This is a genomic window from Microtetraspora malaysiensis, assembly GCF_001528665.1.
Lineage (GTDB): Bacteria > Actinomycetota > Actinomycetes > Streptosporangiales > Streptosporangiaceae > Microtetraspora_A > Microtetraspora_A malaysiensis.
The window spans coordinates 56,108-113,778 of the sequence record NZ_BBYJ01000007.1; the positions used below are offsets into that span (position 1 = coordinate 56,108).

Below are 57,671 nucleotides of genomic sequence, written 5' to 3' on the forward strand. Positions count from 1 at the left end.
CGACCCCGACTTCTTCTACGGCCTGCTCGCCACCGACACGGTCACCCAGCTCCGCGGCTACACCCGCCTGGACGGGGCGCTGGTCGTGGACGTGGGCGGCGGCCCCGGCTACTTCGCCGACGCCCTCCGGGAGGCCGGCGCGCGCCCGGTGTGCGTCGACTGCGACGCGGGCGAGATGCTGGCCAGGGACGGCGCCATGCCGGAGGGCGCGGTGCTCGGCAGCGCCCTGTGCCTGCCGCTGCGCACCGGCTCCGTGGACGTCTGCTTCTCCTCCAACGTGCTGGAACACGTTCCGGACCCGGGCGCGATGGCCGCCGAGATGGTCCGGGTCACCCGGCCGGGAGGGCTCATCTACCTCTCGTACACGAGCTGGTTCTCGCCCTGGGGCGGCCACGAGACGTCGCCGTGGCACTACCTGGGCGGCCACCGCGCGGCCCGCCGCTACGAGCGCCGATACGGCCGCCGCCCCAAGAACGTCTACGGCGAGAGCATGTACGCGGTGACCGTGGCGGAGATGCTCGCCTGGGCCCGCCGTGAGCACCTCCGGGGGGACGCCGAGCTGGTCGAGGCGCTTCCGCGTTATCACCCCCGGTGGGCCAGGCATGTCGTCCTCCTACCGGGCGTCCGGGAGGTCGTGACCTGGAACCTGCTCCTCGTGCTCCGCAAGCGCTGACCTGCGGAGCAGCAGCCCCGCGCCGACCAGGACGGCGCCGAGGGCGACCCCGGCGATCGGGAGGACCACGCGGATCCACCGCGTCCACGACGCGAACGCCTCGGCCTCGGCCAGGTTCGCGGCCAGATCCTCCGCCGGCGTGCGCAGATCCGCCTGGAGGGCGACCAGCCGGTCCACGCCGTCGGCGGTGCGGAAGGTGTGCCGGACCCGCTCCTCGGTCTTGACCGGGACGCCGCTGACCGGCTCCACCCAGATCGTCCGCTCGGTCCGGGCCCAGCGGGTGACCGGCGCCGAGCGCGTCCCGGGCAGGCCGAGCAGCCGCCCGGGGAGCGGCGTCGCCACGTCCTCGATCTTCACCGGCAGGGTGCGCTGCGTGTACCGGTAGGTGAGCGTGCCGTTCAGCGTCTCGGCGCCGGAGAACGCGATGGGCAGCGCCCGCCGCGACTCGACGTCGTAGTACTCGTAGTCGCGCTCCTGCGCGCCGAGGGGCCACCGGAAGGCCAGGCCGGACTGGCGGGCCGAGGTGTCGCCGTCCACGTACGCGCCGCAGCAGTCGGCGATCGCGCCGGTCCGCCGGTCGAAGCCGACCCGCCGCTCGTGGTAGCCGATCCGGTCGCCTTCGAGCGTGGTGAGCGAGGCGAACTCGATCCACACCGCGTGGTCGTCGTCCCCGGCCTTCGCGTCGCCGGTGACCGTACGGGTCAGCACGATCGGCCCGGCGCGCCTGCTCTGGGTCGCCGGGTCGAAGAACGTCGCCGACTTGGCGTACAGGCGGGCGACCGACGACCGCTCCAGCGGGGCGCGCACCACCTGGTCGTACACGTAGCCGCGCAGCAGCGGCACCAGCGTCAGCAGGAAGCCGCCCGCGCCGACCAGCACCAGCGCCAGGGCGCGCCGCGTGGCGGCCGTGCGCAGCAGGGCGGCGGCCGCGCGGGCCGCGCTCGCGAGGGCCGGGGTGGACGTCAGGGTCGTCGGCGGGGTCATGGCGTGGGCACGGCCTCCCCGACGGTGACGTCGCCGGTGCAGAAACCGCTGCCCGCCGGGACGTCGGTGACCAGCACCCGGTCGACACCGGGCGGGACGAGGAAGAAGACCTTGCCGAAGCCCTCCCTGAGGAGGAGCTGGGTGTTCCTGTCCCCGATCCACAGCGTCACCCTGACCGCCACGCGCGAGGCGTACCCGAGCCGGACCAGCGTGCCCGCCGGCCCCGCGGCCGTGGCCGGCCTCCTGATCGGCACCTCGACGGCGGCTCCGGACGCCGGCCAGCACCCGTCGAGGGCGGTCGGCACGGTCCGCTCCCCCTTCACCTCGGCCGGGACCAGCCGTCCGGCGTCGTCGAAGACGAACCCCACGGGCGACGCCGGGGGCCGGTACATCCGCTTGCGCAGCTCCGGCGTCGCGAGCGGCCCGAGCACCCGCGAGGTCAGCGCGTACGAGCCGTAGGACGGGGCCAGGACGTCGGCGGGCGCCGTCCGGTCGTAGACGACGGCGTCCGCGGGGGCGGCGGCGAGGGCCCGCTCGGCGGTCACGAGGTAGGAATGGCGCCGCGCGCTCCCGAGGTGGCCGCCGAAGACGGCCGTGGACGCCAGCGAGGCGACCGTGAACCCGCCCACCAGCAGGCCGCCCAGGCCGTAGACGGCCTCCCGGGACGGCAGTGCCCTGCGGTACGGCGCCGCCTCGCCCGCGATCGGCAGCACGGCGAGGGCCGCGACCAGCGCGAGCAGCGGCACCGCGTCCGCCACGTAGCGCGAGTCGCTGCCCGCGAAGGAGCCCACCAGGGAGACGCGGCCGTAGAGCGGCGGCACGATGTCCGCGACCACGACGTACGCCAGGAGGATCCCCCACGCGGCGGCGGCGTGGCGGCGGTAGCGCACGGTGCCGGCGAACAGGGCGGCGACCGCCACGAAGGAGAGCGCGACGAGCAGGCCGGGCGGCGACGTCACCGCCCAGTCGCCGCCGGAGAACCACTTCCACGGCCCGCCGAGCACGGTCGGCAGGAACGTGCGCGCGACCAGCTCCCACACGAACCCGACCGCGTCGTCCGCCTCGGGCACGCCGCCGCCCTCGGCGTCGCCCGCCGCCGCGCGGACCAGATACAGCGCCAGGTAGGCGAGGAGCGCCCCGCCGTACAGGAGCCAGACCCGGGCGTGCCGTCGCAGCGCGGCGCGCGGGCCGCCGAAGTAGACGGCGGTCAGCGCGAGCAGGACCAGCGGGATCGCGAACGCCTTGAGGAAGAAGGCCAGCCCGAACAGCGTCCACCCGGCGGCGGCCGCGACGTGGACAGCCCGCCCGGAGCGCAGGTACAGCACGTGCGAGGCGACCGCCATGGGCAGCGCGATCTGCAGCGGCGCGGTGTTGAGGCCGGCCGCCCACCAGGCGAGCGCGGGCACGGTCACCGGGGCGACGAGGAAGACGAGCAGCGGCACGATGACGGCCCGCCGCGGCCCGAACACCACCCGGAGCATCCGGAAGACGGCCAGGCCGGCGCACGCGTGCAGCGCGAGCACGGTGCCGCTCGCCAGGCCCCAGCCGTACGGCGCGAGCCGGGCGGTCACCCAGGCGAGCAGGAAGCCGCCGGGCATGAACTGGCCGTGATGGACCCGGGTGAGGTAGTCCCAGGTGAGGCCGCTCTCGGCGGCGCGCGCCATGAACTCGAAGTCGTCCTCCTTGAAGAACGCCTCGGCGACGACGGACGCCTTCCACGCGGTCTGCAGCAGGACGAGTCCGAGCGCGGTGAGGAGGAGGCCGTGCCGGCGGAGGAGGTCACGCGTGCCGCCGAGGAAGGACACGAGTTCGGGCGAGAGCGTGATCCGGATCTTCGCCGTTCCCTCGACGGGCGTGATCACGTTTGTCACGGTACTCCCGAAAGGCTGGGATCACGAGTGGCGATCTCGACCCGCGGCGGCGGCGAGGGCGAGGGCGCCCGGACGACGGCCGGCCGGCCGGGGATGTTCCCGAACAGGCAGCCGAGCAGCGCCAGGCAGAGGAGCTGGGGCACCAGATCGGTCAGCGGGCGGCCCCACGCGGCGTTCTCCATGCCGAGCAGGTATGTCCCCACGGCCAGGCTCAGCCCGGCGAGCGCGAACGCCACGATCCCGAGGCGCGGCGAGGCGAGCGCCCGCAGCAGGCGGAACAGGACGCCGCGTCTGGCGTGCGCGGCGGCCGAGACCCGGCGGAACCACACCGTCGCGGCGAAGAGCGCGGCCAGCACGACGAGGCCCGCGACGCCGCCGGTCCAGAAGCCGTACGCGGCGGCGACCGGCCAGAGCCACCGCGCCGCGACACCCCTCGGCGCGCAGGCGGGCAGGACGCGGCCGTCCCGGCGGCGGGCGGGCACCAGCGCGAGCGCGACCACGAGGAGGGAGAGGACGCCTCCCGCCACCAGCCCGGCGCGGTACACCGCGTCCGGCTCATACCGCATGGTCACGGTCCCCGCGGTGCCCTCGGGCAGGATCCACGCCTGCCGCCAGCCGTCGAGCCGCACCGCGGTCAGCGCCCGGTCGCCCGCGTAGGCGTGCCAGCCCTGGTTGAAGTTCTCGTTGACGACCAGGTAGCTCTCCCGGCCGGCCGCGACGCGGACCCGGCGCTCCCAGCCGGTCCACTCCTCCTCGTCGACCGCGCGCATCACGGTGGCCGACCCAGTGGCCGACCCAGTGGCCGGCCCAGTGGTTGGCGCCGTCGCCGCGCCCGGGGCCCGCACGACCGCGGTCTGGATGCGGTACGGATCGTTCGCCGCCGCGGTCAGCCGGGTCTCTCCGGGGAGGACGTTCACCCGCTCGCACGACCGGTACGTCAGCTCCCGGCCGGCCAGGACGTCCGCCAGCGTGCCCTCGACGATCTCGGTGTTCACCGGCACGTCGTTGACCCGCAGCGTCGGCCCGTAGCCGCAGGGCAGCCGCAGCGGGAAGCCGCCCAGCCCGCCGAGGGGGCGCACGCCGGGGATCGTGATGTCGGTGACCTCCAGCGAGCGCGAGCTGGGCGCGCTGAACTCGATGGTCAGCTCGCGCGCCTTGAGCGGAGGGAAGGCGATCCAGCCGTCGCGGCCCACCCAGCCCTCGCGGACGCCGCCCTCCGCCCGCAGCGTCACCCGTACGGGAGGGGCCCCGAGGTGGGAGTCGGGAAAGACGACCTTGATCCGGGACAGCGTGGTCACCTGGGCCAGCCGCACGTCGAGCGACGGCTTGCGGTCGAACGGGTAGGCGTACCAGACCGTCTTGGGGTCGCCGTCGAAGGCGGACCTGGCGAGCGCCGCCGGGTGGCCGGTGAAGGTCGAGGAGCTCGTGACGGTCAGCGGGTCGTTCGGGAGCGTGGTGAGCTTCTCGACCGCCGTGCGGTCGGTGAGCACGGCCCGGCCGGTGACGACCCGGTCCCCCGACCCCTGCGAGACGTAGGAGCGGTCGAAGCCGTACCCGTCCTCGCCCAGCACCTCCAGCCGCCCCGAGCACGTCCACACGTAGGAGCCGCGCATGCAGGCCGGCACGTTCCCGTTGCGGCTGAACGACACGGTCGCCTCGCCGGACCGGTCGCCGGGCACCTCGGGGACGACGATGGTACGGCCCGGCCGTACGCCGGGGATGGTCAGCTCGGTGACGCCGACCCGGCTGCCGAGCGTCGTCTTCGGCGGGTAGGCCAGCCGGGTGACCCGGACGCGGACCCGGCTCGTCTCGCCGGGTGGAACGGCGAGCCGCTGCTCATCCTCGGTGGCGCGTACCGGCTGGCGCAGCGTGCCCGCGTCGGTCTCCACCTCGATCTCCGACGGCGGCGGCCCGATCGCGGCCTGCTCCAGCGCGATCGTCACGTACGGCAGGCGGACCGGCCGGGTGAGGCGCACCTCCAGCCACTCGCCGACCGCTCCCTTCCAGCCGCTGGAGCGCCAGCCCGTCCGCCGGTCCCCGTCCAGCGCCGCGTACGGCTGGCGCCCGGGGTCGCGCGAGCCCGGCATGGCGGTCACGTCTGCCTCGGACGATGAGGCGCGCACGTCCACGATCTCGAACAGCCGGGCGGTCGACTGGAACGTCGTCCACGCCGGGTCGGTCAGGTCGGTGCCCGGGTCGGGGTCGTCCCTGGTCAGGGTGGCGGTGGACGACTGCCTGAGGTCGCTGAGCGCGACCCCCCTCTTCCGCAGGGTGTCGGTGACGATCGTGTCGTACGGCGGGATGTCCAGGGCGCCCGGGTCGTCCCCGAGAATCACCGGGCGGTCGCCGGAGAGGAGGTCCTGCTCGGCGAGGGTGAGCAGGGCCTCCGGCGCCCCGCCCACCCGCAGCGCGCCCGCGACCGGCACGGTCCCGGCGCGCGGCGCGGGGTCCCCGACCTGGTAGATCTCCACCGCGTGGTACGGCTGGTCCAGCCAGCCGGAGGCGGTGTCGTTCTGGGCGATCCCGACGCCGGGGCCGAACTTCGCCACCAGCGTGAGGCCGGGCGAGTCCTCGATCGCCTGGTGGATGCGGGCCGGCCAGGCGCCGCCGATCGTGCGCCGGTCGAGGTCGTTGCGCACGACGAGGTGGGAGACCCCGATCCGGCGCAGGGTGGCGGTGAGCCCGGCCGACCCCCGGCCGCTGGAGAAGCGGTCGTCGATGGCCGCGAGCAGCCGGGTGACGCCCGCCGATCCCCACGGCACGATGGTGTACGTCGCCCAGCGCGTGGTGAGCAGCGGCTGCATGGGCTCGTCGAGGGGGCGGCCCCACAGGTATTCGCCGCGTTTGGACCCGGGCAGGGCGAGCACCGTGCCGTCGCCCGCGTTGTCGTCCAGCCAGGTCGTCGCCTGCTTCCAGTAGTCCGGGATCTCCGCGAACGCCCCGGAGGGGGCGAGCCCCTGGGCGACCACGGGCACGCAGGTGAGCGCGACCAGCGCGGCGCTCGCCGCGGCGAGCGGCGGCCGCCACCGCGCCCGGGCCAGGGTGAGCAGCCCGGCCAGGCCGAGCGCCATGGGCAGCCGGATCAGGGCGTCGAACTTGTGCAGGTTGCGGAACGGCGCGAGCACGCCGTCGAGCAGGCCGAGCACGGGAGGGTTGAGCGGGCCGGCGACCGCGCTGGCGTGCCCGGCGACCACGATCGCCACGCCGGTCAGGAGCGAGATCAGCAGGAAGGCGCGCTCGGGCAGGTCACGGCGCAGCAGGCCGACCAGTCCGAGGCAGGCGGTCAGCACCGTGACGACGATCAGCCAGGGGCGCAGCGCCTGCTCGTAGGCCACGGCCATCCACGGCTCGCCGTCCACGGACAGGAACGCGAGCCAGCTCGACGTGCCGCGCAGGGTGTTGGTGAGCGACGTGACCTGGGTGGTGGCGGCGGCGTTCTCGATGTACGGCAGGAACGAGAAGACGTACCGGCCCATCACCAGCAGCGGGACCAGCCACCAGCAGGCGACGGCGGCGACCGCGCCGAGCCACCAGGCGAGCAGCCGCCGGCGGCGCGGCCCCGGCGTCCGGGTGAGCAGGTAGACGAAGGGGACGATCAGGACGGCCAGTTCGGCGGCCGCGTTGACGCCGCCGCAGAACAGGAACGCGACCCCCGACAGCGCCGCCGCCCGGCGCGGCCCCAGCTCACCCCTGGCCCCCTTGACCAGCGGCAGCATGACCCACGGCAGCAACGCGCTGGGCAGGAACTCCGAGGAGTTGATGCCGATCAGCGCCTGCGCGTGCGGGGCCAGCGCGTACGCGAACCCGGCGAGGATCCGGGCGCCCGGCGTGCCGATCCGCAGCGCGCGGGCGAGCTGGACCGTCCCGAGGAAGGCGGCGCACAGCACGAACGTCATCCACAGGCGCTGCACGTTCCACGCGGGCATGTCCAGCGCGAGGAACAGCGCGTAGAAGGGGCCCATCGGGAACAGGTAGCCGTATGCCTGGTTCTGCAGGTGGCCGAAGTAGGCGTCGTCCCACAGGTGCAGCGCGCGGCCGAGGAACGCCAGCGGGTTGACCGCCATGTCGAGCTTGGTCTCGGCGATGATCTTCTCGGTGGCGGTGTTGAAGGCCACCGCGGCGAGGAGCAGGCATCCCGCGAGCAGACGCAGCCGATGCCGGAAGCGCGCGCTGTAGCCGCCGTCGCCGCCGTCGCCGCCGTCCCCGCCACCGCCGTCCCGCCCGCCGTCACCGCCGTCGTGGTGCGACCGCGTCCCGGAGTCGGCCGCGGCGCGGCTCTCCCTGCCGTTCTCACGGCCGTTCCGGGGGCCGTTCCCGGGCCCGTTCTCGTGGACTGAGGGGGGTGGTGCCACCTGGCGGATCCAGCCGGCAAGGGTCACTGAGCTGCTCCGGGAAGGGGGGTGCTCTTGGCGAGCTCGGCGGCGATGAGATCCGCCATGCTAGCTCCGGTTTTGCCCCATGTGAACTCCCTTGCCCAGTTTCGGCATGCAGCCTGGATCCGGGCGCGCCGCGCCGGGTCGGCCAGCTCCTTGAGCGCGCGTTCGACGACGGCGGCCAGACAGTCGCCCTCGCGTACCAGCCAGCCCGTCACCCCGTCGTTGACCGAGTCGCGCAGCCCGGCCACGTCGTACGCCACGGTGGGCACGCCGAGCGCCGCCGCCTCGATCACCGTGAGGCCCCAGCCCTCGAACTCCGAGGCGGTCACGTTGAGCACCGCCGCTTTGATGACCGCGTTCTTCTCCGGCTCCGCGAGGTAACCGTGCAGGCGCACCCGCTCGGTCACGCCGCGCTCCCGCGCCCGCCGCGCGAGCGGGTCCAGCTCGGGACCGCGCCCGACCACGTGGACGGCCAGGCCCGGCCACGCCGCACGCAGGTCGGCGGCGAGGTCCACGACCCGGTCGATCCGCTTGTGCCCGACGAGGCGGCCCACGTACACGAGGGCCGGCTCGCCCCGCACCGGCATGTCGGCGATGGGCCGGACGACCGGGCTCCCGTTGGGGATGACCACGATCGGCGCCCGCCAGCGCAGCCGGGCGCGCAGCTCGTCGCGCGACGACTCCGAGACGGTGACCGTGGTCCGGTTCCGGTACACGACGCGGGCGACCGGCCCTTCGACGAAGCAGCCGATCCACGCCAGCCAGCGGGGGAAGAACGCGTAGAACTGCCGGTCGTGGACGTGGTGGACCAGCGACACGACGGCGGTGCGTCGCGCGACGACCAGGGGCGCGAAGAACGGAATGCCGTTCATCGAGTCGATGACCAGGTCGAACCTCCGCCGCCTGAGCAGCAGCCACAGCGACACGAGCAGGTAGACGAGGTAGCGGTTCCCCATCCGCCGCAGCTCGATGTCGTCCCGCCGCTCGGCCGCGCGTTGCCCGGGCTCCCGGCTGGTGACGAAGTGGACCAGCGCGCCCTCGCCCACGAGGAAGCGGCTGACCTGCCAGGCGTACTCCTCGGCGCCCCCGGCGGCCGACTGGAGCGGTTCGCGGAAGTTGAGCACGGCGACCCGCACGCCGCGCAAGGAGGGCTGGGGGGCGGCGGCGGCCCCGAGGAGCTGGGGACGGTGCCGGCCGCGCCGCTCGGGCGCGAACGGGCTGCCGTTCGCGCCCACTTCCGGTACGGCCACGATCACTCCTCCCGTTCCTCGTACGGCTCCGCCGCACTGTGCTCCCTGGTGCGGGCTCCGCCGCACCCTGAGTCCGGTACGGCTCCGCCGCGCCCGGCTTTCTGATGCGGCTCCGCCGCGTTCTGCGAAGAAAATCGAAAAGGCGGGAAATTTCGTGAACACTTGCGGCGGCCCGGAGACCCGGAAAAAGGCATGGCGAAACAGAACCCATCGCCCGCCGGGCCCGCGGACCGGAATTACCGGTGATCTAGATCAGTGCGATCGGAGAAATCAGCGAGTGCCGTAGTTGTAGAGCGGCTTGTTCGGAGGCTCCGGCGTCGGCGATGCGACATTGACAACCGCCACTGAGGCGACGCCGGCGAGCACCGCTCCGACCGCCAACGCGGCCAGCACCTTCAACATCGTGCCTCTCCCTCCCGGGTCCGTACGCAGTGTGCCGAGAGTAGAACGTGATACAGGTCATAAGCCAGAGCGTTAGTCAAACCGTGACAATGCAAGTTACCCTCTGGTACTGGGCTAATTGCCGAATAATCGCAGCTCACAGCCGCAACAAGAGCAGCTCTCCGGCGCGGAGAATCGGCCGCACACCGGGAAACCGAGACGAGAACTCGTTCTCATTTTTTTGCGCGATGAGAACGAATCTCACTTCTTCGCGGACGAACGCCGCGGTGAGCGGGCCGCGCCCATCCCGGATCAACGCGCCGATCCGCCGGGCCCGCGGCGCCTCCGCCGCGACCCGGATCACGCCCCCGGCCCGCCGCTCGACCACCAGCGTGTCGTCCCACAGAACCGGCCGGGCGAACATCTTGGTGGCCGGGTCGAGGATCACCCGCCCGCCGTTCCACGCGAACGCGCGGTGCGCGCCCCACGGCAGCGACACCAGCGCGCCCGGGGCCGGGTCGGCGTTGACCACCGCCTGGACCCGCCGCCACGCGTCCGGATAGTCCACCGCCGCCAGCCGGCCGAACGCGCCCAGGGCGAACGTCGGCAGCACCAGCACCGGCACGGCCGCCGCGGCGAACCCGACCCGCCCGAGCCGGTCGGCGGCGTACGCGAAGCCCAGCGCCTGGCAGAGCACGAGAGGCGCGATGAAGAGCTGGCCGTCGCGGAACGGGCCGAACCCCGGCCACCACCCGATCAGCCCCTTGAGCACGCCGGGGGCGAACGCGCCGAGGCCGGCCACGCCCAGACCCACGACAGCCGCCACTCCCAGTCCCACGACCGCCGCCACCGCCGGCCCGCGGGCGAACCGCCGCTCTCCCGCGACGGCGGCCCGGGCGAATCCCGCGAACCCGGCCAGCGCCACCAGGCTGAGGACGAGACGTACGGCGGCGACGCTCCACGAGCCCTGCCCCGGCACCTCCGCCTCGGCGTTCCAGACGCCCCCGAGGCTGAGCAGGCTGCCGAGCGTCCCGAAGGGCCCGTCGGCCCGCGCCGCGAACGCCTCCACCCCCGCCGGGTCCGTCACCGCGCGCGAGGCCAGCGCCGGGACCAGCCACGGCAGGCTGAGCACCGCGACGAGCAGCGCGGTCACCGGCACGCCCACCCGCAGGGCGCGGGGCCGTCCGGACAGCGCCGCCACCGGCAGCACGGTGATCGCGGTGACCAGCGTCGCCTGGAAGCCGCCGACCGCCGCCGGGACGAGCGCCGCCGCCAGCCGTACGGCGTCCCGCCGGGTGGTGGGGCCGCGCGCCGCCGCGCGCACCGCCCAGGGCAGCCCGGCGAACCCCAGGAGCAGCGCCCACTGGCCGAGCAGCAGCCGCTGCGCGAGATAGGCGTTCCACGCGTAGAAGGCGGCGGCCGCGAGCCGCGCCGCCGGCCGGTCCCCCGGCAGCAGCGCCGCCGCCCCCGACGCGGCGAGCACGAAGACGACGAGCAGGAGCGCCTTCTGCACCACGTCCGCCGGGAGCGCGAGCGACAGCAGCGCCACGACCTGGTCGCTCGGCACCGCCCGGGGGAAGCCGCCGGACCCGCCCGATCCGAGGACCAGCGGCGGGTCCGGCACGAACACCATGTCGTACCGCAGCACGTACCCCGGCCCCAGCGCGGGCCCGAGCGCCAGCGCCCCGAGCAGCAGCCCGAGCGCCGCAGGGCCGAGGCGGGCGAGCGCGCGGGCGTGCCGGGGGGCCAACCGGGGGCTACTTACCCGGTTCCGGATCGCGGGGCAGGCCCAGCATCCGCTCCGCGATGATGTTGAGCTGCACCTCGGTCGTGCCTCCGTAGATCGTCATCGCGCGGGTGGCGAGGATGGCCCGGTTCCAGTGGCCCGCGTCGCCGAGCTTCCAGTCGGCGGCGGTCACCGCCGCCGCCCCGAGGAGGCCGACCGCCACCTGCGCCACGTTCTGCGCGTGCGAGGTGGACAGCAGCTTGCGCACGGACGCGTCCGCGCCCGGCTCGTTCCCGGCGAGCTGCTTGAGCGTGACCCGCAGCGACAGCGCGTTGATCGAGTGGCTCTCGCAGACGACGTGGGCGAGCTCCTGCCGCTCCACCGCGGTGAGCTCCCGGCCGAGCCTGCCGCACAGGCCGAGCAGGTCGGAGACCGAGGCGCCGGTCCCGCCCGAGCCGGACGACAACGACACCCGCTCGTTCGACAGGGTGTTGCGGGCGACCTTCCAGCCCTCGTTGACGGCGCCCACGACGAGGTCGTCCGGCACGAAGACGTCGTCGAGGAAAACCTCGTTGAACAGGTTCTCCCCCGTCATCTCGGTCAGCGGCCGCACGGTCACGCCCGGCGCCTTCATGTCCACGATGAAGTACGTGATGCCCTTGTGCTTGGGCTGACTGCTGTCCGAGCGGGCGATGCAGATGGCCCACTCCGCGACGTGCGCCACCGACGTCCAGATCTTCTGGCCGTTGAGCCGCCAGCCGCCCTCGACCTTCTCCGCCTTCATCTGCAGTGAGGCGAGGTCGGAGCCCGCGCCCGGCTCGGAGAAGAGCTGGCACCAGATCATCTCGCCGCTCAACGTCGGCGGCAGGAAGCGCTCCTGCTGCTCCGGCGTGCCGTACGTGACGATGGACGGCACGACCCAGGCGCCGATGATCATCTGGGGCAGCGCGACCTTCGCCGCGCGCAGCTCCTGGTGGATCAGGACCTGCTCCAGCGGGTTGGCTCCCCGGCCCCACGGCTTGGGCAGGTGCGGCATGACGAAGCCGGAGGAGGCCAGCGCGCGCTTCTGCTCACTGCCCCGCTTGCCGGGGCCGTCCGGCGCGGTGGGCAGCTCGGCGATCCGGGCGATCTCCTCCCGGATCGCGGCGCGCAGCCGCTCGGCCTCCTCGGGCAGGTCGATCTCCAGCTCGCGGGAGACGCCGCCGAGCGCCAGCGAGGCGACGGTCTCGGCCCAGTCCGCCGACGGCCCGAGCAGCGCCCGCACGCTCAGCGCGCGCCGGTAGTACAGGTGCGCGTCGTGCTCGAAGGTGTAGCCGATGCCGCCGAACGTCTGGATGGCGTCCTTGGCGCACTGCACGGCGGCGTCGGGGGCCGTCACGCCCGCGATCGCGGCGGCGTAGGCCAGCTCCTCGCCGGTGGCGCGGGTCGCGTCCCACACCGTCGCCCTGGCCTGCTCCAGCGCGACCAGCATCCGCGAGATCTTGTGCTTGATGCCCTGGAACTGCCCGATCGGGCGGCCGAACTGCACGCGTACCTTGGCGTAGTCGGCGGCGGCCGAGACGCACCAGGAGGCGACGCCCGCCGCGTCCGCGCCGAGGACGATCGCGGCCAGGTTGAGGACGTCCGGGCCCTCCAGCCCGTCGAGGACGCGCTCGGCGGGCACGGCCACCGACGCCACCTCGACCTTGGCCACGCCGCGGGTGAGGTCCAGCGACGGGATCGGGGTGACGGTCGCCTGGGCCGCGTCCAGCGCGACCCACTCCTCGCCGCGGTCGGTCGAGACCGGCAGCACCAGCACGTCGGCGAGCGTCGCGCCGAGTACCGGCTCGGCCACGCCGTTGATCGTCAGCACGCCGTCCTCGCGGACGCCGGAGATCGCTCCGGTGAGCGCGACCGCCCCGACCAGGGCGCCGTCGGCCAACCCGGGCAGCAGCTCCGCGTGGGCCTTGCCGTCGGTCGCCAGGATCGCCGCGCCGGCGAGCACGGTCGGCACGATCGGGCCCGGGGCCACCCGCTCCGAGAGCGCCTCGATCGCCACCGCCGCCTCCAGCAGGCCGTACCCGGCGCCGCCGTGCTCCTCGGGGATGTGCAGGCCGAGCAACCCCTGTTCGGCCAGGCCGGCCCAGAAGGGAGGCCGTTCCTCGGCCCCGCCGCCGGCGGCCGCCACCGCGCTCCGCACCACGTCGGCGGGGATGGTGCGCTCAGCCCACCGGGTGACCGACTCGCGCAGCGCCTCGTGTTCCTCGCTCAGACCGATCGCCATCCGACCCTCCAGGCTCGAACCGTCGCAGGGAAATTCCCCAGAATCATATTCTGGAGCTTTGTTCTCCGGCTACACCTCTCTACATCGGGCGAAGGGTCCAAAAGAGCATATTGAGGTCGCGATAGAGATCCTGGCCCGTGTCGGGGACCGTGGCGAACAGCAGCGCGGGCTTCGTCCTGCCGGTACCGACCACGGCCACGATCGCCTCGGACACGTGCCGGCGCCCGTCGATCCGGTACGTCACGCGGTAGCCGAGCAACCACCCCGACCCCCGGCGCAGCGGCTGCGACGCCGTCCAGTCGAGGGAACCGCCCTCCGGCTGGAAGCGCAGCGTCCACTTCGCCGCCCGCGCCGCGACCGTCCGGTACGCCTCCGGCGCGGTGAGGGCCTCCGGGACCGCGCCCGGCATCGGGCAGGAGACGATCAGCGCCCGGCCCGCGCGCTGCGCGTGCGCGAACGGGGCCGGGGCGGTGGCGGTCCGCCACGGGGCGGCGAACCCGGCGTACCCGATGCCCGACTTCGCGTCCACCACGAAGTCCCCGGCCGGGGTGCCCGCGCCCGGGTGAACCACCATGGTCAGCGCCATGGGGACCGGGGGCAGCCGGACCGGCCGCGGTACGGCCGAGCCGGACGCGGAAGGGGCCGCCGAGGCGGCGGGACCGGTCGCCGGCCGCCCCTGGTGGAGCGACGCGGGCGCGGCCCCCGGCCGGTCGCCGGAGAACGCCGTGAACACCAGCACGATGGCGGCGGCCGTCCCCGCGCACGCGAGCGCGGTGTAGATCAGGCGGGCCCGCCGCGGGCCGGGAGGCGGCTCCGGCCGCACCTGGGGCATCGGGGTCGTGTACGGCTCACCAGCCTCGGCCATGCCCGCAGATTACGCGACAAACGCCGGTTCGCGACGGCATTGTCACAGTCCGTCAGGAATACCTCCCTCCATGGGGGTAGTCGCTCGCGCATGGGATGTTCACGCACCCTCGGCCGCACCGCGGCGTCGATGGCGCTGCTCGTCGGCACGGCCTGCGGAAGCCCGACGGCCGGCCTCACGGCGGGGCTGTCCGCTCCGACCGGGACGCCGCCCCCGTCACCGACCGCCCCGGCCAGCGCGCCACCCGCGCAACCGGGCGGCACGTCCGGGCAGCAGAGCACGTACGAGCAGGTCATCAAGCGGGTCCTGCCATCGATCGTGCAGATCACCACCAACCAGGGCCTGGGCTCCGGCATCGTCTACGACAAGGACGGCCACATCCTGACGAACGCCCACGTGGTGAATGGGGCCAAGCGGTTCTCCGTGACGCTCGCGACGGGCGGGAAGCCGCGGACCGCCCGGGTGATGAACGTCTTCCCGGCCGGCGACCTCGCCGTGATCAAGGTGGACAACACACAGGGCCTGCAGCCCGCGTCCTTCGGCCGCTCCGCCGACCTGCGGGTGGGTCAGATCGTGTTGGCCATGGGAAACCCGCTCGGCTACTCCGGCAGCGTCACCGAGGGCATCGTCTCCGGGCTGGGCCGCACCGTCAGCGGATCGAGCGGCGAGGGCACGCCCACCTCGACCATCCCGGACGCCATCCAGACCTCCGCCGCGATCAACCCGGGAAACAGCGGCGGCGCGCTGGTGGACATGAACGGCAACGTCATCGGCATCCCGAGCCTGGCCGCGGTCGACCCCGAACTGGGCGCGGCGCCCGGCATCGGCTTCGCCATCCCGAGCGACACGGCGACGGACATCGCCAACCAGATCATCAAGAACGGCCGGGTCGTCAACAGCCGCCGGGCGGCGCTCGGCATCCAGGTGGGCACCGCGGTCGACGCGCTGGGCTCACCGATCGGCGTGCTGGTCGGCCGGGTCACCAACGGAGGCGCCGCCGAACAGGCCGGGATCAGGCCGGGCGACGTGATCGTCAAGGTCAACGACACCCCGACCCCGAACACGACGGCGCTGTCCGAGGCGCTCGCCCGGCTCCGTCCCGGCGAGAGCGCCAAGGTCACGCTGCTGTACCCGAGCGGGACCACGAGCACCGTCACCGTCACCCTCGGCCAGCTCCCCGGCTGATCCTGACATTCTTGTGTGAGAAAGGGCGTTCGGGCTTGGTATGGGGTCGGCCGCCGTTGTTACCGTCATCCGGTGATCGCTCCCGACCTCACCGAATTCATCGCCGGACTGCCCAAGGCCGAGCTGCACGTGCACCACGTGGGCTCCGCGTCGCCCCAGATCGTGGCCGAGCTGGCCGCGCGCCACGAGGGCTCCACGCCGGTCCCGGCCGACCCCGACCTCCTCGCGGACTACTTCGTCTTCCGCGACTTCGCCCACTTCATCGAGGTGTACCTGGCCGTCGTCGACCTGATCAGGGACCCCGAGGACGTCTGGGCGCTCTTCCACGGCGTCGGCCGTGATCTGGCCGCGCAGCGGGTCAGGTACGCCGAGCTCACCGTCACACCGCACCTGCACCTCTCCCGGGGGTTCGCCGCCGCCGAGTTCTGCGAGGTGATCGAGGACGCCCGGCGCGCGGTCGAGCGTGACTACGGCACGATCCTGCGCTGGTGCTTCGACATCCCCGGCGAGGACGGCATCCCCGGCGCCGACCAGACCCTCAAGGTGGCCCTGGAGCAGCGTCCGGACGGCCTGGTCAGCTTCGGCCTCGGCGGGCCGGAGATCGGCGTGCCGCGCACGCAGTTCGCGCCGCACTTCGCCGCGGCCCGCGCCGCCGGGCTCCGCTCCGTCCCGCACGCGGGCGAGACGACCGGGGCGGCGACGGTCTGGGAGGCGGTCCGCGAGCTGAAGGCCGAGCGGATCGGGCACGGCGTGCGCAGCGTCGAGGACCCCGCGCTGCTCGACCACCTCGCCTCCGAGGGGATCGTCCTGGAGGTCTGCCCCACCTCGAACGTGCGGACCCGGGCCGTCGGAAGCCTGGCCGAGCACCCGCTCGCCGCCCTGGTCAAGGCGGGCGTGCCCGTGACGATCAACTCCGACGACCCGCCCATGTTCGGCACCACCCTGAACGACGAGTACGCGGTGGCCGCGGAGCTGCTCGGGCTCGACCGGGACGGCGTGGCCGACCTGGCCCGCAACGCCGTACGCGCGTCGTTCCTCACGGTGGAGGGCAAGAACGCCCTGATCGCCGAGATCGACACGTACGCGGCGGACGTCGGCGCCTGAAAGACGGGAATACACCGCGGGGCGGCCGCGAGTGGGGTGTCCACGAACCTTGGCCGGGGCGGCCGGCCGGGGCGGTCACTTCGCCAGAAGGAACCTCCGGCCCTCGCGAAGCCCGCTTCGCTCCCTCGACCCCGCTGAACGTCTGCAAACAGCCCACTCGGCCATCGACCCGACAGCTCAATCGGCTATTGGTCGCGGACCGGAATCGGCTCAGCTAGCGCAGCGCGCCCGGGAGGCGCGGGGAAGGGGTCGGCGAAGTACTGGGTCTCGTGCGTTACGAGACCATCGGTGATCTCCATAACGCTGAGCGAGTATGTGGGCACGCCGTCATAGGTGATCACGCACTCGCTCACCCAAAGGTCGCCGCTGCCCAGGATCCGGCGGATGGTGAAGTGGCGTTCGGCCGGGTGCCCGCCGCGTTGCGCTTGGATCCTTGACCGGCCTCTGAAGCGCTCGCCCGACTGCGGGTAGTCCAGGATCGCGTCTGCAGCGTAGATCGCGTGCTCAGCATCGACGTCCCCGCGTTCGGATGCCTCCCAGTGCTGCTGGAGCCGAGCCCGAATGTCGGCTTCAGGATCACTTGCGCTGCTCACCCGTTAGCCCCTCATGACCAGAAGGAATGTCACCGGCTCGCATAACAAATGTTACCCGAGGGTTCTCGCGCAGCTTGGGACCGCGGTAGCCGACCCCCGGCCACGGTGCAAGGCGGCGCTGAGGGGCGGCGACCACCCGTTCGGCCGCGCGGTAGTGAGCGAGGTTGGCGCCCGTGCCGACGCCGATCTCTAAAACCTGCCCGCTCAGGTCCCCGACCAGATGGTCACGCACCGCCCCCAGCCAGGCTGCCATCGACCACGGGTCTCGAACTGGGGGTTCCAGGGGGTCGCCCCCTGGGCAAAACAAAGACCCGCGGAAGATAGCTGGAAAGCCATCGACCACGGGTCTCTCACGTGGAGGTGGCGGGAATCGAACCCGCGTCCTTCAACACCAAGACAGGGCTTCTCCGGGTGCAGCCTGTTACGTCTTTCTCAGCCCCGGCAATCTCACAGGCGAGTCGCCGACGGGCTCAGTCACTGTTTGGTTTCCCGATCGACCCCGTGACCGGGTCGGCCGGTTGAGCCTTCTAGCGATGTCAGATCCGGGCCGAAGGCGCTCCCGGGCTGACAGAGGTCACTCGCTGCTTAGGCGGCGAGGGCCAGGGAACCCTGGCTGACCTCAGTGCGCGTGTTATTGGCACTTATTGGTTTGCGGTCACAGTGTTAACGAGGTTATGTCCGCAGTCCTCGACCCGCTTCCCCTGACTTGCAATGTCGAAGTCGAAACCGGTCACCCCCTGTTGAATTGTCAACCCGACCCCCCCCCGGGGGGATCGGCATCGCAACCATACATGCCCAACACCAGGCGTGCGAACCCAATTCCCGATCAACGTCCGGAGACGGCGAAGCCCCCGGAGGCGCGCCATCACGCACGCCCCCGGGGGCCGACCGGCAGGGTCGAGCCGGTCCGGACGGCAGGGCTCCCCCCGAGATGGAGCCCTGGTCTCATCACGGTGACTGAGTCCGCAACCCCCCAAGCGGTGCTCAGTCACTTAGACAGACGCCTGGGGAGGCCCGGATGGTTGCTCGCCTCTCAAAATTTTTTCTGTCAGGGCTTCTTCAGGTCCGCCGCGCGGAAGAACCGCCCCGCCACCGTCGCCGCCGCGGAGGCGTCGGTGCTCTCCGCCACCACGGCGACCGCGATGTCGCCCTGCCAGCCCACGAACCACGACAGGTCGCGCCGCTGCTTCTTCACGACGTAGCCGATGCCGGCCGCCACGCCGTACACGGGGTCGCCGGGAGCGGCGGCGGCACGGGCCGACCCGGAGGTCACCCCGGCGCGCATGAGCGTGCGGATCTGCTCGACGACCGTGGGGTCGAGCGGTATGGGCGCGGGCGGCGCGGCCGGGGCCACCTCCGCGGTGGGGTCCGGCGAGGACGGCGAGGTGACCAGCACCGGCGGACGCCAGGTGCCCGACTTGACCGCCCCGGCGACGAGCGCCATGGTCAGCGGGCTCACCCGCGCGGTCTGCCCCGCGATGAGCTTCGCGGTGGCGGCGTCGCTCGCCGGGTTCGGCAGGGAGCCGCTGAACGAGGAGAGCGGGAGCTCCCACGGGCTGCCGATGCCGTACTTCGCCGCGCTCGCGACGACCGCGTCACCCGAGACCCGCCGGGCCAGGGACGCCAGCGCCGTCACACAGCCACGCGCGAAGCCTGCCGCGAACGTCGGGGTGGTCCCTCCGGTGTATCCGACGTGCTGGAACCGCGCGCCGGCCACCGAGCGGTCCGCGCTGCACGGCACCTTCTGCTTGGGGTCGAAACCGTTCTTGAGCAGCGCGTCGGTGGCGATGATCGAGAAGGTGGTGCCGGCGGGGAACTTCCCGGCCAGAGCGTCCTTCTGCTGGCTCATCCCCTGGGTGGAGACCGCGCGGATCTCGCCGGTGGACGCCTGGAGCGCCACCAGCGCGACCTGCTGCGACGCGGTGACGGCGCTGTCCCCCGCGGCCTGCAGGCCGGAGTCGATCGTCGTGCGGACCGAGGTGTTCGCCCGGCCCGGCCACGCCTTGAGCTCCTTGACCTGCTTGCCCGAGGAGTCGAGGATCACGACCTTGGTCTCGGTGGAGCCGGTGAGCTGGTCCTGGTAGGCCTTCTGCAGACCGTCCCGGCCCACGGTGTCACCGGCCCGCTGCGGGCCGCCGAGCTGCTGCTCCGCCTCCGGGGTGATCGCGGCGACGCGGCCGACGATGTCCTTCGGCGACTTGGGCGCCACCGGCAGGCTGTCCGTCCTGATCGAGATGCCCTTGATGGCCTTCAGCTTGTCCCTGACCTGGCCGAAGGTCTTGCCGCCGAACGTCGCGAGCGGCACGAACGACTGCGGCGGCGACGACTGGATGCGGCTGAGCAGGCGGTCCTCCGCGAACCCGGTCACCTGGGACAGCTGCTCGCACAGCGCCACCTTGTCGGCGATCTTGTCCGGATAGACGCCCGCGACATAGCGGATCGTCTCGTCCTGCAACGACTCGTTCGCCCGGTCGAGGATCGGCTGCCGCGCCAGCGGCTCGACGTCCACGGCGAACCGCTCCCCGGCGTGCAGCTCAGGGTGGATCACGCTCGGCGACCACTGGATCTTCCACTGGCCGTCCACCTGGTGGAGCGGCAGCGTGCTGTCGTACTCCCACAGCGGGTTGTTCTCACCGAGGTCCACCTCGGCGTGGTACTCGGCCTTCGCGCTGTCGCCGTCACGCTTCACGCCCTTGAGCGAGAATCGGAACGACGCGGCGTCGAGCTGGACGCCGACGTCCTCCAGAGCCCGCCGCACGACGGCCGGGTCGCCGTCGGCCCTGCGGGCCGCGCCCGCGTAGTCCCCTCTCTGCCAGCCCACGAGGAAATCTCGTACGGCGTCGAGCGGGGACGGCTCCTCGAAACAGGCGGTCAGCATGGGCACGGCCAGCCCCAGGGCCAGCGCCGCCCGTACGGCTTTCGCGGCGGACACGGCCTAGCGGCCCCCCCGACGCCGGACGGCGTTGGACATCGCCCGTGCCATCTCGCGACCGGCCTGCTTCTCCATCAGGGTCTGCCGCTTGTCGTAGTCCTTCTTACCGCGCGCGATGCCGATCTCGACCTTGGCCCTGCCGTCCTTGAAGTACAGGGAGAGGGGGATCAGGGTCAGGCCGCGCTCCTTGAGGACCTGGTGGATCTTGCCGATCTCCTTGCGGTGCAGCAGCAGCTTGCGGGTGCGCCGCGCGGCATGGTTGGTCCACGTGCCCTGGCTGTACTCAGGGATGTACGCGTTGATCAGCCATGCCTCACCGCCGTCGACGGTCGCGTAGCCGTCGGTGAGATTGGCCTTTCCGGCCCGGAGGGACTTGACCTCCGTGCCGGTGAGGACGAGCCCGGCCTCGTACGTGTCCTCAATGAAATAGTCGTGCCGGGCACGCTTGTTCTGAGCGATGAGCTTGCGCCCGATCTCACGTGGCATATAGGGAGCCTACCGGCGGCCGGAGCCTCGAACGGCGCGGGAGAGCGCGACCATGGCCCGTCACACCTTCAGATAGCGGCGCAGGGTCACGAAGGACGCGAGGAGACAGATCACCACGCCCACGACCATGGTCAGCGTGATCACCCCGGCGAGCGTGTTCCAGCTCAGCGGCGCGGTCATGTACATCTGGATCTGGTCGAAGATCAGAATCTTCGTGACGATCAGCAGGACCGCGGCCAGAACACCGCCGATCAGGCCGGCGATGACGCCTTCCATGACGAACGGAAGCTGGATGTAGACGTTCGAGGCGCCGACCAGCCGCATGATGCCGGTCTCTCTCCGGCGGTTGTACGCCGAGAGCCGGACCGTGTTACCGATCAGCAGGGTGGCCGCGAGCACCATCAGGATGGCGATCGCGAGGGCCATGTTGCGGAGCTTCCCCATGAAACCGAAGACCGAGTCGAGGATCTGCCGCTGGTTCACGATGTTGGAGACGCCCACCTGGCCCTTCAGGCTCTCCTCGACCGCCGACGCCTTGTCCGGGTCCTTGAGCTTCACCCGGAAGGACTCGGGCAGGTCCTCCGGCTTGATCACCGAGAGCAGGATGTTGTTGCCCCCGTTTTCCTTGAAGTTCTGGTACGCCTGGTTCTGGTCCTCGTAGTCGACCTTCTGGACGTCGGGCAGGCCCTCGATCGCCTTCTTCAGGTTGGTCTTCTGGTCCTGGGTGATCGCGCCCTTGTTCTTGCAGGCGGGGAACGCGTCGTTCTTCCCACAGAGGAAGACCGAGAGCTCGACCCTGTCCATCCAGTAGTTGGTCAGGGACGAGACCTGGGAGTTGATCATCAGTCCGATGCCGAGCAGCCCCATGCCGACCGCGACGGTCACGACGACCGCGATGGTCATCGTGAGGTTTCGGCGGAGGCCGATCCAGACCTCGGAAAAGATGAAATTGGCCCGCATGCTCCCTGTTACTCCAAACTGAATACGCGGCGCCCAGGCGGCGCCTCGCGCCGCCCCGGACCGCCACTCATGGGCTAGTACGCCTGGCCGTACACCCCGCGCGACTGGTCACGGACGATCTTGCCGTCCTCCAGCTCGACCACACGCTTCCGCATGGAGTCGACGATGGCCGCGTCGTGCGTGGCCATCAGCACGGTGGTGCCGGTCCTGTTGATGCGGTCGAGCACCTTCATGATGCCGATGCTCGTCGCCGGGTCGATGTTCCCGGTCGGCTCGTCGGCAAGGAGGATCATAGGACGGTTCACGAACGCGCGGGCCATGGCCACCCGCTGCTGCTCACCACCCGACAGCTCCTCCGGCATGCGGTGGGCCTTGCCTTCCAGGCCGACCAACTCGATGACCTCGGGGACGACCTTGCGGATGAACCGGCGGGGCTTCCCGATGACCTCGAGGGCGAACGCCACATTCTCGTAGACGTTCTTCTTGGGAAGCAGCCGGAAGTCCTGGAAGACGCATCCGATGCGGCGCCGCAGGTGCGGCACCTTGAAGTTCGAGAGCTTCGCGAGATCCTTACCGGCGACGTGGATCGCGCCGGAATTGGGCCGCTCCTCCTTGAGGACCAGCCTGAGGAAGGTGGACTTCCCCGATCCCGATGGACCGACAAGGAACACGAACTCGCCCTTGTCGACATCCACGCTCACGTGGTCGAGGGCGGGCCGGTTCTGGTTCGCATAGACCTTGGAGACATTATCGAAATGGATCACGGGCGCATCACGGCATGCCAGTCTAGGGGTTGGGACAACCAGCCCGGAGGGGCCGGTCTCTTTACGAAGGATCGACGTTCCGATTGGCGGAAGGCCAGTCTAGGGGGTAACACTGGCATGGAACGTCCATAACGGAAACAAAACGATTAGGGTCTACCTGAGGGGAAGGGAGAGCTGCCATGAGCTGTGAGCATCTGATCTGCGCCGCGTGCGCCGGCCCCGTCGTCGAAGGCCGCTGCCCGGTGTGCCGAGCGGGCCGGGCCAAGGTCCACCACCACGGCTTCCTCGGACTGCCGCCCATGATCATCGCCCTGACGGTGATCCTCGCCCTGGCCCTGCTCGCGCTCAAACACGTCGGCGGCTGACGCGTTCATGGCGCTCGCTCCGCTCGCGCAGGCTCGGGGCTGTGCCTGATTGCGCTCGCTTCGCTCGCGCGGGCTCGGGGCGCCTTCAGTCGATGCCTTCCCTCGTCGCTCGGAGTCGCTCGTCCCTCGCTCCCCACTCGCTCCTCAGTCCAGACACCGCCGCGCCCCTCGCGTGACGGTTCGGCACCGTAATGATTGCTACGGCTTGCGCAGGGGTGTGACCCCTCGCGGGGTCGCGAGGGGTCAGGGAGGGCCGGACAGGAGGGCCGGACCCTACTGGTTCTCCTGGCGGCGCATCCAGCGGATCTCGCCCTCGATGAACTCGTCGAGGTCGCCGTCCAGCACAGCGGTCGGGTTGCCGGCCTCGACGCCCGTGCGCAGGTCCTTCACGATCTGGTACGGGTGCAGGACGTAGTTGCGGATCTGGGTGCCCCAGGACGTCGTGGACTCGCCGCGGAGCTCGTTCATCGCGGCGGCCTCCTCCTGGCGCTTGCGCTCCAGCAGCTTGGCCGACAGGACCGCCATCGCGGAGGCCCGGTTCTGCAGCTGTGAGCGCTCGTTCTGGCAGGAGACCACGATGCCGGTGGGGACGTGGGTGAGGCGGACCGCCGAGTCCGTGGTGTTGACGCCCTGACCGCCCGGGCCCGAGGACCGGTAGACGTCGACGCGGAGGTCGTCCTCGTTGATGTCGATGTGGTCGGTCTGCTCGACGACCGGCACGATGTCCACACCCGCGAACGAGGTCTGGCGGCGGCCCTGGTTGTCGAAGGGGCTGATCCGGACCAGGCGGTGCGTGCCGTGCTCGCCGCGCAGGGTGCCGTACGCGTAGGGCGCCTTGACGGTGAACGTGGCCGACTTGATGCCGGCCTCCTCGGCGTACGACGTCTCGTAGACCTCGGTCGAGTAGCCCTTGCGCTCGGCCCAGCGCAGGTACATGCGGAGGAGCATCTGCGCCCAGTCGGCGGCGTCCACGCCGCCCGCCTGCGAGTTGATCGTGACAAGCGCCTCGCGGGAGTCGTACTCGCCGGACAGCAGCGTGCGCACTTCCAGGGCGCCGACGTCCGACTTGAGCGCGGCCAGCTCCCTCTCGGCCTCGGCGAGCGTCTCGTCGTCGCCTTCCTCGGCGGCGAGCTCGAACATGATCGGCAGGTCGTCCAGGCGCCGGGCCAGGCCCTGCACCCGGTTGACCTCGCCCTGCAGGTGAGAGAGCTTGCTGGTGACCCGCTGCGCCTGCTCCACGTCGTTCCACAGGTCAGGCGCGGCAGCCTGCTCCTCCAGCTCGGCGATCTGCTTGTGCAGGGCGTCGAGGTCGAGCACGTCCTGAATGCTCTTCAGTGTGCCGGTAAGCTCGTTGATCTCTTCGGCTGGATCGATGACTGCCACGTCTGTAAAGGGTACGCGAACACGGGACCGTGTTGAGTACCGCGCCTGGCTACGATGTGGCCGGGATGTGGCCCCTCGTGCGGCCGCTGTCAGTGTGCCGCGTGCGCGAGAGGAGGCCATGGTGGACGGAGCCGCGCGTGTGCTCGCCTCCGCCTGCCGTCCGGCGGCGCTCGCGCTCGTCCTGGTCGCCACCGCCGCCTGCTCGGCGGGCGCGCCGACGCCCTCGCCCAGCCCGGTCGCCGCCACCGCGAGCGCGTCACCCTCGGCGAGCCGCCCGCCGGCCCCGCCCGCCGTGACGCTGGCGGAGGCCCGCAGCGCGCTGGACACCTTCCTCGCGACCGACGACGTCGTCCGCGCCGGCCGGGCGCAGCGCTGGACACTTCAGCTCTATCGGGACGGCCAGCGCCCGATCACGGTCGCCCAGCTCCACTCCTCCGGTGGGAAGCCGCCCCGCTACACCTGGGGCGAGCGCACCCTGCTGGTGCCCCGGCTGCCCGCCAAGGCGTCCCGGCAGTGGTTCGCCGCGGCCGTGGAGCGCCGGGACTCCTCCGGGCAGGCCAGGACCGCCCTGCTGACGTTCGTACGGCAGAACGCCGATTCGGCGTGGCAGAACAGCTTCCAGTCCCTGCTGTACAAGGGCGAGAAGGCCCCGAAGGTGGCCCTCGACCCGGACGGCTACGCCCACGCCCTCGATTCCCGCGATCAGAGCGTGGCGATCAGCCCGAACCTGATGGGCCCGCTGCACGCCACGATCGCCGAGGAGGGCAAGGACGGCTTCGCCTCCGGCCTGATCGCGCCCGGCCCGCAGACCACCGGGTACGCCACTGAGATCAAGAAGCGGCGGGAGAAGGCGCGCCAGGCCGACTGCATGAACTTCGACTCGCTGTTCGCCTCGGCCGTGGACTATCCGGTCTTCGCGCTGCGCACGAAGGACGGCGGCGGCCTCATCCTCTACACGCTGCTCCGGACGAGCACGTGGTCACCCGTGCTGAGCTGCGGGTACGGCCGGCCGCTCGCCATACCGAAGGACGCCCGCTGGGACCTGAGCAACCCGGTGGTGCGCAGGGATCGGCGGATCATCGAGACGCAGCAGTACGCGAGCGCGGTGCCGCCCAAGAGCTCCACCGCGCCCGCGCACGTCATCGGCTACGACGGCCGGGTGACCAAGGCCACGACCCGCTGACCTCGGTCACCCCGCGTCTCATTCGCCGGTGTGCGGCAGGTTGCTGGACGCGACCAGGGTGCGCACCGCCCGCAACGCCACCGACAGGGTGGCGAGGTCGAAGTGGTCGCTCTCCCAGATCTCGGACAGCGTCTGCCTGGCCCGTCCGACGGCCGCCTCGTTCGCCTCCGACCAGCGGGCCAGCCGCTCCTCGGGAGACAGCCCCGACTCGCTGTGCAGCAGCACCTCCCTGGTGAGGGTGGCGTGCGCGGCGTACAGGTCGTCGCGGAGCGCGGAACGCGCCATCGAGTTCCACCGGTTGTCCCGGGGCAGCGCGATGACCCGCTCCCTGAGCCGGGCGAGCTGCAGGCGGTCGGCCAGGTCGAAGTACACCTCGGCGACCTCGTTCAGCGGCAGCCCGGTCAGCGCGGCGATCTCGACCAGGTCGAACGTGGAGTACGCGGGCACCATCGCGGCGACCCGCTCGGCCAGCTCGTCCGGCACGCCGCGCGCCACGAAGCCGTCCCTGCGCTCCTCGTACGCGGCCAGGTCGAGGCCGGTGAGCAGCTTGGGCAGGTGCGGCAGCAGCGTGCTCGCGCCCTCGGCGAAGAACCGGGCGGTCGACGTGAGGTCGAGCGGCGGCCGCCGGTTGCTGAGCAGCCAGCGGGTGCCGCGCTCGGAGAGCTTGCGCCCTTCGAGCAGCATCGCGATCCGGGTCGCGGTGTCCACCTCGACGCCCAGCGCCTCGACCTGGCTGGTGAGGCTCGGCAGGTCGAAGACCTCGCGGGCGACGAGGTAGGCCCGGACGATGTCCGGGGTGGACGCGCCGGTCTCCTCGCCGAAACGGAACACGAAGCTCGTCCCGCCGAAGTTGACCACGTCGTTCACGACCCGGGTCGTGATGATCTCCCGGCGGAGCGGGTGCGCGTCCATGGAACCCTGGTAGCGGTCCCGCAGCGCGGACGGGAAGTACGACACCAGCCACGGAGCGAGGTAGGGGTCGTCGGGCAGGTCGGAGGCGAGCAGCTCGGCGTCCACCACGAGCTTGGTGTAGGCGAGCAGCACCGAGAACTCGGGCTGGGTGAGCCCGAGGCCGGACTGCCGCCGCTCGGCCAGCGCCTTGTCCGAGGGGAGGTGCTCCAGCTCGCGGTTGACGAGCCCGGCCCGCTCCAGCTTCCGCAGGTAGCGGGCGTGGATGTGCAGCATCTCGGGCGCCTGGCCGTGGGCCGCGGCGAGCACGACGTTCTGCGCGTAGTTGTCGCGCAGAACCAGCTCGCCGACCTCGCCGGTCATGTCGAGGAAGAGCTCGTCGCGCTGCCGGTCGGTCAGATCGCCCTCGCGGACGGCCTGGTCGAGCAGGATCTTGATGTTCACCTCGTGGTCCGAGGTGTCCACACCGGCGGAGTTGTCGATGAAGTCGGTGTTGATCCGCCCGCCGTTCAGGGCGAACTCGATCCGGCCGAGCTGGGTGAAGCCGAGGTTGCCGCCCTCGCCGACGACCTTGCAGCGCAGGTCGGCGCCGTTGACGCGCAGGCCGTCGTTGGCCTTGTCGCCGACGTCCGCGTGGGTCTCCGACGCGGCCTTGACGTACGTGCCGATGCCGCCGTTCCAGAGGAGGTCGACGGGGGCCTTGAGTATCGCGCTGATCAGCTCGTTGGGCGCGAGGGCGGTGACGCTCTCGGGGATGCCCAGCACGACCCGCAGCTGCGGCGTGAGCGGGATCGACTTGGCGGTGCGCGGCCAGACGCCGCCGCCCGCCGAGATCAGCGAGGAGTCGTAGTCGGCCCAGGAGCTGCGCGGCAGCCCGAACAGCCGGCGGCGCTCGACGTAGCTCGTCGCCGCGTCGGGCGACGGGTCCACGAAGATGTGCCGGTGGTCGAAGGCCGCCACCAGACGGATGTGCTCCGACAGGAGCATGCCGTTACCGAAGACGTCGCCGGACATGTCGCCGACGCCGGCGACGGTGAAGTCGGTGGTCTGGACGTCCACGCCCAGGCCCCGGAAGTGGTATTTCACCGACTCCCAGGCACCCCTCGCGGTGATGCCCATGGCCTTGTGGTCGTAGCCCACGGAGCCGCCGGAGGCGAAGGCGTCGCCGAGCCAGAAGCCGTACTCCTTGGCCACCTCGTTGGCGATGTCGGAGAACGACGCGGTGCCCTTGTCGGCGGCGACCACGAGGTAGGTGTCGTCGCCGTCGTGCCGCACGACGTCCGCCGGCGGGACGACCTCGCCGTTCACCAGGTTGTCGGTGATGTCCAGCAGGCCGGAGATGAACTGCCGGTAGCAGGCGATGCCCTCGGCCAGCACCTCGTCCCTGCCGCCCGCGGGCGGGTGCTTCACGACGAACCCGCCCTTGGACCCGGTGGGCACGATGACGGTGTTCTTCACCATCTGCGCCTTGACCAGGCCGAGGATCTCGGTGCGGAAGTCCTCCATGCGGTCGGACCAGCGCAGGCCACCGCGGGCGACCTTCCCGAACCTGAGGTGGACGCCCTCGACGCGCGGCGAGTAGACGAAGATCTCGTACTTCGGGCGGGGCAGCGGCAGCACGCTGATCGCCAGCGGGTCGAACTTGAGCGAGATGTACGGCTTGCGCCCGCCGCCCTCGGCCTTCTGGTAGAAGTTCGTCCGCAGCGTGGCCGCGATCATCTCCAGGTAGGCCCGCAGGATGCGGTCCTCGTCGAGCGAGGCGACCTCGTCGAGGGAGGCGTGGATCTCCTCCTTGAGCGCGTCGCACAGCTCTGACCGGACCTCCTCCGAACGCCCGGGCACGAGCCGCGCCTCGAAGAACCGCACGAGCAGCCGGGCCAGCCGGATGTTGCCCAGCAGCACCTTCTCGATGTAGTCCTGGCTGAACGTGGTGCCCGCCTGGCGCAGGTACTTGGCGTACGCGCGCAGGATCTCGGCCTGCTCCCAGGTGAGGCCGCCGGCCAGCACGAGCGCGTTGAAGCCGTCGTTCTCGACCTCGCCGCGCCACAGGGCCGCGAAGGCATCGTGGAACAGCCGCTTGACGTCGTTCCTGTCGACCTCGCCGGAGGGGGTGTAGCGCAGGCCGAAGTCGTAGATCCAGGCGTCCTTGACCGCGTCGCCGTCCCGCCTGATCTCGTACGGCCGCTCGTCCACGACCTCGACGCCCATGCGCTGCAGCAGCGGCAGGGCGTTCGACAGCGAGATGGGCGCGCCGATCCGGTAGATCTTGAAGCGCCGCTCGCCCTCGGCCGCGCCGTACGGCTCGTAGAGGTTCATCCCGATGTCACGGGGGTCGTCCTCGGAGAGCTCCTCCAGCCGCTTCAGGTCGGTGACGGCGGTACGCGCCGGGAAGTCGGCCTTGTAGCCCTCGGGGAAGGCGTTGGTGTACCGGGAGACGAGGGCGGGGCTCTCCTCGGGGGAGCACAGCCCGGCGATGGCGTCGACCAGGTCCTCGTCCCAGGAGCGGGTGGCGGCGGCGAGCCGCGCCTCCAGCTCCTCGACGTCGACCGGCACCTCGGCCAGCGACTTGCCGCGCTCGCCGCGGATCACCACGTGCAGGCGGGCCAGCGGCTGCTCGCCGATCATGGTGCTGTAGTCGAGCGAGGAGCCGCCGAGCGTCTTGAGCAGGATCTCCTGCATCCGGAGCCGGATCTTGGTGGTGTACCGGTCGCGGGGGAGGTAGATCAGGCAGGAGATGTAGCGGCCGTAGTCGTCCCTGCGCAGGAACAGCTTGACCTGCTTGCGCTCGCGCAGCCGGAGCACGCCGAGAGCGATCGGCAGCAGCTCGTCCACCGGGATCTGGAAGAGCTCCGCCCGGGGGTAGGTCTCCAGGATCTCCTTCAGGTCCTGGCCGTCGTGGCTGTCGGCGGCCAGCCCGGCCCGGTCGAGCACGTCGGCGAGCTTGCGCCCGAGCACGGGCATCCGCGTGATCGACTCGTTGTACGCGTCGTGGGTGAACAGGCCCAGGAAGCGGCGCTCGCCGATCACCTCGCCCTGCGGCGAGAAGAGCTTGACGCCGATGTAGTCGAGGTAGGCCGGGCGGTGCACGGTGGCGCGGCTGTTGGCCTTGGTGACGATCAGGAGCTGTTTCTCGCGGGCCTTGGCGCGCACCTTCGGCGGCAGCGCGGCGAAGCTCTCCGAGCCCGCCTTGTCGGCGCGGAGGATGCCGAGGCCGGTGCCGGGGATGGCGCGCAGCGCATCGCCCTCCTCGGTCTGCTCCAGGCGGTACTCGCGGGAGCCGAGGAACGTGAAGTGGTCCTCGGCCAGCCAGCGGAGCAGCTCGACGCTGTCCGCGATCTCACCGGCGGCGAGCGGCGGCGGGTCGGCGGCGACGTCCTCCGCCGTGTTGACGGCCAGCGCCCGCATCTTGGGGAAGTCCTCGCCGGCCTGGCGGACGTCCTGCAGGACCCGCTGCAGGTCGCACTCCAGCTCCTTGAGCACGGCGGGGTCGGCCTGCCGGTCGATCTCGAGGTGCATCCACGACTCGGGCAGGAACTGCCCGCCGGCCTCGTCCTGGTCGGGGCCGAGCATCGTGCCGGCCATGTCCCGGTGGACGCGCATCTGGGGGTGGACGAGAAGCTGGATGCCGATGTGGTGCCGGTCTAGCTCCATCGTCACCGAGTCGACCAGGAACGACATGTCGTCGGTGACGATCTGGATCACGGAGTGGCCGGGGTCCCAGCCGCACTCCTCCATGGTCGGCGTGTAGGCGCTGACCAGCGCCCTGCCCTGGGGCCGGTACCGGGCGAGGTGCCGGTGGGCCATGGCCGGGCCGTACACGTCCACGGGGTCGCGGTCGGCCAGGTCCTCAAGGGGGACATGGCGATAGTAGTCACGGAGGAAGGCGAGGATGTCCCCGCCCGAGGAGGCTTCCGGGGTGGGCGCGCACTTCTCGGCGGCGGCGCGGAGCAGTCTGTCCAGCGCCTCCCCCGGCTCGCGCTCCATCGGAGTCCCGTCAGGTTCCGGCTCTGTCTGGGCCGATTCCGATCCACGCGCCGTTCCCGGTTCGCGCCGGCTCCCCGCCGTCTCGAGCGGCATCTCGCTACTCACTCCTTTGTGAGGTACTGGATATTCGTCGCGGTCCGGTACTACCCCATGACAAGGCGGCCGGTCCGCAAAAGGGGGAATCATGTGTGGTCGGCACCCGCTGTCGGGATTCCGATGACCTCAGCGGAGGGTCCGTGACCTCGTGATAGGAGGCGGACCGGTCACGCCGGAAGAGGACGGTGCGACCAGCATCCCACAGCGCGGGGCGCAGCCCCCGCGATCCGACCGACGCGTCCCCGACATGTCATCTCTCCTCAGGTGCCCGTCTCGTCCCCCGATCCCCATTGACCGGGAGCTCCACGCCACCCACGTTCCCGATACCACCTCAGAACGCCACACACGTCAACTCGACCGTCCCCGGCCGGACGCCTACGGCGCCGGGCTTCACACCCGGCCGAGACGGCCCGGTGACGGGAATGTGACCAAACCATCATCGATCACAGGACGTCTCACGAGGGAGATCAAACCTCGGGGAGTTGACCATGATCGATCGACGTGCCTTCCTCCGTGTGTCGGCGCTGGCGGGAACGGCGCTCGCGTCGGGTGCGGCCCTCGCCTCCGGCACACCCGCGTGGGCCGGTCCGCGCCCGGCGGACTGGTCGGCGCTCGGCCGCGGGCTCGGCGGGCGGCTCGTCCGCCCCGGCGACGCCTCCTACGACGCCGCGCGCAAGGTGTTCAACACCGCGTTCGACGGGGCGCGCCCGGCCGCCGTGGCGTACTGCAAGACGACCGCGGACGTGGCCGAGTGCCTGTCCTTCGCCCGCAAGTACGGCGTGGCGGTGACCTCGCGGTCGGGCGGCCACAGCTACGCGGGCTGGTCGGCCGGTCCCGGGCTGGTCGTCGACGTGTCGCCGATGAACACGGTCGGCTACTCGGGCGGCCGGGCCACGGTCGGCGCGGGCGCCCGGCTGGTGGACGTCTACTCCCGGCTCGGCGCGCACGGCGTGAGCATCCCCGCCGGGTCCTGCCCGACGGTCGGCGTCGCCGGGCTGACGCTGGGCGGCGGCATCGGCGTGGTCTCCCGCAAGTACGGCCTGACCTGTGACGTGCTGGAGTCGGCGCGGATCGTGACCGCCGACGGGCGGGTCCTCACCTGCTCCGCCACCGAGAACCCCGACCTCTACTGGGCGTCGCGGGGAGGCGGCGGCGGCAACTTCGGCGTGGCGACGTCCTTCACGTTCCGGACCCACGCCACCCACGACGTCACCGTCTTCTTCCTGCACTGGCCGTGGCAGAAGGCGGCGGCGGCCGTCCGGGCCTGGCAGGCGTGGGCGCCGTACGCGCCGGACGCGATGTGGTCCAACCTGCACCTCAACCACGACCCCTCGCTCGACGTGCAGATCGGCGGGCTCTACGTGGGCGGCCGGGCGGGCTGCGAGCGCCTGCTCGCCGACCTCGTCCGGCGGGTGGGGTCGGACCCGTCCAGCCGGTGGATCTCCCCCTCGTCGTACGGCCACGCCATGATGATCATGGCGGGCTGCTCGACGCTGACGGTGTCTCAGTGCCACCGCCCCGGCTCCCTGCCCGGCCAGACCGCGGACGGCCGGCTGGTGCGCGACGCGTTCTCCGCCAAGTCGCACATGGCGTACGCGCCGCTGTCGGCGGCGGGGATCGGCGCGCTGGTCGGGCAGGTGGCCGCCTCCGGGCGGCACTCCGTACTGCTCGACGCCCTCGGCGGCGCGGTCGGCCGGGTCGCGCCCGACGCGACCGCGTACCCGCACCGCCGGGCCCTGTACAGCGTGCAGTACTACGCCCACCGGGCCGGGGCCGCCGCCTGGGCCAGGGCGGCGCACGCGGCGATGCGCCCCCACTTCGGCGACCACGCCTATGTGAACTACATCGACCCCGAGCTGACGGGCTGGCGGCGGCAGTACTACGGGGCCAACGCCGAGCGGCTGGCCCGGGTCAAGGCCGCCTACGACCCGGACCGCCTGTTCCGCCTCCCCCAGAGCGTTTGAGAGGTCCCGTCACGCGTCGCGGCGGCGGAACAGCACCGCCGCCGCGGCGAGGGGCACCACGATGTACGCCGCGAGCGCGACCGCCGCCCAGACGGGCGACAGGACGGGGACCCGGGCCCACGGCCCGACCACCACCTCCTCGGACCGCCATCCCAGCGCGCCCGCGATCTGGTCCGGCAGGTTGGGCAGCATGACCGCGGACAGGCGCGTCCCCCAGGGCGCGGGCAGGTAGGTGATCCCGGCCGGGATCACGAACAGCAGCGCGACGACCGACACGATGGCCCCGGCCGTGGACCGCGTCGCCACCCCGAAGGCCAGGCCGACCATCGCGAACACCGCCACGGAGAGCCCCAGCAGGAGAAGTTGCGGCGCCTGCTGCGCGACCGGCGCGCCGTGGTCGGGGATGGGCCGGTCGCCGACGAGCGCCCGGGTGACGAGGAAGGTCGCGAACACGGCCGCCTGACCGGCCGCCAGCGCGACGGCGGCCACGGCCGCCGCCTTGGCCGCCAGCAGCGTGCCCCGCGCGGGCACGGCGACGAGGCTCGACCTGACGGTGCCGTGTGCGTACTCCGAGGTGATCGCCAGCACGCCCAGCACGCCCAGGGCGAGCTGGACCATCGGCAGCATGTACTCCTCCATCGGGATCACCCGGAAGTTCTCCCGCCGCTCCGGAGGCAGCCCGTCGAACACCGCCATCCCCTGCCAGACGAACAGGGCGCCGATGACCACCGCCAGGGCGACCACCGCGAGGACGACGTACGTCGAGCGGACCGAGCGGATCTTCAGCCACTCCGCCGACAGGGACGCGATCATCGGCCCGCTCCGTGCTCCACGCTGCCCGCGGTCAGCCGCAGGTAGGCGTCCTCCAGCGACCCGCCGTCGGGCACGAGGTCACGCAGCGGGCCGTCCGCGATCAGCCGCCCCCGGCCGATGATCACGAGGTGGTCGGCGGTGAGCGCCATCTCGCTCATCAGGTGGCTGGACAGCAGCACGGTGCGCCCCTCTGCGGCGAGCGAGCGCATCAGCTCGCGGATCCAGCGCACGCCCTCCGGGTCCAGGCCGTTGACCGGTTCGTCCAGCATCAGCACGGCGGGGTCGCCGAGCAGCGCGGCGGCGATCCCGAGGCGCTGCTTCATGCCGAGGGAGAACGTCCCGGCCCGCTTCCTGGCCACGCCCGCCAGCCCGACCAGCTCCACCAGCGCGGCCACCCGTCGCGGCCCGATCCCGTTCGTCCGGGCCAGCGCGAGCAGATGGTCGTACGCGCTGCGCCCGGGATGCACCGCGCTCGCGTCGAGAAGCGCGCCCACCTGGTGCAGCGGGCGGCGCGTCGCGGCGTAGCGCCGGCCGCCGATCAGCGCCTCCCCCGAGGTCGGCGCGTCGAGGCCGAGGACGACCCGCATGGTGGTCGACTTCCCGGCCCCGTTCGGGCCGAGGAACCCGGTGACCTGCCCCGGCCTCACCTGGAAGGACAGCCCGTCAACGGCGACGGTGCTCCCATAGCGCTTGACGAGGTCTCTCACTTCGATCATGCCGACCACGATCCCGCGCGGCGTCCGTCCGGCACATCGCGCCGGGGCGGGATTTCCCGGGTCGGACGCCGCTCCGACACCGTCGTACGGACCCGGCCGGATGTCAGACCAGGGGATGACGGCCTCCGGGCGGAGGCGCGGCCGGAGCCCGGCGGGTACGGTCGACCGGGTGCACGCTTCCCTGACGGAGAGCCCCGGGGGCGCCTCCGGGGACCGGTGGGCGCTCATCGCCTTCGACTGCGCGGTCGCCCTCTGCTACACCTCCCTCGTGGTGGTGGTCGCGCTCCAGTCGGACCGGGCGACCTGGGCGCCTCCGTGGGCGCAGGCGCTGGTGCTCGCCGGCGTGGGGCTGCCGGTGGCGGTCCGGCGGCTGTGGCCGGTCACGGCCCTCTCCGTCGTCCTCACCATGTCGCTGGCCGCGCTGCTGCTCGGCGTCCTGCGCGACCCGTTCCTCGCGGCCTGCTACGCGCTCTACGCCGTCGTGCTCGCCCGGCGGCCGCGTGGCAGGGTCGCGACCTCGATCGCCGGCGTGCTCACCGCGGCGGGCTTCACCGGGCTCCTCGCGTTCGGGATGTCCCTCCCCGAAACGCCGTCGTGGTGGATGAACCGGCTCGGGTCCATCCCGATCAGCCTCGTGGCCATGGGCGGCACGCTGACGGTCGCCCGTGCCGTACGGGGACGCCGGTACTACGCCGCGCGCTGGGCCGAGCAGGTCGCACAAAGAGCGGTGGCCGAGGAGCGGCTGCGCATCGCGCGCGAGTTGCACGACGTCGTCGCGCACGGCATGAGCCTGATCGCGGTCAAGGCCGGCGTGGCCAACCACGTCGCCGAGGCCCGCCCGGAGGAGGCCCGCAAGGCGTTGCGCGTCATCGAGACGGCGAGCCGCGACGCGCTCGCCGAGATGCGGCGCATGCTCGGCGTCCTGCGGTCGGAGCAGGAGCCGGACCTCGGCGGGGGCGGCCTCGACGCGGAGGGCGCGCTCGGCCCGGCGCCCGGCCTCGCGGGGCTGCCCGCGCTGGCGGAGCGCGCGGGCATGGCGGGCGTCCGGGTGGATCTGGAGGTACGCGGCGCCGAGAGGCTGCCGGACAGCGTCGAGCTGTCGGTCTACCGCATCGTGCAGGAGGCCCTCACGAACGTGGTGAAGCACGCGGCCCCGGCCCGCTGCCGCGTACGGGTCGAGGCCGGCGCCCGCGAGGTGCGGGTCGAGGTGTGCGACGACGGCCCCGGGAGGCGCACCCTCCCGCCCACTCCCGGGCACGGGCTCGTGGGGATGCGCGAGCGCGTCATGATGTACGGCGGAACGTTCGCCGCCGGACCGCGACCCGAGGGAGGCTTCGAGGTGTCCGCTCGCCTGCCGCTGACCGAGGCGCCGCGATGACCACGGCCTCGGAGGGCCCGGTGCGCGTGCTCATCGCCGACGACCAGGCTCTGCTGCGCGGCAGCTTCCGCCTGCTGGTGGAGACCGCCCCAGGCCTGACCGTGGTCGGCGAGGCGGGCGACGGCGCGGAGGCGGTGGAGCTGACCCGGCGCGAGCGCCCCGACATCGTCCTCATGGACATCCGGATGCCCGAGATGGACGGCATCGAAGCGACCCGCCGGATATGCGGCACGCCGGAGACCGCCGGGACGCGCGTGATCATCCTCACCACGTTCGACCTGGACGCCTACGTCTACGGCGCGCTCCGCGCGGGCGCGAGCGGCTTCCTGTTGAAGGACACGCCGCCGTCGGGCCTGCTCGCCGCCATCGACGTCGTCGCCTCCGGCGACGCGCTCCTCGCGCCCAGCGTGACCCGCCGCCTCATCGCCGAGTTCGCCCGCCGTCCGGAGCCCGCGCGCCGCCCCGCCTCCACGCTGGACGGGGTGACCGAGCGCGAGCGCGAGGTGCTCACGCTGATCGCGCGCGGGCTGTCCAACACCGAGATCGCGGGCCATCTGTGCGTCAGCATGGCCACGGTGAAGACGCACGTCGGCCGGCTGCTCGCCAAGCTGAACGCCCGCGACCGGGCCCAGCTCGTCATCGCCGCGTACGAGGCGGGCCTCCGCCCCTGACCCGGCCTCGGCCGTACAACGTGGCGAGATCGGCGAGGAGGATGCCCTGGTCTCCCGCCGCGGCCTCCGTGAGCGAACGGTCGAATCCCGCGCCGCTGTAGAGGGCGAGCACGGTGTCCCGGGTGTCCAGCCCTCGGATGTGCAACTGGTCCCTGGCCTGTTGGAGGCGTCCCAGGTGCCGGAGTGTCATGACCTCCGACCACTTGGCCTCGCCCACGGAAAGGAGCCGTCGCCTGTGGGTGCCGTCCTGGGCCCCGAGTGCGATCACGTCGACCTCGATGTTCTGCCCCCTGCCGCTGCCCGGCGCGACACCGGCTGCCACCTCTGAGGGCAGCTCACCGGCCCATTCCACTCCCAGCGCGAACTGCCGGCAGATGTGCTCGAAGTGCGGCCCGATCACCTGCGACGCGAACCTGGACCGCGCGCCGTTCCACACCTGGGCCGCCCGGCCTCGTTCGAGCTGGCTCCACGAGGGCCGCATGATCGACTCGTAGAAGGTCACGAGCGGCTCGGCGACACGGTAGACGGACGCCTTCCGAATCGGATCGATCTCCTTCCTGATGAGCCGGCAGTCTTCCAGCACGCCGAGCGGATGCGCGATGTCGGTCGACTTGCGTTCCATGTGACCGGCGATGCCGCCGCGCGTGTTGTTCCCTGCGGCAATCGCGCCCAGGACGGCGTGGTACAGCGCCTCGTCCCGTACCTCCATCTCGTTCGAGAGGAGGTAGCGGGCTTCGCGGAAGAGCGGCGACTCCGTACTCAGGACCCTCCTGATCACCCAGTCGTCGAACTCGTCCGGCCCCGCGGGTGACTCGCCGTCGACGAAACGGGTCCGGTAGGCGGGAGTCCCCCCGGTGATCGCGTTCAACTGGATCGCGAGCCGCAGATCGGAGATGCCCCAGAATCGCCGCGCCATGTGATAGTCGAAGGGGTGCACCACGAGTTCGAGCGAGGCCCGTCCCCGCAGGGGAGCCTGGCCTGCGAGCAGTTTCCCCATCACGGACATGGCGGACCCGGCGAGGATCAGGCGCGTGCGGCCGCGCGCCGGATGGTTCGCCCCGCGCGCGTCGATCTCTCTTTGCAGGAGCGAGGGGATGGCATGATCCGCCTTCATCAGGTACGGGAACTCGTCGATGACGATCAGCCGGTCCGGGCACCTGTCCAGGAGATAGGTGATGGCCTCGTCCCAGTTGGCGAACGCCAGCGTCCCTTCCACACCGAGATAGCTCGCCACCGCGGTGCCGAACTGGCGCAGGGCGTCCACGGAGGTCGATTCGACCGCAACGAAGTAGAAGCCGCCGAGCGCGTCCGCGAGGGCCTGGAGGAGAAAGGTCTTCCCCTGCCGCCGGCGACCGCTCACGACGGCCAGACGCATCTCGTCGCCCGGCGCGGTCGCGAACCGAGTCAGCGCGGCCCACTCGCGCTCACGGTCGAAGACGTACTCCGGCTTGGGCACCACCGCATACCCCTCCTTATAAGTACGCTTCTAAGAACTCTACTTCTTAGAAGCGTACTTATAAGGATGCTCATCGGTCAGGCGGTCAGGGTTTCGGCACGAAGTGGGTGAGGACCTCGGGGTTGGCCATCGCGTCGCGGTTGGCGGCCTTCTCGACGGGGGTACCGAGCAGGATCTTCCGTACCGGGACCTCCAGCTTCTTGCCGGAGAGCGTCCGCGGGATGCCGGGGACCCGATGGAACTCGTCCGGCACGTGGCGCGGGGACAGCTCGGTGCGCAGCGCCCCGCGCAGCCGCGCGACCAGGTCCTCGGTCAGCTCCGCGCCCGCCGCGAGGGTGACGTACAGCAGCAGCCGCCCGTCCTGGCCGAGCTGCCCGGTGTCGATCACCAGGCTGTCCTCGATCTCCTCGAACCGCTCGACGACCCGGTAGAACTCGCTGGTCCCCATGCGGACGCCGCCGCGGTTGAGGGTGGAGTCGGAGCGGCCGTAGATCACACATCCGCCGTCCGGAAGGATCTTGATCCAGTCGCCGTGCCGCCAGACGCCCGGGTAGTCGGCGAAGTACGACTCGCGGTAACGGTCGCCGGACGGGTCGTTCCAGAACATGACCGGCATGGATGGCATGGGCGTGGTCACCACCAGCTCGCCCACCTCGCCGACGACCGGGTTCCCGGCCGCGTCGAAGGACTCGACCCGGGCGCCCAGGCAGCGGCACGGGATCACACCCGCCCGGATCGGCAGCAGCGGCGTCGCGCCCACGAAGCCCGTGCAGACGTCCGTGCCGCCGGAGAACGACCCGAGCTGCACGTCCGGCTTCACATCGGAGTAGACCCACGCGAAGCCCTCGGGTGGCAGCGGCGACCCGGTCGAGCCGATCCCCCGCAGCCGCTCCAGCCCGGACGGCCGCAGGCCCGCCTTCATCGAGGCCACGATGTACGGCGCGCCGGTGCCGAAGTAGGTGACGCCCTCGTGCGCGGCCAGCTCCCACAGCGCCCCGGTGTCCGGGTGGGCGGCGCTGCCGTCGTACAGGACGACGGTGGCGCCCACGAGGAGGCCGCCGATGAGGAAGTTCCACATCATCCAGCCGGTGGTGGTGTACCAGAAGAACACGTCGCCCTCGCCCAGGTCCTGGTGGAAGCTGAGCGCCTTGAGGTGTTCGAGCACGATGCCGCCGTGGCCGTGCACGATCGGCTTGGGCAGCCCGGTGGTGCCGGAGGAGTAGAGCACCCACAGCGGGTGGCCGAAGGGGACCCGATCGAACGCTGGCTCGGCCGCCTCGGCGCGCAGCGCCTCCCAGTCCAGCTCCTCGCCGGCGACGACGTCCGCGGCGGGGACCGAGGGAATCCACACCGTCGCGGCCAGGCTGGGCAGCTTGGCCGCGATATCGCGTACGACGTCCGCCCGGCCGAACTCCTTGCCGTTGTAGCGGTAGCCGTTCACGGCGATGAGCACCTTCGGCTCGATCTGGGTGAACCGGTCGATGACGCTGAGCGCCCCGAAGTCGGGCGAGCAGGACGACCAGATCGCGCCCAGCGACGCCGTGGCCAGGAACGCGATCAGCGCTTCCGGGATGTTCGGCACATATCCGGCGACTCGGTCGCCGCGCCCCACGCCGAGCCGGATCAGGCCCGCCCGGACCCGGCCCACCTCGGCGCGCAGCTCACGCAGCGTGTACGTCCGCCTGTTTCCGGATTCATCACGAAATATCACAGCAAGGCGGTCGGGGTCGCCGCGCAGCGCGTTCTCGGCGTAGTTGAGGGTCGTGCCCTCGAACCAGGTGACGTCGGGCATCGTCCCGCTGAGGACCGGCCCGTCGGCCCGGTCGCCCACCACGGCGAAGTAGTCCCAGATCGACGTCCAGAACTCGGCCGGAGATTCGACCGACCACTCCCATATGTCCTGGTAGTCACCCTTCCTGCCGAGCCACTCGGCGTAGCGGGTGATCTTTGCGTTGCGCACGACCTCCGCGGTGGGTTCCCACAGCAGAGCACCTTCCTCGACCATGCCCCCATCCTGACGAGGCCGGCCCGCCGTGTCACCATCTCCACCCACATACGACGGACCCGTCATATGGTGCCCACTCCCATGAACCGCGACCGCAGGTGATCCACCGCGACCCGCGCGGCGGTCCCGATCGCCGCGTCCGCGCGCGGCTGGTTCTGGGCGGTGCCGATCGACCGGGTGAACACGGCGATGGCGTACCGGCCGCCGTCGGGGTACTCGATGACACCCACCTCGTTCCTGACCGTCGGCAGCGTCCCGGTCTTGCCGCTGACCGCCACGTCGTCGTACGGGAAGCCGGAGGCGAGCCGGTGCGGCCACACCTGCAGGCCCATCAGCCGGCGCACGGCGGCGCACGAGGCGGGCCCGGCGGCCTCGTCCCGCCAGATCATGCCGAGCAGCCGGGTCATGTCCCGGCACGTGCTGCGGCTGGTCCTGGCCGGGTCGAGCACGCGGAGCCGGGAGAGCACGGCGGGATCGGTGGTCATCTGGGAGAGCTCGGCCATGTCCGCCGCCCCCGCGTCCTCCCGCATCGCCGTGAACAGATCGGCGCACGAGTGCTCGACCCACGTGTGGGGCAGGCCGAGGTCCGCGAGCGTGGCGTTGACCTCGCCGAGGCCGACCCGCGCGAGCAGCGTGTCCGCCGACGCGTTGTCACTCACGCTGATCGTGAGGTAGGCGAGGTCCCTGAGCGAGGCCGTGACCTCGTCCAGCATGGCCGAGACGCCGGTGCCGCCCCCGGGGCGCCCCTCAGGGGACACCGTGACCCGTTCCGCCGGGTCGATCAGCCCGCGCTCCGCCTGCCGGTAGAACGCGACCAGCAGCGGCACCTTGAACACCGAGGCCAGCACGACCGGCTCGTCGGCGCCCAGGCCGACCTCGCGGCCGGTGTCGATGTCCACCGCGTGCAACCACCCGGTGACCCCCGCCGTACGGAAGATCTGTTCGAGCTGCTTCACGAGAGGAACCCCGTGGCGGGACGGGGGGCCACCCACGTGCGCGGCGGCGCGCCTTCGTCGGACATCCCCGCATCATCCCGCAGAACGCGTGTCGTGAGATCGGCGAACCCCGCCACATGCTCGGACGGCTCGCCACGCCAGGCGGTGGAGATGCGCCAGGCCAACGGGGAGCCCACCAGCGGGCGCCAGACCACCCCGGGCACGTCCGCGCGCTGCCCGAGCGCGACCGCGGTCCCGGCGAGGACGAGCCCGATCGTGAACTGGCCGTGGACGGCGTGCCGGACCTCGGCCGGGACGAAACCATGCCGCCGGCAGCCGGCCAGGGTCTCGTCGTGCAGGCCGGGTTCGAGCGCGCGCGGCGGCAGCACGAGCTCGCGTCCGGCCAGGTCGGCCAGGTGCACCGTGGCCAGCGTGGCCAGCTCGTCCTCCTCGCGCAGCAGCACCCCCGGGTGCTGGACCAGGACGGGGCCGAAGCCGAGCCCCGACGCCGCCACGGGATGCCGCAGCACGCCCAGGTCGAGCTCGCCGCCGAGCAGCGCGTCCACCTGGTCCGACGTGCCCATCTCAGTCGGTATGAGCCGTACGTCGGGGTTGCCGGTGCGGAACCGGGCGATCAGCGCGGCGAGCACCGACGCGCCCAGGTCGGGCGGGACGGCGGCGCGCAGGCTCGCCGTGTCGCCCCGCACAGTCCGCGCCATCAGTTCCCTGATCCGCTCGGCCCGGGCCACGAGCTCGCGCGCCTCGGGCAGCAGCAGCCGCCCGGCGCCGGTGAGTCTGACCTGGCGGCTGGTCCGGTCGAACAGCCGGACGCCCAGCTCGTCCTCCAGCCGCTTGACCCGCTGGCTGAGCGGGGGCTGCGCCATGCCGAGCCGGGCCGCCGCGTTGCCGAAGTGCAGTTCCTCGGCGATGACGACGAAGTACCTCAGGTGCCGTACGAGGTCCATGGGCTGTGATGATATCCGAATCAATATCAATGCGAAACCGATATCACTATTGGACACGAACGCCGAGGGTCTGGTCCTCTTGCCTGCACGGACACGCAAGGGGGAAATGTGCCGGAATTTACGGAACCTAGAGTGCAGCGACACCAGGTGAAGAAGCGGCGCCGGTGGCCGTTCGTGACGGCCGCCGCGCTCGTACCGGTCCTGGCGGCCGGCGGCGCGGTCTGGGCGCTGCGCACCACGGGGTCGCCCGAGGAGACCGCGGCGTCCTTCCTCGCCGCCTGGTCCAGATCCGACTACGCGGCGATGCGCGCGCTGACCTCCGACCCGCCCGCCGACTTCGAGCGCGCGTACAAGGACTTTCGCGCCAACCTGAAACTCACCTCCGCCCGGTTCGCCGCGAAGGGGAAGGCCCGCGAGAACGACGACGGGAGCGAGTCCGTACGGTTCCGCGCGGCGCTCGACGCGGCGGTGGACTTCTCCTACGACGGCCAGCTGCGGCTGGTGGAGCGCGACCGCGCCTGGCGGGTGGCGTGGACGCCGGCCGCGCTGCACCCCGGCCTCGCCGGCGGCGGCGGGTTCCGGGTCACCTCCGCCGAACCGGATCCCGCGCCGATCACGGCGACCGACGGCACCAGGATCGACACCCCGGACACGCCCGGTTCGGTCCAGCAGCTCGTCGAGACGCTCAAGGAGCGGTACGGCCCCCGCCTCGCCGGCACCCCGTCCGCCCGGGTGGACCTCGTCGGCGCGGACGGCGTGGCCCAGCCCGTCGCCGCCGCCAAGAAGTCGCCGGGCAAGGCGCTCACGACCACGATCGACCTGGGCGTCCACCGAGCCGGGGCCCAGGCCCTGGAGCAGGTGTCCAAGCCCGCGTCGCTCGTCGCGCTGCGACCCTCGACCGGCGAGATCCTCGCCGTCGTGAACAAGCCGGGCGGCTTCAACCGCGCGTTGCTCGGCACCTACCCGCCCGGATCGACGTTCAAGGTCGTCACTGCGTCGGCGCTCGTCGCCGACGGCATGAGCGCCACCGAGACGGTGAAGTGCCCGGCGGAGCAGACGATCGGCGGCTACACCTTCCACAACTCCCACTTCGAGGACTTCGGCACGATCCCGCTGCTGGCGGCCTTCGCCCACTCGTGCAACACGACGTTCGGCGACCTCGCCGTCAGCCGGCTCGGCGCGAAGCGGATGAGCGCGGTCGCCTCCGGCTTCGGCTTCGGGCTGCCGATCCAGCCCGGCGTGCCCGCCGTCCGCGCGCAGTTCCCCGCCCCCGAGGACGCGACCGACCTCGCCTCAGCGGCGATCGGCCAGGGCAGGGTGCTGGCGAGCCCGCTCAACATGGCCGCCGTCGCCGCCGCCATCGCGGACGGCACCTGGCGACCGCCGCGGCTCGTGCCCGCCGACCTCGTCCCGTCCGGCGGCTCCGGCCCGCGCGAGCTGGAGCCGGGCGTGGTTCGCGCGCTGCGCCGCCTCATGCCGGCCGTCGTCTCCGAGGGCACCGCCCGGGGCGTCGCCTTCCCCGCCGGCACGGCCGGCAAGACCGGCACCGCCGAGTACGGCTCGGACAAGGAGCCGCCATCGCACTCGTGGTTCATCGGCTACCGGGGCGACCTGGCGTTCGCCGTCATCGTCGAGGGCGGCGGCATGGGCGCCGCCGTGGCCGCGCCCGCCGCGGCTCGCTTCCTGAGCGGTCTCAGCGGCCTCAGCGGCCTCAGCGGCCGGTGAGACGGGCGACGGCCGCCACGACCTCCGAGGCGTTGGACAGGTCGGGCAGGACGATGTCCGCCCCCGCCTCACGCAGCTCGGCGGCGGTGGACCGGCCCGACGCGACCGCGATCATCGCCGCGCCGCCGATGCGGGCGGCCTGCACGTCCCGAGTCGAGTCGCCGATCAGCACCGTGTTCGCGGAGGTGAACGCCCCGCCGTACCGCTCCTTGGCCCGGCCCTGGGCCACCTGGAGCAGCGTGGCCTTGGGATAGACCTCCTCGCCGTACCCCCCGACTTCGAAGTCGATCGCCTTGTCCAGCTTGAACGCCGTCAGCTTGTGGACCGCGTTGCTCCGGATCGTCCCGGTGAGGACCGACTGGATCACGCCGTCGAGCCGGGACACCGCCTTGAGCGCGTCCTTCGCGCCGGGCATCGCCCGTCCCTCGGCGGTCAGCCGCTTGCGCTTCGCGGCGAAGCTGACCGCCAGCGCGTCGAGGAACTTGGGCAGGTGGTTGTCCTCCACCGCGATGCCGTTGACGGCCAGCGTCTCGAAGACGATCTCGGAGTCGGGGCGGCCCATCGCCGGGGCGAGTTTCACCAACGGCCGCCCGGTCACCATGCGGAACGCGTCGGCGTACGCCTCCCGGGTGACGATGGTGACGTCGACCAGGGTGAGATCGACGTTCCAGAGAACGAGGCGGTTGATCGTGGCCTCCGAAGGGGGACGCGGGCCGGGTTCAGATCAGGTCGAGGGCGTTCGCGAGCGAGTCGACGACGGGGACGCCGACGGCGCCCAGCTCGGCGCGGCTGCTCATGCCGCCCGTGTAGAGGATGGCCCGCGCGCCGACATGCTGGGCGGCGTGCGCGTCGTCCACGCTGTCGCCGATCACGACGACCTTCTCCGGGTCGACGCCGAGTCCCAGGACGTGCGCGGCCATGTGCTCGGCCTTGGGCCCGCCGGCGGCGGCGCGCAGGCCGTCCACCCGGCTGAAGTGCCGGTCGATGCCCATCTCGCCGATCTTGGGCACCAGCCGCTCGTGCGTCCACATCGACAGCAGCGACTGAGTCCGCCCGGCGTCCTCCCACTCCTGGAGGCAGGTCAGGGCGCCTTCGGCCAGCCCGCAGGCGAGCATCAGGCGGTGGTAGTGGTCGTGGAACCCCTCGTCGAGAAGCTCCCACTCGCCGTCGCGGAGCGACCTGCCGAGCATTCGCTCGTACGCCACCCAGATGGGGCGGGTGTAGACGGCGCGGAAGCCGTCGGGGTCGAAGGGGCCGACGCCATACGGGCGGAAGACCTCGTTGGTCGCGCCCACCACGGCATCGATGTCGTGAAACAGCGTGCCGTTCCAGTCCCAAACAATGTGTGTCATATCAACATGGATGATATCCAGCCCCGCGTCGAGCGGCGGCCGTACGCACCCGGCCCGGCGTCATCGGGTGCGGCACCTACCTCCTCACCCGCGTGCAGCAGGGAGCCGAGGTCAAGGGCGTGCTCTCCCCGGCCCCGGCCGGGGCTCAGTACTCGGCTGCGGCCGGAGCCCAGGACGTGCCGTTGTGGAAGCAGAGTCGAGCTGCCCGTCTCCCACCCCGGCCCGGCCCGGGATGCCGTCGATCCGCGGATCGCGGTACCGGCACCCCGGGCGAAGGCCCGACACAGGGGAGCGCAGCGGGGCAGGTCAGCTCCGGCCGACGGTGGCCGTGGAGGCGGCCGCGTCGGCGACGTTGCCGCGGTACAGGCCGAGCTTCGGCTTTCCCACCTTCGCGCCGGCGCCGAGCGGGAAGTTCTGGGTGTCGGAGTTGGGCATCCGGTCGTCGGGCAGGATGTTCAGCTCGTTCACGTCGGTCGCGCTGCCGCCGCCGGGGTTGAGGTCGACCACCGCGTACGCCTTCTGACCGGGCGCCACCGGGTAGGCCGGGGGACCGCCCAGCTCGCCCGGCACCAGCGGCGTGAGGTCCTTGCTGTGGTCGGCGGCGTGGGAGTTGCCCAGGCTGACGAGCGGGTAGTAGCTCAGGCCGCAGGCGGTGGTGCCCTGGTTGCGCACCTCGATCACCCGCTGGTTGGGCGCCTCGGCCCGGGCGGTCATCTTGACGGCCAGCTTCTTGGCCTCGCAGGGGTGGGAGTAGGCGTAGGCCTCACCACCACCGGCCTTGCCCCCGCCGCCCGCGGTGGTGGCAGCGGGAGACTGGGAGAGCTTCGCAGGCTGCGCCTCGCCGCCGTCGCCACCGGACTGACAGGCGGTCAGGGTGAGGGTGGCGCCCAGGGCGAAAGCGGCCGGGACTAACAGGGCACGGCGAGCGGACATGGAGGTTCCCCCGTAACAGATCTAGGTGAAGGAGTGGACCGGGCGGCGGGCCATCGACGCCGACCGCCGAGAACCACTTTGGCCCGCGGTCCGTCCCGTCCGCAGCCTTTCCTGGAAAAGTCGGGACACTGGAACGGTCCCACCCCTTCTGACCTGCGGTTTCACAAACGCCTGGAATGGCCTTCCGGAACACGTCCCGGGGCCGTTCGGGCCGCTGGGAGCCGGCGGAACAGCATCGGCGCCGCTCGACACACGACAACGACGCAGGAGCGCTCCGCTCCCTCGACCCCGGGGAACGTTTGGCGGACAGCGACCTAAACCAGCAGGTCGGGGACCTCCTGGGTCGCGTACCACATCAGCTCGTGGGCCTCGGCTTCGTCCACGGCGAACCGGGCGTCGTCGTCCCCCAGGTCGGCGGCGGGCAGCGCCGCGACGGCGGCCTCGATGTCCGGGGCCGCGGTGGCGTCGTCCACGTGTGCCGAGGCGATCCGGGACATCGGGACCGGCTCGGTGAGCCGCACCCGAGCCCGCTCGTCCGGATCGGGGCTCATCGCGACCCAGGCGTCCGGCACCTCGGCCGCCAGCACGACCCGCCGAGCCGGCCCCGCGGCCTTGCCCGCCCCGGCCGACTCCGCCCCGATCCGCTCCGTACCGCCCGGCCCGGCGAGGTCGCCCGCCCGCTCCCCCGTGTCTTCCTCGGCGAGCATCCGCAGCGAGGCCCGCGCCGCCTCGGTCAGGGCGACGTACTCCAGCTCCTCGGTGTCGCCGGAGGTGTACCACTCGACCAGCGCGGGCGTCACCGCGTACCCGGTCAGCGGCGCGGGGCCGAGCTCGCCCTGCGCGACCACGCGGGCCAGCGCGGAGAGCGTGCACGGGAGATAGACGCGCATGGGAACCTCTCGTCGGTCAGGTCAGGGGCGCAGCGGCAGGCCGAACAGGGCCTCCAGCTCGCCGATGGTGGCGAAGGCGTCGCTGTGGTGGATGCCGACCAGCCCGAGCGTCCGGGCCGCGACGATGTTCGCCTCGATGTCGTCGATGAACACGCACTCCTCGGCGGGCAGCCCGACCTGGTCGAGCGCGTGGCGGAAGATGCGCGGCTCGGGCTTGCGCATGCCGACCTCGCCCGAGATGACGATCGCGTCGAACAGCCCGTCCCAGGAGTCACGGGGATAGTCGTTCTCCCAGGAGTTGGACAGCAGGCAGGTGCGGATGCCGGCCGCGCGGGCCCGCCGCAGCATCTCGTTCATCTCCTCGACCGGCTCGAACCCGAGGAACATCCGGGCGAGCAGCCCGTCGGCCGCCGGCGGGACGCCGTCGAGGGTCATCAGCCTGGCCGCGAAATCCTGCTCGAAGTCGGTCGCCGAGATCTCACCGCGTTCGAGCGCGTGGATGGCGCTCTCACCGCCGCCCTCGTAGGCGTGCAGGACCAGGTCGCGCATCACGTCCTTGTAGTGCGACGCGTCGATCCGGTCCTGGGCGAGCCAGCCCGCGATCGAGTCGGTGAGGCTCGTGGTGAGCACCCCGCCCCAGTCGATCAGCACTCCCTTGAGCACGACACCTCCTGGTGGAATCTGGTTCAAAAGAATAGAGCGTCAGGGAAGGTTCGCCTCCCGGGCGAGCCGTCGGGCGGCGCTCAGATGGGCCGACGAGCGCACCGCCGCGGGGTCGGTCGTGACCTTGCCGAACATGCCCCGCTTCGCCTTGAGCCGGAGGATCCGGGTCACCGAGGCGTCCAGGCGGGCGGCCGAGATGCGCCCGGACTTCACCGCCGCGAGGACCGCGCCGTACGCCTTGGGCATGTCCGGCGGCATGAGCAGCACGTCCGCCCCGGCCAGGACGGCACGCACGGCCACCTCGGCGTCGCCGTACTTCTCCCGCACGCCCGCCATGTTGAGCGCGTCGGTGCTGATCACGCCGTCGAAGCCCAGCTCGTCGCGGAGCAACCCGGTCAGGATCGTGCGGGACAGCGTGGCCGGGTCGCCCGAGGGGTCGAGCTTCGGCATGACGACGTGCGCCGACATGATCGCGTCCACACCGTGCGCGATGGCCTCACGGAACGGCGGGGCGTCGAGCTTGCGCCACTGCGCCTTCGTGTGCGAGATCACCGGGAGGCCGGTGTGACTGTCCGTCGAGGTGTCGCCGTGACCGGGGAAGTGTTTGGCGGTCGAGGCGATGCCGGCGGCGTGGAAACCGTCGACCGCCGCGCCCACCATGGTGGCGACCTTGCCGGGGTCGGAGCCGTAGGCCCGGGGCCCGATCACCGGGTTTCGCGGGTTGATGTTTACGTCGGCGACCGGCGCGAAGTCCATCGTGATGCCGAGGGCGCGCAGCTCGGTGCCGGTGAGCCGGGCGGCGGCCCGCGCGTTCGCCGGGTCGCCGGTCGCGCCGATGGCCATCGCCCCCGGGAGCTTGGTGACGACCGCGGAGAGCGGCGAGACCGTGCCGTTCTCCTGGTCCACACCGATCATCAGCGGGACCCGCGACGCCGCGCGCAGCCCGGTGGTCAGCGCGGCGATCTGCCGGGCGTCGGAGACGTTGCCCGCCCACGGGAACATGATCACGCCGCCCGGGCGGTACTTCTTGATCACCTGGATCGGGCTGCCCGCCCCGAACCGCGCGCTGTTCTCCTGGTGCGCCGCGTCGGCGCGTGAGCCGTACACCACAGGCATGAAGAGCTGGCCGACCTTCTCCTCCACGCTCATCCGGGCGAGCATGGCGGCGACGTCTCCCGTCGCGGCTCCGGTGCCGCCGTCCTCCGCCGCCGCGTCGCCCGCACCGGTGGCCTCCCCGGACGGCGTCCCCTCCGGGGACGGCGTCGCGCCCGGCGAGGCGGAGAAGGAAGGGGGAGCGGCGGGGGTGGGGCGCGCCGTCTGCTCCGCCTCCACCGCGGAGCAGCCCGCCATCGCGATCACCAGCAGTCCGAGGCCCAGTCGTCGAAACACCCCTTCACCGTATCCGCGCTTCGCACCATCCGTCCCACAGTTATCCACAGGCGCAAGCGCCCCTCAAAGCGACAGATCGGCGAGGGCCGGGAGTTCGGCGCGGGCGGCGGCCCGCGCGGCCGACGCCGTACCGGCCGCCCGCGCGGCGGCCGCGGCCCGGCGGCAGTCGTCCACGGTGTGCCGGGCGAGCGCGGCGCGCACCCGGGGCAGCGCGGACGCGGCCATGGAGAGCGACGTCACGCCCAGACCCACGAACACGCAGGCCAGCGCGGGGTCGGCCGCCGCCTCACCACAGACGCCGCAGTCCCGGCCGGAGCCCCCGGCGGCCGCGGCGGTCAGCGCGACGAGGTCGAGCACGGCGGGATGCCAGGGGTCCTGCAGCCCCGCGAGCGCCCCCGCCTCCCGGTCGGCGGCGAGGGTGTACTGCGTCAGATCGTTCGTCCCGATCGAGAAGAAGCCGGTCACCGCGGCGAGGTCGGCGGCACGCAGAGCGGCCGCGGGGATCTCGATCATCACTCCGGCCGAGGGCAGCCCGGCCGCGCGGCACGCCTCGCCGAACCAGACGGCCTCCTCCGCCGTGGCGACCATCGGCGCCATCACCTGGACCCGCGCCGACGTGCCCTTGGCCGCCCTGGCCAGCGCTTCGAGCTGTGCGGCCAGCACCTCGGGGAAGCGGCGGAACAGCCGCACCCCGCGCTCGCCGAGCGCGGGGTTGGGCTCGGGAGCCGGCGGCGGCAGGAAGTCGAGCGGCTTGTCGGCCCCGGCGTCGAGGACGCGGACGATCACCCGCGAGCCCGAGAACGCCTCGAACACCTCGCGGTAGGCGTCCTGCTGCTCCTCCCAGGTCGGCGGGTCGACCCGGTCCAGGAAGAGGAACTCGGTGCGGAACAGGCCGACCCCCTCCGCGCCCGCCGCCAGCGCGGCCGCGATGTCGGCCGGCCCGCCCACGTTCGCGAGCAGCGGCACGGCGTGGCCGTCGGCGGTGGCGCCGGCCCCCGAGACGGCGGCGAGAAGTGCCGTGCTCTGCTCCGCCGCCCGCACCGCCCGGGCCACCTCGTCCTCGTCCGGCGACAGCCGTACGACGCCGGTCGAGCCGTCGACCAGCAGTGGCGTGCCGGGCGGGATCGCGCCCGCACCCGCGCAGCCCACGACCGCGGGCACGCCCAGCGCGCGGGCCAGGATCGCGGTGTGACTGGTCGGCCCGCCCTCCTCGGTCACGAACGCCACGACCGTCGCGGGGTCGAGCAGCACGGTGTCCGCGGGCGCGAGATCCCTGGCCACCAGCACGTACGGCTCGGCGGGGTCGGCGGGCAGGCCCGGCAACGCCAGGCCCTCCAGCGCCGCGACGACCCGGTCCCTGATGTCGTCGAGGTCGGCGGCCCTCGCGGCCAGGTAGCCGCCCGCGGCGGCCAGCAGCTCCCGATATCCGGTGAAAGCGTCGAAGACGGCGCGGGAGGCCGCGACGCCCTGCTCGATCAGCTCGGCCACCCTCGCGGCGAGGTCGGGGTCGCGGGCCATCATGGCCTGCGCGGCGAGGACGTCCCGCGCCTCGCCGCCCGCCTGGTCGCCGCGCGCGGCGAGGTCGGCGGCCACCCGCTCCAGGGCCTGCTCGGCCCGCAGCAGCTCGGCCCGCGCGTTCCCGCCGTGACGCGCGGCCCTGGGCGGCTCGGGGACGTCGCGCACCAGCCGGTGCGCCGGGCCGTAACCGGCGCCCGGGCTCACGCCCACGCCGGCCAGCCGATCCGCGTGCATGGTCAGGGCGCCGACGCGATGGCGGCGAGCCGGTCCAGGAACTCGTCCGCGCCCTCGGCGTCGGCGCTGATGACGATGGTCTCGCCCTGGCGCACGTCCAGGGCCAGCACCGACAGGATGCTCTTCGCGTTCACCGGCGGGACGCCGAACTTGGCGACGGTGACGTCGAAGGGCGCCTGGGCCGCGGTCTGCACGAACGTCGCGGCGGGACGGGCGTGCAGCCCCACTTCGGACATGACGGTGACCTTACGCTCGGCCACGTTTCCTCCTCTTCTGTCGGGGTTCTCCCAGCGGTTTTCTTGCGGATTCCCCCGGATCGTCGGGGTCTCCCACGCGGATTCTGCTCGCCTCGGGCGGTCCACCGCCAACCGGGCCCCCGTTCGGCACTCATTTACCCGGCGGGCCGGCGTTCACGACCGCTCAGAGCCGCTCCGGAGCCGCGGTGGAACAGCGGACGGCCCGCCAGTGCCCCGGCGCCGTCCTGGAATCGCCAGGCCGCTTTCGGGGGCCGCCGTCACGACCAGTGGAACAGCTCGTCGCCCGCGCCCACGCCACCGCGGACCTCGCCGTCGACCTCGCCGGCCGCCGCGTCCAGGGCGACCACCGGGCAGATCGGCGACCGGCCGCCCGCCTCGACCGCGGCCGGATCCCAGAAGACCACCGGCTGACCGGCCCGGACCCGGTCCCCCTCGGCGGCGAGCAGCCGGAAGCCCTCCCCCTTGAGCTGCACGGTGTCGATGCCGAGGTGCACGAGGACGCCCCGGCCGTCGTCCCCCAGGACGATGTAGGCGTGCGCGCGCAGCTTGACGATGGTCCCGCTGATCGGGGCGACGGCCTGGCCGGGCTCGCGCCGGGGGTCGATCGCCGACCCGGGCCCCACCATGGCCTGGGAGAAGACCGGGTCCGGCACGGCCACCAGACCGATCGCCGTCCCCGCCACCGGGGCGAGAACCGCCGTCACCACGCCCCCTCCTGTCCGGCTCGCCCCACGGCCTCAGCCGATGAGCTCCTCGATGTCGCTCGCGATCGTGTCGGCGTCGGGGCCCACCACGACCTGTACGACGTTGCCCGCGAGCATCACGCCGTGGACGCCCGCCGCCCTGAGGGCCGCCTGGTCGACCTTGGAGGCGTCGTACACCTCCGTCCGCAGCCGCGTGATGCACGGCTCGATCTCGATGACGTTGTCCACACCACCGAGCCCAGCGATGATCGCCCGGACATCTGCCGCCATGTCGGTCCTCCTCGAAATGCGTGCTGTGCGCAGGCTAATCCGTCTGCGTGACCTTGTTCAGACCTCGCGGAGCGTCGGGGTCGATGCCCAGCCTGCGGGCGAGCGCCTCGGTGAGGAGCTGGCCGGGGACGATCAGGCCCATGGGCGCCACCCATTCGGGCAGGTCGGGGCCGTTCAGCGCGGCGGTGGACGCCGCGGCGAGCGCCGTGCCGCCGCCGACGCCGAACGCGGAGGCGCCCGCGCCGGTGACCCGCTCGGCGAGCGCGACCGTGCCGGGCAGCGTCGGCCCCTCGCCGGCCGCGACCAGGATGGCCGGGGTCTCCTCGTCCACGACGGCGATCGGCCCGTGCAGCAGGTCCGCGTACGACAGACCCATGGCGTGCAGGTAGCAGGCCTCCTTCAGCTTGAGCGCGAGTTCGAGCGCGGTGGAGAAGGCGAAGCCCCGGCCGGAGACGACCACGCCGGGCTTGCCGACGAGGCCCTCGACCACGGCGGCCAGGTCGCCGGGGTCGTCGACCAGCTTCTCCACCGCGTCCGGCACCCGCTGCAGGTCGTCGGCGTTCACGTCGGCGCCGACCCCGAGGGCGAGCACCGCGAGCGCGGCGAGCTGCGTGGTGTACGTCTTGGTGGCCGGGACGGCCTTCTCCTCGCCCGCCAGCGTGCAGAGGGCCAGGTCGGCGACCTCGGCCAGCGGCGAGGCGGGGCCGCCGTTGGTGATCGCGACGGTCTTCGCGCCGCAGCTCTTCGCCCAGTCGAGGGTCTCGACGATCTCCTCGGTGCGGCCGGACTGGGACAGGCCCACCGCCAGCACGCCGTCCAGGTCGACCCTGCGGCGATAGGTGGTGGCGATCGACGGAGCGCCGAGCGCGCACATGCGACCGGCGCGGGCCTCGATCAGGTAGCGGCCGTACACCGCCGCGTTGTCCGACGTGCCGCGCGCGACGAACAGCAGGTGCCGGGTCTGCTCGGCGAGTCGCCGCACCTCGTCCACCCGGGGCAGCAGCGCGTCAAGCGTGGCGCGGAGCGCGGCGGGCTGCTCGGCGATCTCGCTGCGCATCTTGGTCGTCATTTGGTGCCATCCTCAAATCTCGGCTTGGCGAGACCTTGCCGTTATCGATCCGTCTCTGGTCCGTACATTGACACACAATTCCCAGCTGTGGTCTAGTCCGGACTAGACCAGCACGAACCATAACCCAACTGAAATGATCAGATCGAGAGGGGAGGGATCAGTGGCTCAGATCGATCCGGACAGCCCGGTGCCCAAGTACTTCCAGCTCCGGGAGATCCTGCTCGATCTCATCGAGAGCAACGAGCTGGCGATCGGCGCGGCGATCCCCTCCGAGCGCGAGCTCTGCCAGCGGTTCCGCCTCTCCCGCATGACGGTGCGGCAGGCGGTCGACCACCTGGTGTCGGAGGGCAGGCTGCACCGGGTGCCGGGCAAGGGCACGTTCGTCGCCCGCCCCAAGATCGAGCTGGCCCTCCAGCTCACGTCGTTCAGCGACGACATGCGGGCCCGAGGCCTCACGCCCGGCTCGCGCGATCTGGACCGCCGGATCGTCCGGGCCAGCGCCCACCTCGCGCGTGAGCTCGGCATCCAGCCCGGCGACGCCGTCCACTTCATCGAGCGGCTGCGCACCGCCGACGGGGAGCCGCTCGCCATCGAGCGCGCCCACATCCCCGTGGCCCTCGCCCCGGACCTCGACGCCTACGACCTGTCCGGGCGCTCGCTGTACGCGCTGCTCGAATCGCGGTACAGCCTGGTGCTCGACGCGGGCGAGCTCACCATCGACGGCGGCATCGCCGACCCGGGCGACGCCGACCTGCTCAAGCTGCACAGGGGCGGCGCGGTCCTGCTGCTCGCCCGGCGTTCCTTCGCCGGCGGGGTGTGCGCCGAGCTCGGCGTCTCCACCTACCGCGCCGACCGTTACCAGCTCAGAACGCTCCTGGAGATCCCCGTCCGGCGTCCATAGCGCAAGCGATCCTCCCGAACCCCAGCCCTGGAGGAACACCGATGAGTTCACGCTCGGCCGAGACGGGACCGCCCGCCGTTCCGTCGTCGGGATCCGTCGTGATGGGCCTGCTGCAGCGTCTGGGCCGTTCCCTGATGCTGCCGATCGTCGTGCTGCCCGCCGCGGCGATCCTCAAGCGGTTCGGCCAGCCCGACATGCTGGGGTCCAACGGGCCCGCGCCCGGCGGCCTGGCCGACGTGGCGGGGTTCGAGTGGGTCGCCCACGTCGCCACCGTGCTGCTCAACGCCGGCGACGCGCTCTTCGACGCCCTGCCGCTGCTGTTCGCGGTGGGCGTCGCGGTCGGCTTCGCCCGCCGCTCGGACGGCTCGACGGCCGTCGCGGCGCTGGTCGGCTACCTGGTCTTCGACCGGGTGACCAAGGGGCTGTTCTTCCAGGCCCCCGCCGTGGACGCGGTGCACAAGCGGGTCGCGCACACCGTGGTCGGCGCGGACGGCGTCGCGCTGGACACGATCAACTGGTCCGCGAACAACCCGACCGGGGTGCTCGGCGGCATCGTCATCGGCGTCGTCACGGCGCTGCTGTGGCAGCGGTACTACCGGATCAAGCTGCCCGCCTGGCTGGCCTTCTTCGGTGGCCGGCGGTTCGTCCCGATCGTGACGGCCTTCGCCGGGGTCGTGCTCGGCGTCGTCTTCGGCCTGATCTGGCCGCCGGTCGGCGAGTGGATCAACAGCCTCGGCAAGGTGATCGCCGACAACAGCGTGGTCGGCGCCGGCGTGTACGGCGTGGCCAACCGCCTGCTCATCCCGCTCGGCCTGCACCACATCATCAACTCGATCGTGTGGTTCCAGGTGCCCGGCTGCTCGAACGCGGCCGGCGCGCAGTTCGCCGGCGACCTGACCTGCTACCTCCAGGGCGCGGACGGCTTCGGCTCGTTCATGACCGGCTTCTTCCCGGTCATGATGTTCGGCCTGCCGGCCGCCGCGGTGGCGATCTGGCGGGCCGCGCCCGCCCACCGGCGCCCGGCCGTCGGCGGCATCATGATCTCCGCGGCGCTGGTCTCCTTCGTCACCGGCATCACCGAGCCGATCGAGTTCGCGTTCATCTTCGTCGCCCCGCTGCTGTTCGTCGTGCACGCCGTGCTCACCGGCGTCTCCATGGCGCTGACCGCCTGGCTGGGGGGTCGGCTCGGCTTCGGGTTCTCCGCCGGCGCCACCGACGCCCTGCTCAACATCAGCAAGAGCAACACCCACCAGTTCTGGCTGGTCATGGGCATCGGCGTCGTCTACGCCGTGATCTACTACGCGGTCTTCAGCTTCCTGATCAAGAAACTGAACTTCATGACCCCGGGCCGCGAACCCGAGCCGGACGTCGACTCCGGCGAGAGCGTGGAACCGGTCCGCACCCGCCTCTGATCCGGTCAGGGCAAAACTCCGTCACAAGTGCGCCGTAATCCGGCGGGCGCCACTCCAACCGCCCGCTGCACCGGCCGGACCTTGCCCGCATAGCGTCACATCACCACCCCTCGGGCCGGAAAGTTGGCGGCGTTCGTATCAACCGGCCGGGCCGGAATCTCTAGTAGTCGTCACGTCCGCCGACGAACCTGGGGGGTTCCGATGCCCGAACCGACGCCGCGCCCGATCCGCCTGCCACGGCTCCTGCCCGTTCCCACAGCCGATCCCGCGTACGACGAGGCCCCGACCGGCAGCCTGTCGCCGGACGCGGCCGCGCCGGACGACCCGCCCCGGACGTACGGCGCGCTCGCCCTGGCCTCGGGCGGTGGGCCGCTCCTCCACGGCCCGTACGGCGCGCTGCCCGACGAACGGCGGCTGCGCGGCCTCGGCCGCGCCATGGCGGAGATCCTCTGCGGGCGCCGTCCGCCCGCCACCGTGCAGGACCGGCTCAGCGAGCGCGCGTACGGCGAGCTGATCCGGGCCGGGAAGATGATCGACGCTCCACGGCCGCCCATGGTCGGCGCTCCGCACATCCAGCGGCCGGACGACGGCGTGGTGGAGATGTGCCTGCTGATCCATTGCGGGCCGCGCAGCCACGCCCTCGCCCTGCGCCTCGAACGCCGGGGTGTCCAGTGGCTCGTCACCGACTTCGAGACCGCGTGACGCCAGGGGACGTGGCGCCGCTGGACGGCCCGCCGACGCCGAAGCGGTCCCATGCCGCCCGATCCGCCTGTGATGCTCTCAGGCGCGGTTCAGCGGGCGGGCGCGGGGCGGCCGGCGGGCCGCCCCGCGCCCGAAAAGGGGAGGCCCCCGCCGGATCTCCGGCGGGGGCCTCCCCTGATGACGCGATCAGGCCTCGACGTTCTTCGGGTCGCCGTGGCACCGCTTGTACTTCTTGCCCGAGCCGCACGGACACGGGGAGTTGCGCTCCACGTTGCCGTACGCGGCGCGCTGCTCCGGCGTGGAGCGGACCCGGCTGACCTCGACGTCGCCGGTCTCGCCGGGCGCCGTGTAGACCATCTCGCTGGGGCGGGCCGGCTGGCGCAGCGCCCTGGCGATGATCGAGCTCGCCTCGTGCACGGAGTCGTCCGCGTGCTCATGGTCGTGGTCGTGGTCGTGCTCCTCGACGATCGGGTTCGCCTGGACCTCGACCTCGAGGTTGAACAGGTAGCCGGCCGACTCCTCCTTGATGCCGTCGAGCATCGCGGAGAACATCTCGAAGCCCTCGCGCTGGTATTCCACCAGCGGGTCTTTCTGCGCGTAGGCGCGCATGCCGATGCCCTCCTGGAGATAGTCCATCTCGTAGAGGTGCTCGCGCCACTTGCGGTCGATCACCGAGAGGATCACCCGGCGCTCCAGCTCGCGCATCGCCTCGGAGCCGAGCTCCTCCTCGCGCCGCTGGTATGCCTCAAGCGCGTCGGCCTTGATCTTCTCGGCGATGAAATCGGCGCTCAGGTCCTCGCGCTCACCGCCGGCCTCCTGCACGAGCTGCTCGACGGTCGCCGAGACCGGGTAGAGCTGCCCGAAGGCCTTCCACAGCTTGTCGAGGTCCCACTCCTCGGCGAAGCCCTCGGCCGTGGCGGCCTTGACGTAGTCGTCGATCACGTTGGTGACGAACCCGCGGACCTGCTCGTGCAGGTCGGCGCCCTCAAGCACCCGGCGACGCTCGGCGTAGATCACCTTGCGCTGCCGGTTCATGACCTCGTCGTACTTGAGGACGTTCTTGCGGATCTCGAAGTTCTGCTGCTCGACCTGGTGCTGGGCGGACGCGATCGCCTTCGAGACGATGCCGGACTCGATCGGCACATCGTCGGGGATGTTCAGCCGCGTCATGATCATCTCGACCCGCGCCGAGTTGAACAGCCGCATCAGGTCGTCCTCCAGCGACAGGTAGAACCGGGACTCGCCCGGGTCTCCCTGACGGCCGGAACGGCCGCGGAGCTGGTTGTCGATGCGGCGGGACTCGTGCCGCTCGGTGCCGAGGACGTACAGGCCGCCGAGTTCGGTGACCTCCTCGTGCTCGGTCTTGACGGCCTCCTTGGCCTTCTCCAGCGCCTCGGTCCAGGCCTTCTCGTACTCGTCGGGGGTCTCGGTCAGAGACAGGCCGCGCTGCTCCAGCTCGAGGCCGGCGCGGAACTCGGGGTTGCCGCCGAGCATGATGTCGGTGCCGCGGCCGGCCATGTTGGTCGCGACCGTGACGGCGCCCTTGCGCCCCGCCTCGGCGACGATCGTGGCCTCACGGGCGTGGTTCTTCGCGTTCAGCACCTCGTGCTGCACGCCCTGGCGCTTGAGCATCCGCGACAGCTTCTCGGACTTCTCGACGCTGGTCGTGCCGACCAGGACCGGCTGGCCCCGCTCGAAGCGCTCCTTGATGTCCTCGACACACGCCTGGAACTTGGCGTCCTCCGTCTTGTAGACGACGTCCGCCTGGTCCTTACGGACCATCGGCCGGTTCGTCGGGATGGGGACGACGCCCAGCTTGTAGGTCTGGTGGAACTCGTTGGCCTCGGTCGCGGCGGTGCCGGTCATGCCGCCGAGCTTGGCGTAGAGGCGGAAGTAGTTCTGCAGGGTGATGGTGGCGAGGGTCTGGTTCTCGTCCTTGACCTTCACCCCCTCCTTGGCCTCGATGGCCTGGTGCATGCCCTCGTTGTAGCGACGGCCGTGCAGCACGCGCCCGGTGAACTCGTCGACGATCAGGACCTCGCCGTCGACGACGATGTAGTCCTTGTCCTTCTTGAACAGTTCCTTGGCCTTGAGCGCGTTGTTGAGGAACTGCACCAGGTGGGTGTGCTCGGGCTTGTAGAGGTTGTCGATGCCGAGCCAGTCCTCGACCCTCTCGACGCCGGCCTCCAGGACACCGACCGTGCGCTTCTTCTCGTCGACGACGTAGTCGCCGGTGCTCTCCTCGCCGTCCTTGCCCTCGGTGCCCCGGCGGAGCCTGGGCACGATCTTGGCGAACTCGGCGTACCACTTGCCGGACTGCTCGCCGGGACCGGAGATGATCAGCGGGGTGCGCGCCTCGTCGATGAGGATCGAGTCCACCTCGTCGACGATGGCGAAGTTGTGGCCGCGCTGGACG

Annotated in this window: 46 protein-coding genes and 1 other RNA gene (2 of these 47 running past the window's edge); 12 read left to right on the forward strand and 35 right to left on the reverse strand. The window is 71.9% G+C overall.

Features of this window, described 5'->3' with window-relative positions:
- Nucleotides 1-673 carry the 3' portion of a class I SAM-dependent methyltransferase gene (locus tag AWQ71_RS08130; protein WP_067129203.1) on the forward strand. Its footprint begins 80 nt before the window's first position, so only the last 673 of its 753 coding nucleotides appear in the window; the start codon falls outside the window, past its left edge; it ends in the stop codon at nt 671-673.
- On the opposite strand, the gene pgfA is transcribed toward AWQ71_RS08130, so the two are convergent.
- The 8 genes from pgfA to AWQ71_RS08165 all read right to left on the reverse strand — a co-directional run bounded on the left by pgfA (nt 614) and on the right by AWQ71_RS08165 (nt 14,389).
- Complete coding sequence (pgfA, locus tag AWQ71_RS08135) at nt 614-1,657, reverse strand: cell envelope lipid trafficking protein PgfA (RefSeq protein ID WP_067129207.1); 1,044 nt, start codon at nt 1,655-1,657, stop codon at nt 614-616. The two genes, AWQ71_RS08130 and pgfA, sit on opposite strands and share 60 nt — an antisense overlap.
- Nucleotides 1,654-3,519, reverse strand: a complete 1,866-nt coding sequence (locus tag AWQ71_RS08140; RefSeq protein ID WP_157570245.1) for a hypothetical protein — start codon at nt 3,517-3,519, stop codon at nt 1,654-1,656. The genes pgfA and AWQ71_RS08140 overlap by 4 nt, the downstream gene beginning before the upstream one ends.
- Before the next feature lie 5 nt (nt 3,520-3,524).
- A complete protein-coding gene (locus tag AWQ71_RS08145) occupies nt 3,525-7,880 on the reverse strand; it encodes an alpha-(1->3)-arabinofuranosyltransferase (protein ID WP_157570246.1) in 4,356 nt (1,451 codons plus the stop codon).
- Nucleotides 7,881-7,903: 23 nt separating this feature from the next.
- Entirely contained in the window at nt 7,904-9,157 is a 1,254-nt protein-coding gene (locus tag AWQ71_RS08150) for a glycosyltransferase family 4 protein (RefSeq protein WP_067130315.1), read from the reverse strand.
- 267 nt (nt 9,158-9,424) lie between these two features.
- A complete protein-coding gene (locus AWQ71_RS44305) occupies nt 9,425-9,556 on the reverse strand; it encodes a hypothetical protein (protein WP_281195720.1) in 132 nt (43 codons plus the stop codon).
- Between the two features lie 136 nt (nt 9,557-9,692).
- Nucleotides 9,693-11,285, reverse strand: a complete 1,593-nt coding sequence (locus tag AWQ71_RS08155; RefSeq protein ID WP_067129216.1) for an MmpA family trehalose lipid delivery protein — start codon at nt 11,283-11,285, stop codon at nt 9,693-9,695.
- Nucleotides 11,286-11,292: 7 nt separating this feature from the next.
- Nucleotides 11,293-13,524 (reverse strand): acyl-CoA dehydrogenase family protein, encoded by a 2,232-nt coding sequence (locus AWQ71_RS08160; RefSeq protein WP_067129219.1) that lies wholly within the window; start codon nt 13,522-13,524, stop codon nt 11,293-11,295.
- Between the two features lie 79 nt (nt 13,525-13,603).
- Entirely contained in the window at nt 13,604-14,389 is a 786-nt protein-coding gene (locus AWQ71_RS08165; protein ID WP_067129222.1) for a hypothetical protein, read from the reverse strand.
- 90 nt (nt 14,390-14,479) lie between these two features.
- On the opposite strand from AWQ71_RS08165, the gene AWQ71_RS08170 reads away from it, so the two are divergent.
- Nucleotides 14,480-15,574: a S1C family serine protease gene (locus tag AWQ71_RS08170; RefSeq protein WP_067129226.1), complete on the forward strand. Its 1,095-nt coding sequence runs from the start codon at nt 14,480-14,482 to the stop codon at nt 15,572-15,574.
- A gap of 72 nt (nt 15,575-15,646) precedes the next feature.
- Nucleotides 15,647-16,678: an adenosine deaminase gene (locus AWQ71_RS08175; RefSeq protein ID WP_218001704.1), complete on the forward strand. Its 1,032-nt coding sequence runs from the start codon at nt 15,647-15,649 to the stop codon at nt 16,676-16,678.
- A 185-nt stretch (nt 16,679-16,863) separates the two neighbouring features.
- On the opposite strand, the gene AWQ71_RS08180 is transcribed toward AWQ71_RS08175, so the two are convergent.
- The 7 genes from AWQ71_RS08180 to ftsE all read right to left on the reverse strand — a co-directional run bounded on the left by AWQ71_RS08180 (nt 16,864) and on the right by ftsE (nt 22,413).
- Nucleotides 16,864-17,271, reverse strand: a complete 408-nt coding sequence (locus AWQ71_RS08180) for a nuclear transport factor 2 family protein (protein WP_067129229.1) — start codon at nt 17,269-17,271, stop codon at nt 16,864-16,866.
- The gene (locus AWQ71_RS42995; protein WP_174550688.1) at nt 17,255-17,524 is read right to left on the reverse strand and encodes a hypothetical protein; all 270 of its coding nucleotides are present in this window, start codon (nt 17,522-17,524) and stop codon (nt 17,255-17,257) included. The genes AWQ71_RS08180 and AWQ71_RS42995 overlap by 17 nt, the downstream gene beginning before the upstream one ends.
- A 99-nt stretch (nt 17,525-17,623) precedes the next feature.
- Nucleotides 17,624-18,009: a transfer-messenger RNA gene (gene ssrA, locus AWQ71_RS08185) on the reverse strand.
- Nucleotides 18,010-18,319: 310 nt separating this feature from the next.
- A complete protein-coding gene (locus AWQ71_RS08190) occupies nt 18,320-20,203 on the reverse strand; it encodes a penicillin-binding transpeptidase domain-containing protein (protein ID WP_084258697.1) in 1,884 nt (627 codons plus the stop codon).
- A gap of 3 nt (nt 20,204-20,206) precedes the next feature.
- A complete protein-coding gene (gene smpB / locus AWQ71_RS08195) occupies nt 20,207-20,689 on the reverse strand; it encodes an SsrA-binding protein SmpB (RefSeq protein ID WP_067129232.1) in 483 nt (160 codons plus the stop codon).
- Nucleotides 20,690-20,749: 60 nt separating this feature from the next.
- Complete coding sequence (gene ftsX, locus AWQ71_RS08200; protein ID WP_067129236.1) at nt 20,750-21,649, reverse strand: permease-like cell division protein FtsX; 900 nt, start codon at nt 21,647-21,649, stop codon at nt 20,750-20,752.
- A gap of 74 nt (nt 21,650-21,723) precedes the next feature.
- A complete protein-coding gene (gene ftsE / locus AWQ71_RS08205; RefSeq protein WP_067129239.1) occupies nt 21,724-22,413 on the reverse strand; it encodes a cell division ATP-binding protein FtsE in 690 nt (229 codons plus the stop codon).
- A gap of 179 nt (nt 22,414-22,592) precedes the next feature.
- Between ftsE and AWQ71_RS08210 the strand changes: the two genes are divergently transcribed.
- A complete protein-coding gene (locus tag AWQ71_RS08210) occupies nt 22,593-22,778 on the forward strand; it encodes an RING finger protein (RefSeq protein WP_067129242.1) in 186 nt (61 codons plus the stop codon).
- Between the two features lie 273 nt (nt 22,779-23,051).
- Here AWQ71_RS08210 and prfB read toward each other — a convergent pair whose 3' ends face one another.
- Nucleotides 23,052-24,161 (reverse strand): peptide chain release factor 2, encoded by a 1,110-nt coding sequence (gene prfB / locus AWQ71_RS08215; protein ID WP_067129244.1) that lies wholly within the window; start codon nt 24,159-24,161, stop codon nt 23,052-23,054.
- Nucleotides 24,162-24,279: 118 nt separating this feature from the next.
- Between prfB and AWQ71_RS08220 the strand changes: the two genes are divergently transcribed.
- On the forward strand, nt 24,280-25,344 hold the full coding sequence (locus tag AWQ71_RS08220; protein WP_067129247.1) for a DUF8094 domain-containing protein: 1,065 nt from the start codon (nt 24,280-24,282) through the stop codon (nt 25,342-25,344).
- 18 nt (nt 25,345-25,362) lie between these two features.
- Here the strand turns inward: AWQ71_RS08220 and AWQ71_RS08225 are convergent, their stop codons facing one another.
- Nucleotides 25,363-30,237 carry an NAD-glutamate dehydrogenase gene (locus AWQ71_RS08225; RefSeq protein WP_067129249.1) on the reverse strand — a complete coding sequence of 1,625 codons (4,875 nt, stop codon included), beginning with the start codon at nt 30,235-30,237 and terminating at the stop codon, nt 25,363-25,365.
- A gap of 584 nt (nt 30,238-30,821) precedes the next feature.
- On the opposite strand from AWQ71_RS08225, the gene AWQ71_RS08230 reads away from it, so the two are divergent.
- A complete protein-coding gene (locus tag AWQ71_RS08230) occupies nt 30,822-32,297 on the forward strand; it encodes an FAD-binding oxidoreductase (protein ID WP_218001705.1) in 1,476 nt (491 codons plus the stop codon).
- A gap of 9 nt (nt 32,298-32,306) precedes the next feature.
- Here AWQ71_RS08230 and AWQ71_RS08235 read toward each other — a convergent pair whose 3' ends face one another.
- Both AWQ71_RS08235 and AWQ71_RS08240 read right to left on the reverse strand, forming a co-directional pair.
- Nucleotides 32,307-33,110 carry an ABC transporter permease gene (locus tag AWQ71_RS08235; RefSeq protein WP_067129252.1) on the reverse strand — a complete coding sequence of 268 codons (804 nt, stop codon included), beginning with the start codon at nt 33,108-33,110 and terminating at the stop codon, nt 32,307-32,309.
- Complete coding sequence (locus tag AWQ71_RS08240) at nt 33,107-33,826, reverse strand: ABC transporter ATP-binding protein (protein WP_067130327.1); 720 nt, start codon at nt 33,824-33,826, stop codon at nt 33,107-33,109. Before AWQ71_RS08240 ends, AWQ71_RS08235 begins: the two co-directional genes overlap by 4 nt.
- Before the next feature lie 169 nt (nt 33,827-33,995).
- Between AWQ71_RS08240 and AWQ71_RS08245 the strand changes: the two genes are divergently transcribed.
- Complete coding sequence (locus AWQ71_RS08245) at nt 33,996-35,204, forward strand: sensor histidine kinase (RefSeq protein WP_218001706.1); 1,209 nt, start codon at nt 33,996-33,998, stop codon at nt 35,202-35,204.
- The gene (locus AWQ71_RS08250) at nt 35,201-35,875 is read left to right on the forward strand and encodes a response regulator (RefSeq protein ID WP_067129255.1); all 675 of its coding nucleotides are present in this window, start codon (nt 35,201-35,203) and stop codon (nt 35,873-35,875) included. The genes AWQ71_RS08245 and AWQ71_RS08250 overlap by 4 nt, the downstream gene beginning before the upstream one ends.
- On the opposite strand, the gene AWQ71_RS08255 is transcribed toward AWQ71_RS08250, so the two are convergent.
- From AWQ71_RS08255 to AWQ71_RS08270, 4 genes are all read right to left on the reverse strand, one after another.
- Nucleotides 35,841-37,331: an ATP-binding protein gene (locus AWQ71_RS08255; protein WP_067130333.1), complete on the reverse strand. Its 1,491-nt coding sequence runs from the start codon at nt 37,329-37,331 to the stop codon at nt 35,841-35,843. The two genes, AWQ71_RS08250 and AWQ71_RS08255, sit on opposite strands and share 35 nt — an antisense overlap.
- A gap of 85 nt (nt 37,332-37,416) precedes the next feature.
- On the reverse strand, nt 37,417-39,336 hold the full coding sequence (locus AWQ71_RS08260; RefSeq protein ID WP_067129258.1) for an acetoacetate--CoA ligase: 1,920 nt from the start codon (nt 39,334-39,336) through the stop codon (nt 37,417-37,419).
- Between the two features lie 62 nt (nt 39,337-39,398).
- Nucleotides 39,399-40,292: a serine hydrolase gene (locus AWQ71_RS08265; protein ID WP_067129261.1), complete on the reverse strand. Its 894-nt coding sequence runs from the start codon at nt 40,290-40,292 to the stop codon at nt 39,399-39,401.
- The gene (locus AWQ71_RS08270; protein ID WP_067129264.1) at nt 40,289-41,236 is read right to left on the reverse strand and encodes a LysR family transcriptional regulator; all 948 of its coding nucleotides are present in this window, start codon (nt 41,234-41,236) and stop codon (nt 40,289-40,291) included. Before AWQ71_RS08270 ends, AWQ71_RS08265 begins: the two co-directional genes overlap by 4 nt.
- A 132-nt stretch (nt 41,237-41,368) precedes the next feature.
- Here AWQ71_RS08270 and AWQ71_RS08275 point away from each other — a divergent pair, with 132 nt between their 5' ends.
- Complete coding sequence (locus AWQ71_RS08275) at nt 41,369-42,961, forward strand: penicillin-binding transpeptidase domain-containing protein (RefSeq protein WP_245658177.1); 1,593 nt, start codon at nt 41,369-41,371, stop codon at nt 42,959-42,961.
- Here AWQ71_RS08275 and AWQ71_RS08280 read toward each other — a convergent pair.
- The 11 genes from AWQ71_RS08280 to AWQ71_RS08330 form a co-directional block, all read right to left on the reverse strand.
- Nucleotides 42,948-43,649 (reverse strand): HAD family hydrolase, encoded by a 702-nt coding sequence (locus AWQ71_RS08280; RefSeq protein ID WP_067129270.1) that lies wholly within the window; start codon nt 43,647-43,649, stop codon nt 42,948-42,950. The genes AWQ71_RS08275 and AWQ71_RS08280 overlap by 14 nt on opposite strands.
- A gap of 31 nt (nt 43,650-43,680) precedes the next feature.
- On the reverse strand, nt 43,681-44,313 hold the full coding sequence (locus AWQ71_RS08285) for an HAD family hydrolase (protein WP_067129273.1): 633 nt from the start codon (nt 44,311-44,313) through the stop codon (nt 43,681-43,683).
- Nucleotides 44,314-44,619: 306 nt separating this feature from the next.
- The gene (locus AWQ71_RS08290) at nt 44,620-45,246 is read right to left on the reverse strand and encodes a DUF4232 domain-containing protein (protein ID WP_067129276.1); all 627 of its coding nucleotides are present in this window, start codon (nt 45,244-45,246) and stop codon (nt 44,620-44,622) included.
- A 314-nt stretch (nt 45,247-45,560) separates the two neighbouring features.
- The gene (locus tag AWQ71_RS08295; RefSeq protein WP_067129279.1) at nt 45,561-46,136 is read right to left on the reverse strand and encodes a DUF6912 family protein; all 576 of its coding nucleotides are present in this window, start codon (nt 46,134-46,136) and stop codon (nt 45,561-45,563) included.
- Between the two features lie 21 nt (nt 46,137-46,157).
- The gene (locus AWQ71_RS08300) at nt 46,158-46,799 is read right to left on the reverse strand and encodes an HAD family hydrolase (protein WP_067129282.1); all 642 of its coding nucleotides are present in this window, start codon (nt 46,797-46,799) and stop codon (nt 46,158-46,160) included.
- A gap of 39 nt (nt 46,800-46,838) precedes the next feature.
- On the reverse strand, nt 46,839-48,188 hold the full coding sequence (gene nagZ, locus AWQ71_RS08305; protein WP_067129285.1) for a beta-N-acetylhexosaminidase: 1,350 nt from the start codon (nt 48,186-48,188) through the stop codon (nt 46,839-46,841).
- Between the two features lie 63 nt (nt 48,189-48,251).
- Complete coding sequence (gene ptsP / locus AWQ71_RS08310; RefSeq protein WP_067129288.1) at nt 48,252-49,940, reverse strand: phosphoenolpyruvate--protein phosphotransferase; 1,689 nt, start codon at nt 49,938-49,940, stop codon at nt 48,252-48,254.
- 2 nt (nt 49,941-49,942) lie between these two features.
- Nucleotides 49,943-50,200: an HPr family phosphocarrier protein gene (locus AWQ71_RS08315; protein WP_067129293.1), complete on the reverse strand. Its 258-nt coding sequence runs from the start codon at nt 50,198-50,200 to the stop codon at nt 49,943-49,945.
- Between the two features lie 254 nt (nt 50,201-50,454).
- Nucleotides 50,455-50,901, reverse strand: coding sequence for a PTS sugar transporter subunit IIA (locus AWQ71_RS08320; RefSeq protein ID WP_067130336.1), 447 nt, complete (start codon nt 50,899-50,901; stop codon nt 50,455-50,457).
- Between the two features lie 33 nt (nt 50,902-50,934).
- Nucleotides 50,935-51,171, reverse strand: coding sequence for a PTS sugar transporter subunit IIB (locus AWQ71_RS08325; protein ID WP_067129296.1), 237 nt, complete (start codon nt 51,169-51,171; stop codon nt 50,935-50,937).
- A gap of 34 nt (nt 51,172-51,205) precedes the next feature.
- Entirely contained in the window at nt 51,206-52,240 is a 1,035-nt protein-coding gene (locus AWQ71_RS08330; RefSeq protein WP_067129299.1) for an SIS domain-containing protein, read from the reverse strand.
- 160 nt (nt 52,241-52,400) lie between these two features.
- On the opposite strand from AWQ71_RS08330, the gene AWQ71_RS08335 reads away from it, so the two are divergent.
- The 3 genes from AWQ71_RS08335 to AWQ71_RS08345 all read left to right on the forward strand — a co-directional run bounded on the left by AWQ71_RS08335 (nt 52,401) and on the right by AWQ71_RS08345 (nt 55,255).
- Nucleotides 52,401-53,141 (forward strand): GntR family transcriptional regulator, encoded by a 741-nt coding sequence (locus AWQ71_RS08335; RefSeq protein ID WP_245658178.1) that lies wholly within the window; start codon nt 52,401-52,403, stop codon nt 53,139-53,141.
- Nucleotides 53,142-53,182: 41 nt separating this feature from the next.
- The gene (locus tag AWQ71_RS08340; RefSeq protein ID WP_067129305.1) at nt 53,183-54,553 is read left to right on the forward strand and encodes a PTS transporter subunit EIIC; all 1,371 of its coding nucleotides are present in this window, start codon (nt 53,183-53,185) and stop codon (nt 54,551-54,553) included.
- Nucleotides 54,554-54,754: 201 nt separating this feature from the next.
- Nucleotides 54,755-55,255 (forward strand): Rv3235 family protein, encoded by a 501-nt coding sequence (locus AWQ71_RS08345; RefSeq protein WP_067129308.1) that lies wholly within the window; start codon nt 54,755-54,757, stop codon nt 55,253-55,255.
- A 186-nt stretch (nt 55,256-55,441) separates the two neighbouring features.
- On the opposite strand, the gene secA is transcribed toward AWQ71_RS08345, so the two are convergent.
- Nucleotides 55,442-57,671: the 3' portion of a preprotein translocase subunit SecA gene (gene secA / locus AWQ71_RS08350; protein ID WP_067129311.1), read on the reverse strand. Its footprint extends 590 nt past the window's final position; the window shows 2,230 of its 2,820 coding nt (coding positions 591-2,820); its start codon lies off the right edge, out of view — the gene reads right to left on this strand; it ends in the stop codon at nt 55,442-55,444.

Bases quoted from the DNA above. Each gene is read 5' to 3' on its own strand.
- pgfA (WP_067129207.1), bottom strand. From the start codon at position 1,657: ATGACCCCGCCGACGACCCTGACGTCCACCCCGGCCCTCGCGAGCGCG.
- AWQ71_RS44305 (WP_281195720.1), bottom strand. From the start codon at position 9,556: ATGTTGAAGGTGCTGGCCGCGTTGGCGGTCGGAGCGGTGCTCGCCGGC.
- AWQ71_RS08160 (WP_067129219.1), bottom strand. From the start codon at position 13,524: ATGGCGATCGGTCTGAGCGAGGAACACGAGGCGCTGCGCGAGTCGGTC.
- AWQ71_RS08165 (WP_067129222.1), bottom strand. From the start codon at position 14,389: ATGGCCGAGGCTGGTGAGCCGTACACGACCCCGATGCCCCAGGTGCGG.
- AWQ71_RS08170 (WP_067129226.1), top strand. From the start codon at position 14,480: ATGGGATGTTCACGCACCCTCGGCCGCACCGCGGCGTCGATGGCGCTG.
- AWQ71_RS42995 (WP_174550688.1), bottom strand. From the start codon at position 17,524: ATGGCAGCCTGGCTGGGGGCGGTGCGTGACCATCTGGTCGGGGACCTG.
- smpB (WP_067129232.1), bottom strand. From the start codon at position 20,689: ATGCCACGTGAGATCGGGCGCAAGCTCATCGCTCAGAACAAGCGTGCC.
- ftsX (WP_067129236.1), bottom strand. From the start codon at position 21,649: ATGCGGGCCAATTTCATCTTTTCCGAGGTCTGGATCGGCCTCCGCCGA.
- AWQ71_RS08210 (WP_067129242.1), top strand. From the start codon at position 22,593: ATGAGCTGTGAGCATCTGATCTGCGCCGCGTGCGCCGGCCCCGTCGTC.
- AWQ71_RS08220 (WP_067129247.1), top strand. From the start codon at position 24,280: ATGGTGGACGGAGCCGCGCGTGTGCTCGCCTCCGCCTGCCGTCCGGCG.
- AWQ71_RS08225 (WP_067129249.1), bottom strand. From the start codon at position 30,237: ATGGAGCGCGAGCCGGGGGAGGCGCTGGACAGACTGCTCCGCGCCGCC.
- AWQ71_RS08230 (WP_218001705.1), top strand. From the start codon at position 30,822: ATGATCGATCGACGTGCCTTCCTCCGTGTGTCGGCGCTGGCGGGAACG.
- AWQ71_RS08235 (WP_067129252.1), bottom strand. From the start codon at position 33,110: ATGATCGCGTCCCTGTCGGCGGAGTGGCTGAAGATCCGCTCGGTCCGC.
- AWQ71_RS08240 (WP_067130327.1), bottom strand. From the start codon at position 33,826: ATGATCGAAGTGAGAGACCTCGTCAAGCGCTATGGGAGCACCGTCGCC.
- AWQ71_RS08250 (WP_067129255.1), top strand. From the start codon at position 35,201: ATGACCACGGCCTCGGAGGGCCCGGTGCGCGTGCTCATCGCCGACGAC.
- AWQ71_RS08260 (WP_067129258.1), bottom strand. From the start codon at position 39,336: ATGGTCGAGGAAGGTGCTCTGCTGTGGGAACCCACCGCGGAGGTCGTG.
- AWQ71_RS08270 (WP_067129264.1), bottom strand. From the start codon at position 41,236: ATGGACCTCGTACGGCACCTGAGGTACTTCGTCGTCATCGCCGAGGAA.
- AWQ71_RS08285 (WP_067129273.1), bottom strand. From the start codon at position 44,313: ATGACACACATTGTTTGGGACTGGAACGGCACGCTGTTTCACGACATC.
- AWQ71_RS08290 (WP_067129276.1), bottom strand. From the start codon at position 45,246: ATGTCCGCTCGCCGTGCCCTGTTAGTCCCGGCCGCTTTCGCCCTGGGC.
- AWQ71_RS08295 (WP_067129279.1), bottom strand. From the start codon at position 46,136: ATGCGCGTCTATCTCCCGTGCACGCTCTCCGCGCTGGCCCGCGTGGTC.
- ptsP (WP_067129288.1), bottom strand. From the start codon at position 49,940: ATGCACGCGGATCGGCTGGCCGGCGTGGGCGTGAGCCCGGGCGCCGGT.
- AWQ71_RS08325 (WP_067129296.1), bottom strand. From the start codon at position 51,171: ATGGCGGCAGATGTCCGGGCGATCATCGCTGGGCTCGGTGGTGTGGAC.
- AWQ71_RS08330 (WP_067129299.1), bottom strand. From the start codon at position 52,240: ATGACGACCAAGATGCGCAGCGAGATCGCCGAGCAGCCCGCCGCGCTC.
- AWQ71_RS08340 (WP_067129305.1), top strand. From the start codon at position 53,183: ATGAGTTCACGCTCGGCCGAGACGGGACCGCCCGCCGTTCCGTCGTCG.
- AWQ71_RS08345 (WP_067129308.1), top strand. From the start codon at position 54,755: ATGCCCGAACCGACGCCGCGCCCGATCCGCCTGCCACGGCTCCTGCCC.